This is a genomic window from Rhizobium sp. SYY.PMSO (assembly GCF_046840415.1).
In the GTDB taxonomy this organism is placed as follows: Bacteria; Pseudomonadota; Alphaproteobacteria; order Rhizobiales; family Rhizobiaceae; genus Rhizobium.
In genome coordinates this window covers 210091-267761 of sequence record NZ_CP177351.1, presented here as the reverse complement: position 1 = coordinate 267761, position 57671 = coordinate 210091, and the positions used below count along the sequence as shown (strand labels likewise).

The 57671-nt window shown below is 61.4% G+C and carries 47 protein-coding genes, 1 tRNA gene and 1 pseudogene (2 of these 49 only partly in view); 22 read left to right on the top strand and 27 right to left on the bottom strand.

The window, feature by feature from the left end:
- Together ACJJVH_RS28000 and ACJJVH_RS27995 are read left to right on the top strand one after the other, a co-directional pair.
- Window positions 1-718 carry the final stretch of an autotransporter domain-containing protein gene (locus ACJJVH_RS28000; protein WP_412066730.1) on the top strand. It extends 2984 nt beyond the left edge of the window, so only the last 718 of its 3702 coding nucleotides appear in the window; its start codon lies off the left edge, out of view; its stop codon occupies window positions 716-718.
- 236 nt (window positions 719-954) lie between these two features.
- Complete coding sequence (locus ACJJVH_RS27995) at window positions 955-1704, top strand: 2OG-Fe(II) oxygenase (protein WP_412066729.1); 750 nt, start codon at window positions 955-957, stop codon at window positions 1702-1704.
- 21 nt (window positions 1705-1725) lie between these two features.
- Here ACJJVH_RS27995 and ACJJVH_RS27990 read toward each other — a convergent pair whose 3' ends face one another.
- A complete protein-coding gene (locus ACJJVH_RS27990) occupies window positions 1726-2487 on the bottom strand; it encodes a helix-turn-helix domain-containing protein (protein WP_412066728.1) in 762 nt (253 codons plus the stop codon).
- Between the two features lie 169 nt (window positions 2488-2656).
- Here ACJJVH_RS27990 and ACJJVH_RS27985 point away from each other — a divergent pair, with 169 nt between their 5' ends.
- Both ACJJVH_RS27985 and ACJJVH_RS27980 read left to right on the top strand, forming a co-directional pair.
- The gene (locus tag ACJJVH_RS27985) at window positions 2657-4915 is read left to right on the top strand and encodes a marine proteobacterial sortase target protein (RefSeq protein WP_412066727.1); all 2259 of its coding nucleotides are present in this window, start codon (window positions 2657-2659) and stop codon (window positions 4913-4915) included.
- Window positions 4912-5532, top strand: coding sequence for a class GN sortase (locus ACJJVH_RS27980; RefSeq protein ID WP_412066726.1), 621 nt, complete (start codon window positions 4912-4914; stop codon window positions 5530-5532). The genes ACJJVH_RS27985 and ACJJVH_RS27980 overlap by 4 nt, the downstream gene beginning before the upstream one ends.
- A gap of 208 nt (window positions 5533-5740) precedes the next feature.
- Here ACJJVH_RS27980 and ACJJVH_RS27975 read toward each other — a convergent pair whose 3' ends face one another.
- Window positions 5741-6220, bottom strand: coding sequence for a hypothetical protein (locus ACJJVH_RS27975; protein WP_412066725.1), 480 nt, complete (start codon window positions 6218-6220; stop codon window positions 5741-5743).
- Between ACJJVH_RS27975 and ACJJVH_RS27970 the strand changes: the two genes are divergently transcribed.
- From ACJJVH_RS27970 to ACJJVH_RS27935, 8 genes are all read left to right on the top strand, one after another.
- Window positions 6219-6596, top strand: a complete 378-nt coding sequence (locus ACJJVH_RS27970) for a hypothetical protein (protein WP_112795123.1) — start codon at window positions 6219-6221, stop codon at window positions 6594-6596. The genes ACJJVH_RS27975 and ACJJVH_RS27970 overlap by 2 nt on opposite strands.
- 389 nt (window positions 6597-6985) lie before the next feature.
- A complete protein-coding gene (gene ctlX, locus ACJJVH_RS27965) occupies window positions 6986-7948 on the top strand; it encodes a citrulline utilization hydrolase CtlX (RefSeq protein WP_112795122.1) in 963 nt (320 codons plus the stop codon).
- 41 nt (window positions 7949-7989) lie between these two features.
- Window positions 7990-8793: a dimethylarginine dimethylaminohydrolase family protein gene (locus tag ACJJVH_RS27960; protein WP_412066724.1), complete on the top strand. Its 804-nt coding sequence runs from the start codon at window positions 7990-7992 to the stop codon at window positions 8791-8793.
- A 30-nt stretch (window positions 8794-8823) separates the two neighbouring features.
- The gene (locus ACJJVH_RS27955; RefSeq protein ID WP_112795120.1) at window positions 8824-9624 is read left to right on the top strand and encodes a transporter substrate-binding domain-containing protein; all 801 of its coding nucleotides are present in this window, start codon (window positions 8824-8826) and stop codon (window positions 9622-9624) included.
- A 195-nt stretch (window positions 9625-9819) separates the two neighbouring features.
- Window positions 9820-10533 carry an ABC transporter permease subunit gene (locus ACJJVH_RS27950; protein WP_113358556.1) on the top strand — a complete coding sequence of 238 codons (714 nt, stop codon included), beginning with the start codon at window positions 9820-9822 and terminating at the stop codon, window positions 10531-10533.
- A complete protein-coding gene (locus ACJJVH_RS27945; protein ID WP_412066723.1) occupies window positions 10533-11234 on the top strand; it encodes an ABC transporter permease in 702 nt (233 codons plus the stop codon). The genes ACJJVH_RS27950 and ACJJVH_RS27945 overlap by 1 nt, the downstream gene beginning before the upstream one ends.
- Before the next feature lie 26 nt (window positions 11235-11260).
- Window positions 11261-12025 carry an ATP-binding cassette domain-containing protein gene (locus tag ACJJVH_RS27940; RefSeq protein WP_112795117.1) on the top strand — a complete coding sequence of 255 codons (765 nt, stop codon included), beginning with the start codon at window positions 11261-11263 and terminating at the stop codon, window positions 12023-12025.
- 8 nt (window positions 12026-12033) lie between these two features.
- The gene (locus ACJJVH_RS27935; RefSeq protein ID WP_112795116.1) at window positions 12034-13185 is read left to right on the top strand and encodes a M20 aminoacylase family protein; all 1152 of its coding nucleotides are present in this window, start codon (window positions 12034-12036) and stop codon (window positions 13183-13185) included.
- Between the two features lie 207 nt (window positions 13186-13392).
- Here ACJJVH_RS27935 and ACJJVH_RS27930 read toward each other — a convergent pair whose 3' ends face one another.
- Window positions 13393-14244: a hypothetical protein gene (locus ACJJVH_RS27930; RefSeq protein ID WP_112795115.1), complete on the bottom strand. Its 852-nt coding sequence runs from the start codon at window positions 14242-14244 to the stop codon at window positions 13393-13395.
- A 560-nt stretch (window positions 14245-14804) separates the two neighbouring features.
- Here ACJJVH_RS27930 and ACJJVH_RS27925 point away from each other — a divergent pair.
- The gene (locus tag ACJJVH_RS27925; protein ID WP_412066722.1) at window positions 14805-16559 is read left to right on the top strand and encodes a methyl-accepting chemotaxis protein; all 1755 of its coding nucleotides are present in this window, start codon (window positions 14805-14807) and stop codon (window positions 16557-16559) included.
- Between the two features lie 296 nt (window positions 16560-16855).
- A complete protein-coding gene (gene selD / locus ACJJVH_RS27920; RefSeq protein WP_412066721.1) occupies window positions 16856-17905 on the top strand; it encodes a selenide, water dikinase SelD in 1050 nt (349 codons plus the stop codon).
- Window positions 17906-17970: 65 nt separating this feature from the next.
- Here selD and ACJJVH_RS27915 read toward each other — a convergent pair whose 3' ends face one another.
- The 9 genes and pseudogenes from ACJJVH_RS27915 to fdnG form a co-directional block, all read right to left on the bottom strand.
- Window positions 17971-18351 (bottom strand): hypothetical protein, encoded by a 381-nt coding sequence (locus ACJJVH_RS27915; protein ID WP_412066937.1) that lies wholly within the window; start codon window positions 18349-18351, stop codon window positions 17971-17973.
- A 20-nt stretch (window positions 18352-18371) separates the two neighbouring features.
- A tRNA-Sec gene (locus tag ACJJVH_RS27910) sits at window positions 18372-18467 on the bottom strand.
- A pseudogene (selB, locus tag ACJJVH_RS27905) lies at window positions 18429-20408 on the bottom strand (selenocysteine-specific translation elongation factor); the annotation flags it as partial. The gene ACJJVH_RS27910 and the pseudogene selB, both read right to left, overlap by 39 nt.
- A complete protein-coding gene (locus ACJJVH_RS27900; protein ID WP_112795110.1) occupies window positions 20405-21196 on the bottom strand; it encodes a tetratricopeptide repeat protein in 792 nt (263 codons plus the stop codon). The pseudogene selB and the gene ACJJVH_RS27900, both read right to left, overlap by 4 nt.
- Window positions 21183-22583, bottom strand: a complete 1401-nt coding sequence (selA, locus tag ACJJVH_RS27895; protein WP_412066720.1) for an L-seryl-tRNA(Sec) selenium transferase — start codon at window positions 22581-22583, stop codon at window positions 21183-21185. Before selA ends, ACJJVH_RS27900 begins: the two co-directional genes overlap by 14 nt.
- 4 nt (window positions 22584-22587) lie before the next feature.
- Window positions 22588-23508 (bottom strand): formate dehydrogenase accessory protein FdhE, encoded by a 921-nt coding sequence (fdhE, locus tag ACJJVH_RS27890; RefSeq protein ID WP_412066719.1) that lies wholly within the window; start codon window positions 23506-23508, stop codon window positions 22588-22590.
- A 39-nt stretch (window positions 23509-23547) separates the two neighbouring features.
- Complete coding sequence (locus ACJJVH_RS27885; protein ID WP_412066718.1) at window positions 23548-24234, bottom strand: formate dehydrogenase subunit gamma; 687 nt, start codon at window positions 24232-24234, stop codon at window positions 23548-23550.
- A complete protein-coding gene (gene fdxH / locus ACJJVH_RS27880) occupies window positions 24234-25205 on the bottom strand; it encodes a formate dehydrogenase subunit beta (RefSeq protein WP_112795107.1) in 972 nt (323 codons plus the stop codon). Before fdxH ends, ACJJVH_RS27885 begins: the two co-directional genes overlap by 1 nt.
- The gene (fdnG, locus tag ACJJVH_RS27875) at window positions 25202-28297 is read right to left on the bottom strand and encodes a formate dehydrogenase-N subunit alpha (RefSeq protein WP_412066717.1); all 3096 of its coding nucleotides are present in this window, start codon (window positions 28295-28297) and stop codon (window positions 25202-25204) included. The genes fdxH and fdnG overlap by 4 nt, the downstream gene beginning before the upstream one ends.
- Before the next feature lie 573 nt (window positions 28298-28870).
- Between fdnG and ACJJVH_RS27870 the strand changes: the two genes are divergently transcribed.
- On the top strand, window positions 28871-29494 hold the full coding sequence (locus ACJJVH_RS27870) for a hypothetical protein (protein ID WP_113358575.1): 624 nt from the start codon (window positions 28871-28873) through the stop codon (window positions 29492-29494).
- A 170-nt stretch (window positions 29495-29664) separates the two neighbouring features.
- Here ACJJVH_RS27870 and ACJJVH_RS27865 read toward each other — a convergent pair whose 3' ends face one another.
- Complete coding sequence (locus ACJJVH_RS27865) at window positions 29665-30540, bottom strand: helix-turn-helix transcriptional regulator (protein ID WP_113383373.1); 876 nt, start codon at window positions 30538-30540, stop codon at window positions 29665-29667.
- Between the two features lie 112 nt (window positions 30541-30652).
- On the opposite strand from ACJJVH_RS27865, the gene ACJJVH_RS27860 reads away from it, so the two are divergent.
- Both ACJJVH_RS27860 and ACJJVH_RS27855 read left to right on the top strand, forming a co-directional pair.
- Window positions 30653-32107 (top strand): MFS transporter, encoded by a 1455-nt coding sequence (locus tag ACJJVH_RS27860; protein ID WP_113405335.1) that lies wholly within the window; start codon window positions 30653-30655, stop codon window positions 32105-32107.
- A gap of 276 nt (window positions 32108-32383) precedes the next feature.
- Window positions 32384-34480 (top strand): carboxy terminal-processing peptidase, encoded by a 2097-nt coding sequence (locus ACJJVH_RS27855; protein ID WP_113358583.1) that lies wholly within the window; start codon window positions 32384-32386, stop codon window positions 34478-34480.
- Between the two features lie 236 nt (window positions 34481-34716).
- Here ACJJVH_RS27855 and ACJJVH_RS27850 read toward each other — a convergent pair whose 3' ends face one another.
- The 5 genes from ACJJVH_RS27850 to ACJJVH_RS27830 all read right to left on the bottom strand — a co-directional run bounded on the left by ACJJVH_RS27850 (window position 34717) and on the right by ACJJVH_RS27830 (window position 40996).
- Window positions 34717-35481, bottom strand: a complete 765-nt coding sequence (locus ACJJVH_RS27850; RefSeq protein ID WP_412066716.1) for an amino acid ABC transporter ATP-binding protein — start codon at window positions 35479-35481, stop codon at window positions 34717-34719.
- Window positions 35478-36137 carry an amino acid ABC transporter permease gene (locus tag ACJJVH_RS27845; RefSeq protein ID WP_412066715.1) on the bottom strand — a complete coding sequence of 220 codons (660 nt, stop codon included), beginning with the start codon at window positions 36135-36137 and terminating at the stop codon, window positions 35478-35480. Before ACJJVH_RS27845 ends, ACJJVH_RS27850 begins: the two co-directional genes overlap by 4 nt.
- A gap of 10 nt (window positions 36138-36147) precedes the next feature.
- Window positions 36148-36795, bottom strand: a complete 648-nt coding sequence (locus tag ACJJVH_RS27840; protein WP_112795098.1) for an amino acid ABC transporter permease — start codon at window positions 36793-36795, stop codon at window positions 36148-36150.
- Window positions 36796-36855: 60 nt separating this feature from the next.
- Window positions 36856-37644: an ABC transporter substrate-binding protein gene (locus ACJJVH_RS27835; protein ID WP_113358587.1), complete on the bottom strand. Its 789-nt coding sequence runs from the start codon at window positions 37642-37644 to the stop codon at window positions 36856-36858.
- Between the two features lie 304 nt (window positions 37645-37948).
- Complete coding sequence (locus ACJJVH_RS27830; RefSeq protein ID WP_412066714.1) at window positions 37949-40996, bottom strand: aminotransferase class III-fold pyridoxal phosphate-dependent enzyme; 3048 nt, start codon at window positions 40994-40996, stop codon at window positions 37949-37951.
- A 160-nt stretch (window positions 40997-41156) separates the two neighbouring features.
- On the opposite strand from ACJJVH_RS27830, the gene ACJJVH_RS27825 reads away from it, so the two are divergent.
- From ACJJVH_RS27825 to ACJJVH_RS27810, 4 genes are all read left to right on the top strand, one after another.
- Entirely contained in the window at window positions 41157-41597 is a 441-nt protein-coding gene (locus tag ACJJVH_RS27825) for an Lrp/AsnC family transcriptional regulator (RefSeq protein ID WP_112795095.1), read from the top strand.
- Window positions 41598-41894: 297 nt separating this feature from the next.
- Window positions 41895-42893 carry a LacI family DNA-binding transcriptional regulator gene (locus ACJJVH_RS27820; protein ID WP_112795094.1) on the top strand — a complete coding sequence of 333 codons (999 nt, stop codon included), beginning with the start codon at window positions 41895-41897 and terminating at the stop codon, window positions 42891-42893.
- On the top strand, window positions 42883-44661 hold the full coding sequence (locus tag ACJJVH_RS27815) for an adenine deaminase (protein ID WP_412066713.1): 1779 nt from the start codon (window positions 42883-42885) through the stop codon (window positions 44659-44661). Before ACJJVH_RS27820 ends, ACJJVH_RS27815 begins: the two co-directional genes overlap by 11 nt.
- A 59-nt stretch (window positions 44662-44720) precedes the next feature.
- Window positions 44721-46061, top strand: coding sequence for an NCS2 family permease (locus ACJJVH_RS27810; protein WP_412066936.1), 1341 nt, complete (start codon window positions 44721-44723; stop codon window positions 46059-46061).
- A 128-nt stretch (window positions 46062-46189) separates the two neighbouring features.
- On the opposite strand, the gene ACJJVH_RS27805 is transcribed toward ACJJVH_RS27810, so the two are convergent.
- The 3 genes from ACJJVH_RS27805 to ACJJVH_RS27795 all read right to left on the bottom strand — a co-directional run bounded on the left by ACJJVH_RS27805 (window position 46190) and on the right by ACJJVH_RS27795 (window position 50011).
- Entirely contained in the window at window positions 46190-47392 is a 1203-nt protein-coding gene (locus ACJJVH_RS27805) for an NAD-dependent formate dehydrogenase (protein WP_412066712.1), read from the bottom strand.
- A gap of 217 nt (window positions 47393-47609) precedes the next feature.
- Window positions 47610-48557 carry a LysR family transcriptional regulator gene (locus ACJJVH_RS27800; protein WP_412066711.1) on the bottom strand — a complete coding sequence of 316 codons (948 nt, stop codon included), beginning with the start codon at window positions 48555-48557 and terminating at the stop codon, window positions 47610-47612.
- A gap of 212 nt (window positions 48558-48769) precedes the next feature.
- Complete coding sequence (locus tag ACJJVH_RS27795) at window positions 48770-50011, bottom strand: DUF2325 domain-containing protein (protein ID WP_412066710.1); 1242 nt, start codon at window positions 50009-50011, stop codon at window positions 48770-48772.
- A 341-nt stretch (window positions 50012-50352) separates the two neighbouring features.
- Here ACJJVH_RS27795 and ACJJVH_RS27790 point away from each other — a divergent pair, with 341 nt between their 5' ends.
- Window positions 50353-51561 carry a DUF3422 domain-containing protein gene (locus ACJJVH_RS27790; protein WP_113405324.1) on the top strand — a complete coding sequence of 403 codons (1209 nt, stop codon included), beginning with the start codon at window positions 50353-50355 and terminating at the stop codon, window positions 51559-51561.
- Between the two features lie 266 nt (window positions 51562-51827).
- Here the strand turns inward: ACJJVH_RS27790 and ACJJVH_RS27785 are convergent, their stop codons facing one another.
- From ACJJVH_RS27785 to ACJJVH_RS27760, 6 genes are all read right to left on the bottom strand, one after another.
- On the bottom strand, window positions 51828-52817 hold the full coding sequence (locus ACJJVH_RS27785; protein ID WP_112795089.1) for an NAD-dependent epimerase/dehydratase family protein: 990 nt from the start codon (window positions 52815-52817) through the stop codon (window positions 51828-51830).
- A gap of 111 nt (window positions 52818-52928) precedes the next feature.
- On the bottom strand, window positions 52929-54140 hold the full coding sequence (locus ACJJVH_RS27780) for a glycosyltransferase family 4 protein (protein WP_113358604.1): 1212 nt from the start codon (window positions 54138-54140) through the stop codon (window positions 52929-52931).
- Window positions 54141-54530: 390 nt separating this feature from the next.
- Window positions 54531-55727, bottom strand: coding sequence for a glycoside hydrolase family 172 protein (locus ACJJVH_RS27775; RefSeq protein ID WP_412066709.1), 1197 nt, complete (start codon window positions 55725-55727; stop codon window positions 54531-54533).
- A 28-nt stretch (window positions 55728-55755) separates the two neighbouring features.
- Complete coding sequence (locus ACJJVH_RS27770) at window positions 55756-56604, bottom strand: carbohydrate ABC transporter permease (protein ID WP_112795086.1); 849 nt, start codon at window positions 56602-56604, stop codon at window positions 55756-55758.
- On the bottom strand, window positions 56594-57538 hold the full coding sequence (locus tag ACJJVH_RS27765) for a carbohydrate ABC transporter permease (RefSeq protein ID WP_113358606.1): 945 nt from the start codon (window positions 57536-57538) through the stop codon (window positions 56594-56596). Before ACJJVH_RS27765 ends, ACJJVH_RS27770 begins: the two co-directional genes overlap by 11 nt.
- A 58-nt stretch (window positions 57539-57596) precedes the next feature.
- Window positions 57597-57671 carry the end of an ABC transporter substrate-binding protein gene (locus ACJJVH_RS27760; RefSeq protein ID WP_112795084.1) on the bottom strand. 1278 nt of this gene lie beyond the right edge of the window, so 75 of the gene's 1353 nt are visible here — the last part of the coding sequence; the start codon falls outside the window, past its right edge — the gene reads right to left on this strand; the stop codon is at window positions 57597-57599.

The window sequence follows — 57671 nt, the reverse complement described above, 5'->3', positions numbered from 1 at the left end:
TACCACGCTTTACGACTCGGATTGGCGTGTCGGTGCGCTCGCCGGCTACGGCCGCAGCCGCTTCTCCCAATCCGGCGTCTCGGCCCATGCCGATACCGACAACTACAATATCGGGCTTTATGCCGGGCGAGAATGGGGACCGCTGGCGCTGCGGCTCGGAGGCACCTATAGCCTGCAATCGGTTTCCACCCTGCGCGACATCGACTTCTCCGGCTATGCGGATTCGCTGCGAGCCGATTATCATGCCTATACCGCGCAGGCGTTCGGCGAACTGGCCTACGAGATTTCCATGGGCGATACGCGCCTCGAGCCGTTTGCGAACGTGACGTTCACCGATGTTCGAACGAGCTCATTTTCAGAGCGCGGCGGTGCGGCCGCCCTGAGCGGCAGCGCCGATCAATCGGCAATTACCTTCGCCACGTTTGGCGCGCGGGCGGAGCGGGACATCGCCTTGGCGGACATGCCGGCAAAACTCTATGGCTCGCTCGGCTGGCGGCACGCATTCGGCGATCTGGATATCACCTCCCGCATGGCTTTCGCCGGCGGAGACATCTTCACCGAAAGCGGGACCGTGGTCGACCGGGACGCGCTGGTGGTCGATGCGGGCTTCGACATTGCGCTCAGCCAGCAGATTTCGCTTGCGCTGGATTATAACGGCAGCTTCGGCGCGGAGAACCGCGCACATCTCTTCCGGCTGCTGCTGCAGGCGCGTTATTGAGGCGCGGATAACGGCTATCCCGCCGTTGGCACCCCGCCGACCGCCTCATTCTCCTCACGGGCTTCGGAAACACATCCTGCATGTTCTGCAGCGTGCAAAAGCGTAAAGCGCGGACGACATCAATTCTCCCTCGCATTCCATCGGAAATCGGGTGGCTGCCGATCCGTTTCGGACGCTAGCATTCGAGGTCTCGCGGCCCCGGACGTATCGAATGCCGCTCAGACCGAGGACATGACATGCACACATCGACATCCACCATCGCTCCGATCCCCGCGGAACGTTCTGTCGCGGCGCGGGTCGACACCTATGATTGGCAGGCTCTTGCAGCAGAGCTTGACGGCTTCGGCTGCGCCATTCTCCCCAAACTTCTCGCACCGCAGGAGTGCGATGCGATCTCCGGGCTTTATCCGCAGGAACATCACTTCCGGAGCCATGTCGTCATGGCGCGTCACGGCTTCGGGAAAGGCGAATACCGCGACTTCAGCTATCCGCTGCCGGCGCTTTTGGCCGGGTTGCGCAGCACGCTTTACCCCCGTCTGGCCGGCATCGCAAACGGCTGGAACGAACGCATGGGCATCGCGCAACGCTACCCGGAGGACCACGCCTGCTTCCTGAAACAATGCCATGAGGCCGGCCAGACGCGCCCGACGCCACTGCTGCTGCAATACGTGCCGGGAGACTTCAACTGCCTGCACCAGGATCTCTACGGCGCGCTTGCCTTTCCCATCCAGGTCGCAATCCTGCTTTCCGAGCCGGGACGGGACTTTACCGGAGGCGAGTTCGTTTTGACCGAGCAGCGGCCGCGCATGCAAAGCCGTGCGGAGGTGGTGCCGCTTCGGCAGGGAGATGCCGTCGCTTTCGCCGTTCACAATCGCCCTGTGCGGGGAGCAAAGGGAAACTACCGTGTCAATCTCAGGCATGGCGTCAGCCGGGTCCGTTCCGGCATGCGCCATACGGTCGGCATCATTTTTCACGATGCCCGCTGACAGCGCACCCGCCGGCAGGTCTCAGCCGACGAAGCCGGCATAGCTCTCGCCGGTAATTCTGCGCATTATGGCGGAGTAGGCTTCGTGATTGCGGTCCCCTGCCGAGACACGCCCCAGCGACGGTTGCGCAAAAGCCGAGATCGGCAGCAGCGCCAACGGCGTCGAGACCGGCGTGAGATGCGAACCCTGACCGGCGCGCAACGTCGTCAGGAGACCGAACATCTCACCCGTTATGCTCGGCCGGGACAATATCGCCATGCGATACTGCCCGGACGAATTCGTCACGAGATAGATATGCCCCGACAGATGCGGAACGGATACCGAGCCTTGCTGTGAAAAAGACGCATCGCTGCGCTCGCGCTCCTTGAAGCTCAGGCGCGTGCTTTCTCCATCCCAGGCGATTTCCGTGCAATAGGCAAAGATCGCATCCGGATCGCCGAAGGACGGTCGAAGCGTCAGGTAGATGCCCTCGAGCCAGGACACCGAAGCGCGCGAATAGGCGCCGAGCTCTTCAGGAGCGTGGCCCGGCCTGTCGTTGATCGAAGACGATTGCGCGCCTCCCGCTTCGCGCAGAACCACGCCCATCGCCTGCTCCAGGCGGATGATGGTCGCAAGCGTGAAGGGCCGATGTCCGGAAAGAGCCTTCTCCAGCGTCGAAAGGCTGATGCGCGCGTCGTTGGCGAGACGCTGCCTGGAAATACGCCTCCGGGCGATTTCTTCGCGAACCCGCTCCGCCACGGCACTGTTCTGGTGATCGGATAGGTAGGGGTCGCCCTGGACCATTCATTCATTTCCTGATTGCGTAATTTTCTTCACAATTCCACACATGCCCGCCATCGACAAGACCGTTTACGGCAAGATGCGGACGAAACAGGGCAAAGCTTACGCTGGCGGGAAAATAGCCTTTGTTGACAATGGCTTCAGTCATTCCTCAACGAACAAGGAGCCTGTCATGTCAGCCCTGCCAAGCCTCTCGCGCCGTCAACATCGGCGAACCGTCCTCACAAGATTCGGCCTGCTATTATGGTTCAGCAATGCCATCCTGCTGCCGGTGCTTGCCGTCATCTTCGCCTTGCTGCACCCTCTGGAATCGCATGCACAGCCGGCAGCCTTCGTCACGCCGAACGAAATGGGCGCGGGCAGCCTTCTGCTGCAAACGACGCAGGACGGCAAATATATCGAGGCACCCCGGCTTGCGACCGATGTCGACATCGACGTCAACGGACCGACTGCACGGGCTGTCCTGACGCAGGCTTTCGAAAACTCGACCGACAAATGGGTCGAGGCCCTCTACGTCTTCCCTCTTCCCGAAGACAGCGCGGTCTATTCCCTGAAGATGATCGTCGGCAACCGTGTGATCGTCGCCGACATCAAGGAAAAACAGGCCGCCCGCGCCATCTACGAGAAGGCGCGCCGTGAAGGCAAGAAGGCGACCCTCGTGGAGCAGCAGCGCCCGAACGTCTTCACCAACGCGGTCGCAAATATAGGCCCGCATGAAAAGATCGTCGTGCAGATCGAGTATCAGCAAGCCGTGCGCCTGGCGGACGGCCGCTTCTCCCTGCGGGTTCCGCTGGTCGTCGCCCCGCGCTACACCCCGCAGGACACATCGCCCATTACACAGAATGCCGACCTGAAGGCCGGCTGGGGAAGCACCCGGGAAAGCGCCTCGCGCAAAGGCAGCGGCAAGCCCGTGTCCGCGCCGCTGATCGCTCCCGATAGCGACCGCACCAATCCCGTCACGCTCAAAGTCAACCTCAATGCCGGTTTCCCGGTCGACGATGTCAAAAGCCTCTATCACGCAGTCAGGATCGACAAGATAAACGACCAGGCACGCCGCATCGTTCTGGACGGCGATACGACGGCGGAGCGTGATTTCGTGCTCGAATGGAATGCGGTCGCAAGCAACGTGCCGAGCGTCGGCCTCTTCCGCGAACGCGTCGGCAAGGATGATTACGTACTCGCCTATGTAACCCCGCCGGCCGTAGCGACGCCGCAAAAGGCTGGCCGCGAAGTCGTCTTCGTCATCGACAATTCCGGCTCCATGGGCGGCACGTCGATCGAGCAGGCAAGGGCAAGCCTCGATTACGCCCTGTCCCGGCTGGAGCCGAACGACCGCTTCAACGTCATCCGCTTCGACGACACGATGACCAAGTTCTTCCCGGATTCGGTCGTGGCGACGGCTGACAACATTGCCAAGGCTCGCCGCTTCGTCACCAGCCTGGAGGCTGCCGGCGGAACCGAAATGCTGCCGCCGCTCCAGGCCGCGCTCGATGACAGCCATCAGGCCGACGGATTGCGCCAGGTCGTGTTTCTCACGGATGGCGAAGTCAACAACGAGCAGCAGCTTCTCGATGCGATCGCGGCATCGCGTGGACGCTCGCGCATCTTCATGGTCGGCATCGGCTCGGCGCCCAACACCTATCTGATGAGCCGCGCCGCCGAGCTCGGCCGCGGCAGCTTCACCCACATCGGCTCGGTCGCCGAAGTGAACGATCGCATGCACGCCCTCTTCGACAAGCTGGAGAACCCTGCCGTCACCAATGTCGCGGCGGTCTTTTCGGAAAAGAACGTCAGCCTGTCGCCGAACCTGCTGCCCGACATCTATCATGGCGAACCGCTCGTATTGGCTGCCCGAATGGGGAAGGCGGCCGGCACCCTGACGGTCAGCGGCATGGTCGGCGATCGGCCATGGACGATTTCGCTGCCGCTCGATCAGGCCAGCAATGCCAAGGGCATCTCAAAGATCTGGGCGCGCCGCCAGATCGACGATGCCGAGGTCAATCTCACCCTCGGCAAGATCACACAGACGGAAGCCGACAAGCGCATCCTTCGACTGGCGCTGGAGCATCACCTGGTCACCCGCCTGACCAGCCTTGTCGCGGTCGATACCAGGCGCCTGCGCCCGGCGAACGCGCCGCTGACCGAGGCCGACATTCCGCTGCAGCTGCCCGCCGGCTGGGACTACAACAAGCTCCTCGGCATCGGCACGGCCCGGAATGCGGAGGCTGACGCCGGACACCGCCAGGCAGCCGGCAACGCGCAAGGTGACGACGAGGCCGCCGAGCTTGAACCGATCTCCGCGGCACCTCCCGCCAGCGTTCCGCTGCCGCAAACGGCAACCCCGGCTACGCTGTTCATTCTCGAGGGATTGCTTGCCCTGCTGCTTGGCTCTTCGCTGCTGGCCTTCGTATCGAAAAGGAACAGGGCATGATCGCCGCCGTCCGGACCCAAGCCATCGGGAGCGCGCCAGCGCGCTCCCTTCTGACGCTGGCCGCCGCCATCTTGATAGCGGCCGGTCTCCTCCTTGCAGCGCAGGGCGGATGGATTTATGCCAAAGCCGCGCTGGCGCAGGTTCTGCTGGAGCGCGCCTTTGCCCGGAGCATGACGTCCGGCGTGCCGGTCAAGCCATGGAGCTGGGCCGACACCTGGCCGGTGGCGCGCATAGAGGTGCCGCGCCTTGGCGCCTCCGCGATAGCGCTGAAAGGCGCAAGCGGCCAGGCCCTCGCCTTCGGCCCCGGCCATCTCGACAATACGCCGCAGGCGGGCGAGGAAGGCACGGCGGTCTATGCCGCGCATCGCGACACGCATTTCAGTTTTCTCAAGGACATCAAGGAAAATGACCGTATCCGCATCACCCGCCGCGATGGCCGGATTTTCAGCTTCCGCGTCACCCATATGGCCGTCGCACGCTGGGACGAGGCCGAAATCGATACCAGCGCGCCCGGCGTTCATCTCGTGCTGGCGACCTGCTTTCCCTTCGACGCCGTGACGTCCGGCCCGCTTCGCTATCTGGTCTATGCCGATCTCGAAGAAGCTGCCGCACCTTGACGGTCTCAGAGAAATGGTGCGCTCGTCGCTTGCTGCCCGTGCGCGGAGCGTACGCCTTGGCCGGGTTCCACTTACCGCCAGCTCCCTGCGGCCCGAAATCAGGCCGACCTGTCGGATTCTGCCGGCACCGGAAACATGCAGGTTCCTTGTCGGCCCGTTTCATGGAACATGTACGAGGAACCGGCAGACGCGGCTGCGGCCGGAAAAATCAAAACGAGCCGTTCAGCCAAAGCATGGTCGGAGTGCCCAGTACAGCCACTACGATCGCCACAGAAACAGCCATCTTGATTGCCTTGATGCGCCGTGTCCTGGCACCGCTCCAATCGTAACTCACAATCACTAACCCTCGCAAATCATTAGAGATTCGCGAATGTAGAGGCGACTTGGCTTTCGACAAGGGACGGAAATGATTCGTCCACAGCGGATATTTTTCCGATCTTTCTCCGCAAAACACCGCCGCGTGTGGCGCCGGCACGGCATGCATCGCGCCGGAATTTCCTGCGTTCCGGGATGGCGGATTTCCGCGCGGCGATGCCGCAACGATCTCAGAAGCGACTGCGCCGATGGCCTGGGTAAATTCCCATGATAGGTTGACGGGAGGACGATGACGGGTTGTAACGCGGTCGACCGGTCCGCCGGCATTGGGTAAACATATACAGGACCGTAAGAAGATAGGAGCAGCAGCCATGGGCAAGCTTCCAGACATGACGAAGCACCGCGGATTCCCCTCTGGCATGCCGGGGACGGGCATCCAGTTCACCATCCGTCGCGCCAATCCCAAGGGTGTCACGCCGATCAAGTCTCTGCCGCGCCGCGCCCGGCCGGGATCGGCCGAACACCGGGTCGATGCGGCTTTCCTGCACGCGCTCTGGCATCACTTCGGAGCGGAACCTTTCGAGCGCGGCAATCTGGATGCCGCGCGATTGAACCTGTTCTTCGGGCGGGAGGTGATCGCCGCCGACAAGGATTTCGATCCGACCTCCTACGAGGCGATGCTGGTCATCAACGAAAAGCTGGCACGGGAAAATTTTCCCGAATCCTTCGAGGACGTGATGGAGGTCTGACGGCGGCCCGGGTGGCTGGGCCGATCGCCCTTGCCCGTGGCGCCTGAACGGATGGGCGCCTGTCTCCCGGTTTAGCGGAGCGGAGCTTCAATCTCCCCTCCTTCGGAATGGAAATGAGAGGGCACCCGAAACTTCCGGCGACTTACCATGCAACTTGCTCAAATCGATTGAGCAATCTGCTCGGTTTTCTGTAAGAATTTCTGCAGTTCTCAAATTTCATCTGACGCTATGCCTACCTACGCTGCCTCATCGAACTTCCTGAGGGAGCTGAAAACGTGGTTCAATATGCAGGCGGCAGCAATGCCGTTGAGTTGGTCCGATCCATCGGCATCGAGGCATTCCTGTCCGGCGAGACGGCAGCTGTCCGGCAACGGAGCGTCGGCTGAGCAATGAGCAAGCTTTCCGTACAGGCGCCGAAGTCCGTCGTCATGATCCGGCCGCATCACTTTACGCCGAATCCGATGACCGCGAACGACAACTCGTTCCAGTCGAACGATGAGAAGCGGGCAGCGGCGGCGATCGCCAGCACCGCCTTCGATGAGGTGACGCGCATGGCCGAGGGCCTGGCCGCCGCCGGCGTTACCGTCCACGTCTTCGAAGACAAGACGGCCGCGACACCCGACTCCGTATTTCCGAACAACTGGTTCTCGACGCATTCCGGCGGGCATGTCGCCATCTATCCGATGTATTCCGCCAGCCGCCAGTCCGAACGGCGCAGCGACGTGATCGAGATGTTGAAGACCGATTATCGCGTTCAGGACGTCATCGACTATTCGGGCCTCGAAAAGGACCACGTCTATCTCGAAGGCACCGGCGCCATGGTGCTCGATCATATCGGCCGCGTTGCCTACGCCGTCCGCTCCAACCGTACCAACGAAGTTGCGCTGGAGCGCTTCTGCACGCATTTCAACTTCGAACCGATGGTCTTCGATGCCGTCGATCGCAACGGCAAGGCGATCTACCATACGAACGTATTGATGTGCATCGGAACCGACTTTGCGCTCCTCGGGTCGCAGATGATCCCGGATGTCGCCCGCAGGCGCGAAATCATCGCACGCCTCGAAGAAACCGGACGCAAGGTGATCGATCTTTCGATCGAGCAGATCGAGAACTTCGCTGGCAATGCCATCGAGCTGGACGGCCGCGACGGCAGGCTGGTCGTGCTGTCCGCCAGGGCTCATTCCGCGCTGGATGCCCCCCAGATCGAGGCGATCGAGCAATCTGCGAAGCTGCTGCCGTTCGATGTCTCCACCATCGAACTGGCGGGCGGATCGGTTCGCTGCATGCTCGCCGGCATCCATCTGTCGCGCCGGGAACCCGCAGCCACACAATTGCTTTACGCCGCCGGTTGAGCCGGATAGAGAAGCCCGTACGAAAACAAAGGTATCTGGAAATGTCGCAAGCAAGATCAGTCTATCACTTCAATTCGGTGATCGTGCGCGAGCCTTCGCGTTCGGTCGTGAACGGCCTTCGCGCCGATGATCGGGGCAACCCGACCTACGAGGGCGTCAAGGCCGAGCATGACGCCTATATCGCCGCCATGCGCGATGCCGGCGTCGAAGTGACTGTCCTTCCGGCGCTGGAAGCCTTTCCCGACTCGATCTTCGTCGAAGATCCGGCCCTCGTCTTCACCGAAGGCGCGATCCTGCTTCGCCCGGGTGCGGCCAGCCGCGTCGGCGAGACCGTCGAGATCGCGCCGACGCTGCGCGACATGTTCGAAACCGTCCTTGACCTGCCGAACCCGGGCTTTGCCGACGGTGGCGACGTGCTGACGACGCCCAAGAGCGTCATGATCGGCCTGTCGGCGCGCACCGACAAGGTTGGAGCCGAAGCCCTTTCCGCTTGCATCGCCAAGCTCGGCCGCAAGGCCGAGATCGTCGCAACGCCCGAAGGCGTGCTGCATTTCAAGACCGATTGCTCGCTGCTCGACGACGAAAGCGTGCTTTCCACCGCCCGTCTCGCCCGTTCCGGCGTCTTCAAGGATTTCAAGCAGATCATCATTCCGGAAGGTGAAGAGCCGGCCGCCAATGCTCTGCGCGTCAACGATGTCGTCATGGTCGGCTCGGACTTCCCGCGCACGATCGAGATGCTCGACAAGCTCGGCTACAAGGTCGTGCCGATGAAAACGACCCAGATCGGAAAGATCGACGCAGGCCTGTCCTGCATGTCGCTGCGCTGGTATCGCAACGGCCGTTAAACACCCTCAAGAATAAATCGGGAGAACAGCATGCACAGCTTCAAATCGAAAATCATCGCCGGCGTCGCAATTCTATTGTCCGCCGGCCTCGCTCACGCCGAGGACACCATCCGCCTCGGCATGACGCCTGAACCCTACATGCCCTTTACCCAGGTCAATGCCGCCGGCGAGTGGGAAGGTCTGGAAGCCGATCTGTCTCGCGCGGTCTGCGCCAAGTTGCCGGTAAAGTGCGAGATCAAGCAGATGGCCTGGGACGGCCTGATCCCTTCGCTGAACGAAAAGAAGGTCGATTTCATCATCGGCGCCTTCTCGATCACCGACGACCGCCGCAAGGTGGTGGATTTCAGCACGCCCTACTACACCGAGGGGACATCCTTTGTCGGCGCCAAGTCCGACAGCACGAAGATCACCACGGTCGACGCGCCGGACGGCTCGGGCAAGATCATCGATCCGGCCGTCGTTTCGGGCAAGATCATCGGTGTCCAGACCTCCAGCGTCCAGGCCGCCTATGTCGCGAAATATCTGAAGGGCGCCGAAGCCAAGAGCTATGACACCGCCGACAATTCCGTGGCCGATCTCGTTGCCGGCCGCGTCGACTATGTGCTGATCCCGGACCTCTACATCCAGACGTTCCTGAAATCGGATGCCGGCGCCGATTACGAGGTGAAGCTGAACGTGCCGAAGAACGCCGCGCTCGGCGAAGGCGTTGCCTATGCGACCCGCAAGGGCGATGCCGACACGCTCGGCAAGATCGACAATGCCCTTGCCGAACTCAACAAGGACGGCACGACGCAGAAGCTGGTCGACAAGTGGATCTTCGGCAAGAAGTAACCGCGTGATACCGGGCGCGGCTTCGGCTGCGCCCGGGCGCCGTGGCAATATGCCTTGCCGCTCCCATCGCGACATCGCGTCTGCCCACGCATCGGGGCTTTACAGGCCCGACGGCGCCTGATCCCGCACCATCGGCAACACCAAGGGCTGTCCGGCTGATCGCCGCAAGCAAGGCCGGATCGAGCAGGTAATCGCATGGATACATATTGGCACTTGCTTGGCTGGGGGCCGGAAGGCTGGGGCGCCAATTTTGCCTGGGGTTTTCTGATGACCCTCCAGGTATCGATCGTCTCCTACATCGTGGCCGTGATCTTCGGCTTCCTGGGAGCCGCCGGCAAGCTTTCGCATCGTCGGTCGCTTCGCCTGATTGCCGGGCTCTACACGACCGTCGTCCGCTCGCTGCCGGAACTGCTGGTCATCCTGCTGCTCTATTTTTCCGTCGCCAGCGGCGCGGAGCGCTTCCTCAAATATGCCGGCCTCGTCGGCGCCAATTTCCAGTTCAGCCCCTTCTGGGCGGCGATCGTCGCGCTCGCCTTCGTCTCCGGCGCCTTCATGACCGAGGTTCTGCGCTCCGCCTATCTCGCGGTTCCCCCCGGCCAGATCGAGGCGGCCGTGTCGATCGGCATGCGCCGGCGCAAGATCCTGACGCGCGTCGTCCTTCCGCAGATGATGCGCCACGCCGTTCCCGGCATGGGCAATCTCTGGCTGTCGATCACCAAGGAAAGCGCCATCATTTCCGTGCTCGGTTCGTTCAGCGAACTGCTCTATACAGGCTACCGCGCAGCCGCCAGCACCAAGCAGTACATCCTTTTCTATGGCCTCACGGCCCTGCTCTTCCTGCTCATCACACTGGTTTCCGTCTTCATCATCAGCCGCATCGAAAAGCACTTGAACCGGGGGCATCGCTGATGGAAACGATCACCAACGTCATCTCCTTCCTGCCCGCGCTCATCAGGGCGATGCCGCTTACGCTGCTGCTGACGGTAACGGCCGGCATCTTCGGCCTCGTCATCGGCACGCTGACGGCGCTCGCCCGCCTGTCGCAGTACAAGCTGCTGGCCTGGCCGGCCTTTGCCTTCACCTTCGCCTTCCGCGGGACGCCATTGCTGGTGCAGATCTATCTGATCTACTATGGCCTCGGCCAGATCCTGCCGGGAACCTGGGTTCGCCACAGCTTCCTCTGGCCCTACCTGCGTGACGGCCTCTGGTACGCCATCGCCGCACTCAGCCTGAACCAGGCGTCCTACAACGCCGAAGTCATCCGTGGCGCGATCCAGGCGATCCCGCGAGGCCAGATCGAAGCCGCTCTTTCGGTCGGCATGCGGCCCTGGACGATCCTTCGCCGCGTCACCCTGCCGCAGGCGTTCCGCCATTGCATGCCGGTCCTGACGAGCGATCTCATCATCCTGCTGAAGACGACATCGCTCGCCTCGACGATCACCATTCTCGAAGTCATGGGGACGGCGCGGATGCTGCAACGACAATCGCTGCTGATCTTTGAACCCCTTATTGCCGCCGGCATCATTTATTTCGTCGTGGTCTTCATCCTGACCCGGGTCATGAATGTCGTCGAGTTCCGCATGACGCGCTATCGCGCCGCTCGGGCGTGAGCCTGAAAGCCTCGGGAGGAATTGAAATGGTCGAAACTGCACTTTCGGTAAATGACATCCACAAGAGTTTCGGCGGCGTTGAGGTCTTGAAGGGCATCTCCTTCGAAGCCCGCAAGGGCGACGTGATCTCGCTGATCGGCAGCAGCGGCTCGGGCAAGAGCACCCTGCTTCGTTGCATCAACTATCTCGAAACGCCGGACAAGGGCGAAATCTCGGTTGCGGGCGAAATCATCCGCACGGTCCCTTCGCGCGGCGGCAAGATGCATGCCGCGGATCCCCGGCAGCTGGAACATATCCGCACCCGGCTCGGCATGGTCTTCCAGAGCTTCAACCTGTGGTCACACCGGACGATCCTCGAAAACATCATCGAAGGACCGATCCATGTGCTTGGCACGTCGCGCAAGGACGCGATCGCCGAGGCGGAAGTCCTGATGGAAAAAGTGGGCATCACGCCGAAACGCGATCAATATCCGGCACAGCTATCCGGCGGGCAGCAGCAACGCGCGGCCATTGCCCGTGCGCTCGCCATGAAACCCGAAGTGATGCTCTTCGACGAGCCGACCTCGGCGCTCGATCCCGAGCTCGTCAACGAAGTGCTTCAGGTGATCAAGAAACTGGCCGAGGAAGGCCGTACCATGGTGATGGTCACTCACGAGATGGCGCTTGCGCGCGACATTTCGAGCGAGGTCATCTTCCTTCACAAAGGCCTGGTCGAAGAGCGTGGCGCCCCCGATACCGTCATGAAGAACCCGCAATCCGACCGGCTCCGTCAATTTCTCCGCATGGGATGAGGACTGCAATGAACGACATCGATTTCCAGGGCTTTCTCCCCGAACTCGTAGAAATCCGGCATCAGCTGCATCAGATGCCGGAAATCGGCCTTTCCGAATTCAAGACCTCGGATTTCATTGCCGGGCAGCTTGAAAAATGGGGCTTCGAGATCACCCGCGGCCTCGCCAGGACCGGCATCGTCGCGACCCTTCGTGCCGGCAACGGCAATCGCGCCATCGGCTTCCGCGCCGATTTCGATGCCCTGCCGATGCAGGAGGAAACCAATCTTCCCTATGCCAGCCGGCATCCGGGCGCCATGCATGCCTGCGGCCATGACGGCCACACCAGCATGCTCCTCGGCGCAGCCTGGGCGCTGTCGCGTGACAAGAGCTTCTCCGGCACGGTGCATTTCATCTTCCAGCCGGCCGAAGAGAATTTCGGCGGCGGCAAGCTGATGATCGAGGACGGCTTGTTCGAGCGCTTCGCCTGCGACCAGGTTTTCGCCCTGCATAACTGGCCCGGCATTCCCGCCGGCACCTTTGCAACCCGCGCCGGACCGATCGCGGCTTCGATCGACGTGGTGACAGTCACGGTCAAGGGCAAGGGCGGCCATGGCGCGCAGCCGGAATTGACCGTCGATCCGGTGGTCGTCGGCTCCAGCATCGTCATGGCGCTGCAGACGCTGGTCTCGCGAAACATTTCCCCCCACCAGCCCGCGGTCGTGACCGTGGGCGCCTTCCTGTCCGGTTCGGCCTCCAACATCATTCCCGACGCCGCCGTTCTGGAAATCAGCATGCGGGCGATGAATCCGAAGGTGCGCGAGGAAATCCGCGAGCGCGTGGAACAGATCGCGACGCTCCAGGCCAGGAGCTATGGCGCCGACATCTCATTCGACTGGCAAGTCGGTTATCCCGCGACCATCAATGACGGGCAGGCCGTCGAGGCTGCAAGATCCGTGATCGCCCAGCGCTTCGGCGAGGACGCATTGGTCGACCTCGATCTTCCCCTGATGGGAAGCGAGGATTTCTCGTTCCTGCTCGAACGGGTTCCCGGCGCCTATGTCCTGATCGGCAACGGCGACAGTGCCGGCCTGCACACCACGACCTACGACTTCAACGACGACATCCTCGAGCGCGGCGCCATGTACTTCTACCACCTGGCAAAGGAGCAGCTGGGCTGAAGAGATAGAGAGCCGTTCGGGCAAAGCATCGCTTCGCGTATGAATTTCCACCCGCGGATCACGGCCCGGAGGCTTGCCCAACAGGGGCCGGCGCGCTGAATGCTTCGGCTGGCCGCCGGAAACGGCGGCCGTTGCAGCCGCGCTTTGCGATGCCTCGTCGAAGGCCTGCTCAGTCACACCTGACATGAGCGCTGCCGGCGGCATGCCTCACGGCAGTTTGATTTCGAGCGTGATCATGTAGTTGCTGTAGTTGGGAACAGCCGGCGGATTGTTGATCGAGTAGGACGTTATACGCGGCGGCGTGGAAGGCGGCTTCACATCCGGCCGCCAGGAAGCCTTGATCGTTATTTTGTCCGTGGGACGATAGGAGAGATCGAGCTGGCGATCCCTGCTCGCTCCATTCCTGGAGCGTTTGCCCGCCAGAGACCATTTGTCCCATGATGCCTCCAGGGACTCGATCGTCTGCGTGCCTTTGCGCTCGTAACCGGCGCTCAACGACGCCTTGTCGTCCTTGGCGGCCAGCGTGTACGCCTGATCCTGAACCTTGCCGTCGAAGTCCGTCGTCACCGTGGCGCCGCCTTCCAGCGAACGCTTGCCATCCGCCAATCGTGCATGGACGTCGAAAATGATCGTCTTGTTGCCGACATAGACGCCGACATTCGGATTGAGCCCGTTCGTCTTGAAACCGATGTCGCTTTTGGCCTTGGTATCGAGCACGATGGGACGTTCGGTCGATGGAAAGTATTTTCCGAGCAGATCCTGCTGAGGCTTGGTGGGGGCGACGGGCTTGCCCACTGGATCGAACGCTCCCATGACCGTACAGCGACGGCCGCTTACCCAGCTGTTGACGGCGAAGATGAGATATCCGTCGTCCGCAATTCCGGCAATGCCCTGATGCAGACTGTTCCTGATATTGTACCGGCCACAGCACGACAGAGTATTGTCGCTCGCGGCTTCGAAGGAGCGACCCGAAAAGACCACGCCGGACGGCTGTCCCGATGCCGTATCACCACCCAGGATCGGGCAACTTGAGAGCGGGATCAGATGAAAGCGATCCAAATCCGTTCGCGATGACTGGCCGATAGGCCGTGTGAGTGGTGCTAATCCCATGTTTGATCTGCCGTTTTTTTCAGTTCGCTGACAAAATATGAAAATGGAATTCCCCGGCTGCCCTGTCGGCATGGAGCGGCGGGCAATGCGATCTATGCGTGTTCCGACACGGCAAAGTTAGGTCGACGAACTTATTTGTCCAGCAGGCATTTCTCGTTTTCCGTGCGAATACGCCGGTTTTGCCCAAGGGTGTTCCGATGCACTACGGGCATAAAGCCGCCTCCTGCCTCCGCGTTGGAAAGGGGAGCTATCCAACCCTCATGAGTATGCATTCGAACGTCATGGGGGCGCAAAGCGCCTGTATTTCCCGAAAAAATCTACATATTCAATCGTATATTCTGGGCACGGTGCGTATTTCTGTAATTTTTGGAAGTAAAGAGGAAGTAATTCCGAATGCTAAAGTTTTTGTTAATTATTATGGTTTATTAAAATTGATAATGCTAAATTTAACAATTAGTTCCCGCCTCGAATAAATCAGTAGTTGAAATTGCCGGAAGGATGTCACGACCATGTTAGGAATCCATGGTGCTGCCGGAACGATGAAAACCGGTGCGCTCGACGCCATGAGCGCCAATATCATGATCGCCGACGCCAAGCTCAATATCGTCTATATCAATCCGGCAACGCGGGAATTGCTGCAGGAGGCCGAAAGCGATCTGAAGAAAGAACTGCCGCGCTTCGACATGGCGACCCTCGTCGGCGCCAATATCGATATCTTCCATAGGAATCCGGCGCATCAGCGCGGCATGCTCGCGACCCTGAGGTCTCAACACAGGGCGACGATAGCCATCGGGCATCGCGTCTTCGATCTGATCGTGACGCCGCTCAAGCGAGGAGAGGGCATCATCGGCTTCGTCGTGGAGTGGGCCGACGCGAGGGCGAGAATCCAGAATACCGACTATCGCAACCAGCTGCTGGCAATCAATCGCGTGCAGGCGGTGATCGAGTTCACGCCGGCCGGCGAGATCGTCAGCGCCAACGATAACTTTCTTGCCGCCGTCGGCTACACCCTTGCCGAAATCAAGGGACGCAATCACCGAATGTTTCTCGAAGAGGGCGAGACGGGAGATCGCCAGTTCGAGCAACTGTGGTCCGATCTTCGCGCCAACAAGCCGCATATCGGCGACATCGTGCGTTTCGGCAAAGGCGGCAGGGCCATCTATCTGAATGCATCCTACAATCCGATCACGAACGATTCCGGGAAGGTCGTAAAGGTCGTCAAGTTTGCGACCGATGTCAGCGAGCGTGTATTCGCGGTTCGGACGGTCGGCGACGCCCTGTCGAAACTCGCGCTGGGCGACCTGAGCTTTTCCCTCGATCGGTCTTTTGCCAAGGACTTCGAAGCCTTGCGGGAGAATATGAACTCGGCCATGCAGCAGCTCGGCCAGACGCTCGCCTCCGTTTCCCGCTCGACCGGACTGATCGATGACGGCGCGCGCGAGATCAGCGACGGCGCCGGCAACCTGTCGCGGCGCACGGAGCAACAGGCTGCGGCGCTGGAGGAAACGGCCGCCGCCCTGGATGAAATCACCGCCAATGTCGGTAACGCCTCGAAGCGGGCCAACGAGGCTCGCCAGGCGGCCGAGACGGCAAATGTCAGCGCGACCCGCTCCGGCCAGATCGTTGCCGACGCCGTCGGCGCAATGGCGCGCATCGAGCAATCCTCCGACCGCATCGCCAGCATCATCGGCGTGATCGACGAGATCGCCTTTCAGACGAACCTGCTGGCGCTGAATGCCGGGGTCGAGGCTGCGCGCGCCGGCGACGCGGGCAAGGGATTTGCCGTCGTCGCCCAGGAAGTGCGCGAGCTCGCCCAGCGTTCGGCAAAGGCCGCGAAGGAAATCAAGGAGCTGATCCGAAACTCTTCGGAAGAGGTCAGACATGGCGTGAAACTGGTCCACGAGACGGGCGACGCGCTCAAGACGATCCAGGACAATATCACCTCGGTCAACGAACACATGCAGGCAATAGCGGTCTCTGCGAACGAGCAGTCGACCGGCCTGACCGAAGTCAACTCCGCCGTCAATCAGATGGATCAGGTGACGCAACAGAACGCGGCGATGGTGGAAGAAGCCACGGCATCGAGCATGACGCTCGCCCAGGAGGCCGAGAAGCTGCGGCAGATGGTGGCCCGTTTCAAGCTGCCGGCGCAGTCGAACCACATCGGCGCACTTCGATCCACGACCATGTCGGCAGGAGAGGAACCCTTCGCATCGTATGTCCAGCCTAAGAAGATCGCGCTCCGGCGCGGGTGTGCGGGGTGAATGAGAAAGCGGCTTGATCGGCATCGAGCCGGGGATCGATCTCGCCGATCTTTCTGAAAATACCGCCGCGGCATTTGATTGCCCCACAAGCAACCGGCCACCCGTTGTTGCAACCCCGATTGCCTTGCGGGCATTGGCGATTGTCGCCGGCACATTCATCACGAGGGAGGCAAAAGCCGCAGTTTCGGCCGCCGACGGTTTAGGAATAGCCATCCGGCGAGTTTTCGGGCAAAGTTCATGCTTGGCCGGAATATCGCCTTTGCCGGCGCCGGCCCGCTATCCTGATAGGAGGATCAATGGATTCCCTTGCCCCTCGACTGACGGAACTCGCGCACGGCGGCGGTTGCGGCTGCAAGCTCTCGCCGGCTGTCTTACAGCAATTGCTCTCCGCCCAACCCGCCGCGCGCCCCTTCGCACAGCTTCTCGTCGGCAACGAAATGGCCGACGATGCCGCTGTCTGGCAGATCGACGAGAACACCTGCCTGATTGCGACGACCGACTTCTTCATGCCGATGGTCGACGATCCCTTTGACTTCGGCCGCATCGCCGCAACGAATGCGATCTCCGATATCTATGCCATGGGCGGCAAGCCGATTCTGGCGCTGGCGATTCTCGGCATGCCGATCAACAGGCTCGCGCCGGAAACCATCGCCAGAGTGCTGGAAGGCGGCGCGTCGGTCTGCGCCGAAGCGGGCATCCCTGTCGCCGGCGGCCATTCCATCGATTCCGTCGAGCCTATCTACGGTCTCGCGGTCATCGGCCTTAGCAGGCCGGATCGGATCCGGCGCAATGACGGCGCCAAGCCCGGCGACGCGCTGATCCTGACGAAAGGTCTTGGTGTCGGCATCTATTCGGCCGCCATCAAGAAGGGCGCGCTGCCTGCCGACTGCTACGAGGAAATGATCGGCTCCATGACGCTGCTCAACCGCATCGGTTCCGAGCTTGGAGCAGACCCGGACATTCATGCGCTGACCGACGTGACCGGCTTCGGCATTCTCGGCCATGGGCTCGAAATGGCCAGAGCCTCCGGCGTCTCGCTGACGCTGGAGCTGTCGCGCATGCCATTTCTGTCGAAGGCCGAAGCACTTGCCGGGCAAGGCTTCGTTACCGGCGCATCCGGCCGCAACTGGGCAAGCTATGGACAGGATGTCGCCGTGCCGGAGGGGCTGCCGGAGTGGAAGCGCCAGCTTCTTGCCGACCCGCAGACATCCGGCGGGCTGCTGATCGCGTGCGCACCGGACAAGGCGCAGGACATCGTGGAACGGATACGCGGCGCCGGCTATCCCTTGGCCGGGATGATCGGGCACGCAAAGGCGGGGGCGCCAAGCATAGAGGTCCTCGCCTGATCCGGGTACTGCTCAAGGAGCCACCGGGAAAGGGATTTCAAAATCGCATCCTTCGCATCGTCCGATCAGTGCGGCTTGATTTCCTCGACCGCCAGCCTCAAGCCAGCGGAATTGAAGAATTCGCCATCCCGGATCAGCAATCGATCTTCGTGAAGCTTGCGGACCAGGGCGGAAAGCCTGGCCTTGGCCTGCGGATCGTCCACCAGTCCCTCGCGGCCGGCGCGAAAGAAAACCACGCCCGACCAGTCGACGCCGGCCCCACCGAAAAGATGCACCATGTCAGGCCAGCGCAATTCATCGCCGACGACGTGAAGATAGGCCGAGCGAAGAAGATCGATGCGAATACACTCGACGCGCAACAGTACGAAAAGCATCGTAAACGGCCCGGTTTCGGCAAAAGCCGAGAGAATCCAGTCGTCGAAATCGGTCTCGTTTGCCGACGCGATCACGGATCACCTCCGGATGGTGGCGGAAGAGAATGGGAGTCGAACCCACCCAAGACAGCCTCGCTGCCCCACCCGGATTTGAAGTCCGGACGCCCCACCGGGGACGACTCTCTTCCATCATTTTCCCCGGCGGCAGGCTCTCCGAACAGGTCGAGCCTGTGCGGATTGACGCGACGAACATCGCCCCGCCGGATCGTCACGCCATGCCGATCGAAAAACTCCAGGATTTCGATCGCAACTTTTCTACCGTTGTTGACACGATCGCGAAAGAGACCGGCCGCGAATTCCCCATCTGCCGCGTGTGCCGAAATATCCTTGATGATGTCCATCATCTCGGCCGTCGTCCGGCGCGTGAAGAAATGATCGTGCCGGATCTGGTCGACACGGCCCAGTCGCGCGCAGAGCTTCAGCACGCGCCGGATTTCGCCCTCCGGAAATCCCAGCATCTCCGCGAAATCGCGCACCCGCGGCGGCCGGAACCGCTCTTCTCCTTCAAGATGCGGCAGCAGCCGCGCAAAAAGCGCCTCTTCGCTCTCGCTGAGGCGGACCTCATGCCCCGGCAGGCGGACGAACGAACCTTCAAGGACCAGCCGGCCGGCGGCCTGTTCGGCCTTCAGCGCCACAAGGAAGGCAGCGGGCGACAGCCTTGGAACGAGCTGCAGCCGCAAGCGCTCGCGGCCAATCCCCTGCAAATCGGGGTTTTCCGCATGGAAAGCGGCAAGAACATGCTGCGCATCCGCGCAAAACTCGGACCATCGCTTGTCGGAAAGTGCATGACGGGCCGTTGGCGTGACGATAATTTTGGCGGCCGCAAGCCCGACGGCCACCTGCAGGAGAGACTCGGACAGGGCTTTGTCGCGGGCGAAGGCGTCGAGATCGACCACAAAGGGAAAAACCTCAAGCATGGCCGACAGGGCATCCGCAGGGTCCGCGAGAGCCGCGGCGCCAAGATATTGCAAGCGTTCGGCCGACCGCCGCTTGCGTGCCGGCGCGCGCAAATCAAGGAGCTGGCCGCCGCCGATCGTACGGCGGGCCGAGACATCGCGCAGGATGAAGCGATCGCCGACCGCCGCTGCGATCGGCCGGTCCAGTACAAGCTGCACCAAGCCTGTTTCACCGGGCGCGACAGGCCCCTGAAGGGGAACGATACGCACGCCTGTTTCAGCACTGCCATGGTGGAAACGCGCCGGGAACCAATCGCCGATCGGTTTCGGTTCGCTTGCCAATATTTGGAGCCTGGCGTCGATGCGCTCGGTCGGCGCGTCGAGAAGCGGATCGACCGCCATATCGCCGCGTGCGATCGCTTCCTTCGATATGCTCTCGCCCGCCAGGTTCAGCGCGCAGCGCTGTCCGGCAAAGCCGATTTCGGCCTGCTGGTTCTGCACATGGATGGTACGCACCCGCGCGGACAGGCCGGGCGGCGATATGGCGACGTGATCGCCTATCGCGACCGCCCCGGAAAGTATGGTGCCGGTTACAACCGTGCCCGCGCCGGAAAGCGTGAAACAGCGATCGATGGCAAGCCGGAACCGCCCTTGCGCCGAGGTGGCGGCCGTCTCGCGCTCAGCCTCGGCCAGCCGCTGCTTCAATGCAGGAATTCCCTCCCCCGTGATCGCGGAAACGGGAAGAATCTCGCTGCCTGCCAGCGCGGTTGAGGCCAACAGCTCGGCGATGTCAGCAATGAGGCTTGCAAGCCGCGCCGGCTCGACAAGATCGATCTTGGTGATCGCCACCAGGCCGCGGCCGATGCCGAGCAGATCGAGAATGGCCAGATGCTCAAGCGTTTGCGGCTTGATTCCGTCGTCCGCGGCAACGACCAGCAAGGCGTAGTCGATGCCGCCGGCACCGGCGAGCATGGTATGGATGAAGCGCTCGTGGCCGGGAACGTCGATGAAGCCGGTGACGGCTTCCGGCGTGAAGCGGCAATAGGCAAAGCCGAGGTCGATGGTAATGCCCCGCGCCTTTTCCTCCTTCAATCGGTCCGTATCGACACCGGTCAATGCCTTGACGAGCGTCGTCTTGCCGTGATCGATATGTCCCGCCGTCCCGACGATCATGGCGTCTCCTCCGGCAGGGGCTTGCCGGCGCGGCGCTCCGCCTCCTCGATCTCGGCCGGCGACAGGCTGTCGCGCACCTGCCCTATAAAGGATGCGGCCAGCGCGCTGCCGCCATTTGCCGCGCGGATCAGCCAGGCCAGTGCCGCCACGCCGTCGCGCGCCGTACCGGCTCCCATATGGGACGCCGCGCCGAGCATCGCCTGCGCGTCGGCATCGCCGCGTTCCGCGCCCTTGCGCCACCAGCAGGCCGCCTTTTCCGCGTTGCGCTCGACGCCGAGCGCATTGTGGTAGAGCATGCCGAGACGCGTCATGGACGATGCGATGCCGGCCGCCGCGGCCCTTTCAGCCCAGCGCCGTGCCTCCTCCGGATTAGGCGGGATGACCTCGCCTTCGAGCAGCAGCCAGCTCAGCATATCCTGGGCCGGCGCGTCGCCCTGCAGCGCGGCACGCCGGTAATATTCGGCAGCGGTGCCGTAATCGGCATCGGCGCCTGTCAGCCCCTGCAGGTGGAATGCGGCATAGTTTCGCTCGCCGACGGGATCGCCTGCCTCGGCGGCCAACCGCAGCCACCGAAGCGCGAGCTGGCGATCGATCGGCACGCCGAGACCTTCGGCAAAACAGGCCCCGATATTGTTCTGGGCTCGTGCCACGCCGTTTCGTGCCAGCGGTTCCCATATCGACAGCGCGGTTTCATAGTCGCCGGCATTGGCGGCTGCCAACGCCACGGCCATCGGATCGGCCGGCGACGGTTCCCGCTTGCGTGCGGCGATACGCTCAAGCCAACGCATTGCCGAATCCTTCCGACAGGCTCCTCATGAACTGGGCCTCGTCCTGAAGACAGCGTAGATCGAGAACGAGCGCGCCGTCCTGAAGCCGCCCGAGGATCGGCCGCGAAAGCGATCGGAAACAGGCGGCAAGCCTTTCGAGCGCACTGCCGCTCGATGCGGTGATCCTCAGCCCGGCGCTCGCGATCGTATCGACAGGAAGCGCGCCGGAGCCAATCTGGCTGGAGCAGCGGCACGGCTCGACCGCGTATCCTTTCGGTGCGAGAAGCTTGGCGATCTGCGGCGCAAGCCGCTCCGCCTGCATGCGTATGTCCGGCTCGGGACGCGAGAGCATGCGAAGCGTCGGCAGTCGAGAGGCCAGCCGGTCCGGATCGCGGTAGAGCTTCAACGTGGCGACCATTGCCGCGATACGGATTTTGTCGATACGAAGCGCCCGCTTCAACGGATTGCGATTGATCTCGGCAATCAGCTCCTTGCGGCCGACGATGAAGCCGGCCTGCGGGCCGCCCAGCAGCTTATCGCCGGAAAAGGTAACGAGATCGGCCCCCTCGGCAACCGCCTCGCGCACGGTCGGCTCCCTGGCGAGGCCGTAGCGCGACAGGTCGACCAGCGTCCCCGAACCCAGGTCGTTGAGCAGTGCTATACCCGCCTGGCGCGCGATCGCTGCAAGCTTCGCGCCCGATACCTCCGCCGTAAAGCCTTCGATCCGGTAATTCGACGTGTGCACCTTCAGAATGAGCGCCGTTTCGGGACGAACTGCCTTGATATAGTCCTGGGCGTGAGTGCGGTTGGTCGTGCCCACTTCGACGAGTTCGACCCCGGCCTTTTCCATGATGTCCGGCATCCGGAAGGCGCCGCCGATTTCGATCAGCTCGCCGCGCGAGACGATCGCCTGACGTCCGCCGCCGACGGTGCTGAGCGCGATCAGCACGGCGGCAGCATTGTTGTTGACGATGGTGGCATCTTCCGCGCCGGTCAGCTCGCGCAACAGTTCGCGCAGGTGGCTATCGCGCTCGCCGCGCTTGCCGGTGTCCAGGTCGAACTCCAGCGCCGCCGCCTCCCGCATGGCGTCGATTGCCGCTGAGACCGCTTCTTCCGCGAGCAGCGCCCGTCCGAGATTGGTATGAAGCACCGTACCGGTGAGATTGAAAAGCGGCCGGAGGTTGGAGCGATCCCGATATTCGAGCCGGCTCGTCAGCGAGGCGAATACGGCGTCCTCCCCCGGCACTGTCCCCTGTTCGCGCGCCGACTGCCGGATCTCGTCGAGGGTCTTGCGCAATTCATCTGTAACGACCGACCGGCCGTAGCGCGCAAGCAGCGGCGAAATCGCCGCCGATTTCAATACTCGGTCGACCGACGGCAAGGCACTGAGATCGACGGTTTCCGACATCGGATCAATAACCTGCCAGGAACGGATTGAAGCCCGCTCGTTTGTATTCTGTCTCCTTCATCAACAGGTCGAGCCCGAGGCTGGCGACATCGTCCGCCGCAACCACGATCGAGGGATTCCTGTTTTGATAGAGGATCTTGACCCAGCCGGTGCAGGCATCGCAGATCTCGGCCTTGATCGTTGCCTCCTCCCCGCCTGTCTCTACCGCCCGGTAGCCGATGCCCTTGGTGGAGCCGCAGGCAAGGCATTTGACGCGAACCTCGTTCCACATCGTCGCACAGGTGGAACAGCAGGCATACCGGGCGCCTTCCGCCCCCTGAAAACCGACGACGACGGATGCGACCGGCCGGTCGCCGCAGGCGGGACACACGCCGGTCCCTATCGGTACGAGCCGGCCGCCGTCGAGGCTGGCGGCCAATCGGGCCGCATGAACCTGCACGGCGGCGGCGACGTAGAGATGATGGGCGAGGCTTTCGAGCGGGAGCGTGTCGGCGGCGATATTGCCGATCATCCAGGCAAGCGTCTCGTCATCCGCCGCGACGACTTGTGCAAGCGCTTCGGCCGCCACGGCCGGCTTTTCCAAGCTCTCCGCGCGGGCAAGAAGCGCTCGAAGCGTCGCAAGACAATCGCCGGACGAGGCCAATGCGGAGCGATCGATCGGTGGCATCGCATTGGCGCGCGACCGTTCGGCATGGTCGGCTGCGATCGGTTCCACAGGCGGCAAGGCACTCGCCAGCTCGTTCTGTATCCGAGCCAGTCCGGACAGGAAGCTGAGATAGGGACCGAGATGACTGCCTTCCGCCAGCGCCTCGAAACGTGCTGCACGCTCGCCGAAAAGGCGCTGCGGATTCGGCATCAAGGCAAATGGCGCTTTGCTGATACCACCGACCGCTGAAGGATCGGGCTGGATCGAAGATATCGACATTTCACCTCGCTGGGCCGACCGGCCACAGGTCATTTTAGACTATTCTGCAGGATCAATTCTTCCGCGTCCAGCCAATTCCCGGAGCCACTTGCGATGGTGACGCCAGGCCCAGCCGCCCGTCACCGTGCCCTTCGTCATGGCGCGGAGAGTCCCGCGAGTCCAGATCGCGGCATAGACGTGCAGAATGAAGAGCAGGATGATCAGGACCGCCGAGATCGAATGGATGAGAATGGCGATGCGCCGCAGTTCGATCGGGGACGATTCTCCGAAATACTGGTCCCATATGACGATCCCGGTCGCAATCAGCACGACGATGAAGAATGCCATGCCCCAGAAAATGAACTTCTGCCCGGCATTGTACTTGCCTATTTCAGGCAGCTTTTCCTCGTGGCCGGCGACCACCTCGTTGATCCGGGCGACCCATTGCACATCGACGCGATTGGGCAGGTTGGCACGCCAGATCTGCGCGAAAAAGATGAAGAAGCTTACAAAGAGCACCACGCCGATCCAGGGATGCAGCATCCTTGTATTCTGGCCGCCGCCGAAGAGGCCGGTCAGAAAGAAGAGCGACGGATGGAACATGGCGAGGCCCGACAGCAGGAGCAGGATCAGGCACCCCGCCGTAATCCAGTGGTTGACCCTCTTGAGCGGGCTGTAACGAACCACCGTCACCGGCGGGCCGCGGCGGATCGCATCTCCGGACTGGACGTCGCTCGACTTCGGCATCAAGTGTCCTCCCTGCTGCTTTGCGCACTCTCAACGAACTTCTCGGCGTTTTCCTCGTCCTCCGGATGAACGCGGCTGGGCTTGCCGAAGATGCCGTGCAGGATGACTCCGGCGGCGGCAAGACCCATAGCGGCAAGGCCCGCATATTTCGTCACGCCCTTCCATGCCTGCACGATGCCGGAGATCTTCGGATCGTCGGGCAATCCGGCATAGATATGCGGCTTGTCGTTGTGATGCAGCACATACATGACATGTGTGCCGCCGACGCCCGGAGGATCGTAGAGCCCGGCATTGGCATAACCGCGCGACTTCAGGTCGGCGATCCGCTCGTCCGCATGCTTTTTCATGTCGTCCTTGGTGCCGAAGACGATGGCCTGTGTCGGGCAGGCCTTGGCGCAGGCGGGTCCCTGCCCCACGGCGACACGGTCGGAACAGAGCGTGCATTTGTAGGCGCGATGATCCGCCTTCGAAATCCGCGGGATGTTGAACGGGCAACCCTTCACGCAATAGCCGCAGCCAATGCAGTTCTCGTGGATGAAATCGACGATGCCGTTGGAATACTGCACGATCGCTCCGGGCGACGGACAGGCTTTCAGGCAGCCCGGATCGGCGCAATGCATGCAGCCGTCCTTGCGGATCAGCCATTCGAGATTGTCCGTCTCCGGGTTGACCCATTCCGTGAACCGCATCAGCGTGAACATGTTCTCGGTGAGATCGTGGGGGTTCGTATAGACCCCGACATTCTCCTCGATATCGGGATGCGTGTCGTTCCACTCGATGCAGGCGGACTGACACGCCTTGCAGCCGATGCATTTCGAGACGTCGATGAGCTTTGCGACCTGCGTGAGCTGCCGCTCCGGCGGCGGCAGTTCGCTGCTGGCCGAGCGGCGAATGAGGTCCCGCTCGGTCAGGTTGCTTTCCATAGGCTGGACCGGAGGATTGCTGACGGCTGTACGCGGACTGTCCATCATGCCAGACCTTCCTTGTCTTTAGGTGCCGTGGTCGGCTCGATATTGCAAAGGAATGCCTTGGATTCCGGCGTCTCGATATTGGCATCGCCGACGAAAACCGCGAGCGAATTGGGACCGAACCCCTTCCTTGCCGACCCTGTGAAGCCCCAGTGCAACGGAACACCGACGACATGCACGGGCTTGCCGTCGCAGATGAGCGGCCTGATGCGCTTCGTCACCAGCGCCTTCGCCTTGACCGAGCCGCGCTTCGACCACACCCGGACCCAGCTGCCGTTGGCGATATTCTTTTCCCTGGCGAGCTCCTCCGATATCTCGACGAAGAATTCCGGCTGCAGGGCGGAATTCACCCGGTTGTGCTTCGTCCAGAAATGGAAGTGCTCCGTCAGACGGTAGGACGTGCCGGCATAGGGGAACTCCTCCGATGTCCCGAGCTGCGCTATATCAGTCTCGAAGATGCGGGCGACCGGATTGCCGCGCATCTTCGGATTGAAGACATTGGGCACTGGCGATTCGAACGGCTCCATATGGGCCGGGAACGGCCCGTCGCGCATCATCGCGCGCGCGAAGAGACGTGCGGTTCCTTCCTGGTTCATGATGAAGGGTCCGACATCGCCGGGCTTTGCCGTCGGGGCGATGTCCGGCACGTCATAGCCCGCCCACTTCGCACCATCCCATTCGATGATCTTGCGCGTCGGATCCCAGGCCTTGCCTTCAAGATCCGCAGAGGCCCGATTGTAAAGCGTGCGGCGATTGATCGGCCAGGCGAACGTCCAGCCCAGATAGGCACCCGTTTCGTCGGGATCGTGGTTGTCGCGCCGGGCCATGTTGTTGCCCTGCTCGTTGAAGTTGCCGGAGTAGATCCAGCAGCCGCACATCGTCGAGCCGTCGTCCTGAAGCTGCGAGAAATTCAATACCTGCTTGCCCGCCGGGACCAGAACCTTCGACGGGTCCGTGGGGTCCTTGATATCGGTCAGAGCGCGGCCGTTGATTTCCTTCGCCAGTTCCTCCGGCGTCGGCTCGTTCGGGTCCGCATAATCCCAGGACAGATTGACGATCGGATCGGGGAAGGGACCGCCCTCCTTCCGATAGAGTTCCCTGATGCGCAGGAATATCTGCGCGATGATGTAGGTATCGTGCTGCGCCTCGCCGGGCGGCGTTCCGCCGGCCCAGTGCCATTGCAGCCAGCGGCCGGAATTGGTGAGCGAACCCTCCTCTTCGGCAAAGCACGTCGTCGGAAGCTGGATCACTTCCGTCTGGATTGATGCCGTGTCGACCGGGTTGAAATCGCCGTGATTTTCCCAGAAGCGCGCCGTTTCAGTCTCCAGCGGGTCCATGGTGACCAGCCATTTGAGCTTTGCCAGCGCCTTGGTATTCTTCTCACGGTTGGGGAAGGCAAGGATCGGATTGAAGCCCTGGCAGATATAGCCGTTGACCTTGCCGTCATACATCAGCTCGAACATGCGCAGCACGTCGTAGGACGGCACGTCGAGCTTGGAGATGTAATTGAAGGCCCAGTCGTTGTCGGCGCGCGCATTGTCGCCCCACATGGCCTTCTGGAAGGAGACCATGAATTTCCTGTAGTTCTGCCAGTAGCTCGTCTGCCCCGGCCGCAACGGCTTGAACTGCCGGGTCGACATATAGGTCGTGAAGTCCACATCCTTTTCGGTCGGCATGGTGAGATAACCGGTCAAAAGATGCGACATCAGGCCGAGATCCGTCAGGCCCTGAATGTTGGAATGGCCACGAAGCGCATTCATGCCGCCGCCGCGCACGCCGATATTGCCGAGGATCAGCTGCAGCATGGCCATGGCTCGGATATTCTGCGAGCCGCTGGAATGTTGCGTCCAGCCGAGCGCATACATCGAGGTCATCGTCTTGGTCGGCGACGAGCATTCCGCGATCATCTCGCAGACCTTCAGGAACTTGTCCTTCGGCGTGCCGCAGATGCGCTCCACCATTTCGGGCGTATAGGGCGCCAAATGATCCTTCAGCAGGTTCCACACGCATCGGGGATGCGCAAGCGTCGGATCGGCAGTGACGAAGCCGTCTTCTCCGAGAACATATTCCCAGCTGGACTTGTCATAGTCCCTCTTCTCGGGATCGTAGCCGGTAAACAGGCCGTCCTGATAACCGAAGCCGTCCTTGACGATGTAGGAGGCGTTGGTGAACGCCTTCATGTATTCCCACTGCACCTTGCCGTTGTCGATGCAGTATTTCATCACGCCGTTCAGGAAGGCGATATCCGTGCCCTGGCGAATGGGGGCATAGTAATCCGACACCGATGCCGTGCGGGTATAGCGCGGATCGACGACGATCAGCTTGGCGCCGCGATGCGCCTTCGCCTCCGTCACCCATTTGAAGCCGCAGGGATGCGCTTCCGCCGCATTGCCGCCCATGACGACGACGAGGTCGGTATTCTTGATGTCGGTCCAGGCGTTCGTCATCGCGCCACGGCCAAATGTTGGGCCCAAACTGGACACCGTGGGGCCGTGTCAGACGCGTGCCTGATTATCGAAACCGACTATTCCCAATCCCTTGGCGAATTTGAAGGTCGCCCAGGCCGTCTCGTTGGTGGTGGCCGACGCGGCAAGCATTCCGACCGTCGTCCAGCGGTTGACCGGAATGCCGCTCTGATTGTGGGTGATCAGGTTGGCGTCGCGGTCATCCTTCATCAGCCGCGCGATGCGGTCAAACGCATCGTTCCACGAAATCCGCTCGAACTTGTCCGAACCGGGCTTGCGCTGCATCGGATATTTGAGACGCGAGGGCGACTTTACGAAATCCTTCAGAGCCGCGCCCTTGGGACAGAGAGTACCGCGATTGGTCGGATGATCGACGTCACCCTCGATATGGATGATGTCGGCCGCCTCACCCTTGCGGATGTCACCCTTGGAATAGATGATGATGCCGCAGGCGACAGAACAGTAGGGACAGGTGTTGCGCGTCTCGGTGGTCGTCGTCAGCTTGAAGGGCCGCACATGCGCGGCCTCTGCCGCTTCAGCCTCGCCAAAACCCATCGCACCGAGCGATGTAGCCGCAATCCCTGCTCCGGTCAGCTTCAGAAAGCTGCGCCGAGAGAGATCCACATTCATAGATTGGCCTCCTTGTCTCGACTGCTTGTTTCCCGATACTATTGTTCGGGGAACTCAAGTCAAGTTTACCTTTGCTGCGGTCGATGCCGACCCGCACGCGTTTACAAGGGCACCGCCGCCGTCAACCCGGACGGTGAGGAGCAGATGCCGTCAGGGAACCATCGCTTCGGATGATTTCAGGCAGGCATGTCTTCGGCAATTCGGAAGCGACCGGCGTAACAGGAGCGGAAAACTCCATCTCGCAACTCGATCCCGCTTGCGGCCGGCTGTGCCCTCCACGAGGGCGTCATGTCCGCCGGCGTTGCCGGAAGGATATGCATCGACGGAGGAATGACCGACGGCGGCATCGTGCGGCTTGGAAGGCGATCCAAACCGCGCGCGGCGCCGTCTGCACGGCTCAATTTGAATGGAACCTTGGCATTGCTCGACCGCGCCGTTTCGTGTAGGCGTTGCCCTGTATTGACCGGAAGCAATCAGTCTATCGCGATCTCGGGCGTCAACATCACCCGGGCATCCCCAAGTTGAGCATCCGCAAGCCCCGCAGCCCCATCGTCGACATCACGTCCGGAAGCCATGCCCAAGCAGCCTAAGCCCTTCATCGTCGAATTCAAATCCTCCCGCCGGAAGAGAACCAAACCGCTCGAACAGCCGAAATCGATCTGGGGCAACCTCGCCATCGAACTGCAGCAGAATTTGGCGGAGGAGCAGGAGACGTCGATCGGTTCGCCAGCATCGCAGCAGGATGCGACGGCACCGGACTTGCCGGCAGCAACCGTAGCCGTTTGCGACGAAGACGCCGCCGCCGCGCCATCCACCTCCCGGTTTATCCGGAAATGGTCGGAGAAAATGGCCGAAAGGCCGAGCGCCAAGGGCACCGATGCCGTTGCGGCCTTCCTTGTCCGGATCGAGCGGCAAAAGGCGCTGCTCGTCGAATTCCACGCGGACCCTGCGGGATTCGACAGCTGGCGGTCGGCATGGTTCCGCAAGGTGGCGGGAGGGTTCGGCGTCAATATCGGCCATGATTCCGTCGATGCCGGAGCCGGTCTGCGATACGTGGTCGTCGAAAGCATTCAGGATGTCACCGAATTTCTCGACGATCTCGCGCATCACGCGCAGACAGATACGAACTTTCAACGCGCGCTGGAAGAAACGCGTCGGCGCCGCGCCGCCCGCCGGGTTCGCACCAGGCAGAGGTGAGCCGCTCACCTACACCACACAAGCCGATGCCGCCGGTTGCGACATGCCGCATCCGATCTCCAGCCGCCTTCAGCGCTTCATCGAGCGAAGAGGCCGGCACGGCAACGGGTTAGCGGAGACCGGCAATTCTTTGGGACATTGATCGCCCATAAAGCCCGGCGCCCCGTCTTTCAACAGTTGCGCTTGCGCTTCATCATGGTCTTCAGTCTTTCGGCACCCGCTTCGTCGATCGGCGTGTAGACGATCATCCGGTCGTCATTGCTCGGGCTTGCCCACCAATTGTTGGATTGCAGCGCGAGGATCGTGCCGTCAGCCAGACGAAACCGCTTTACGGCATTTTCGATGCCTTTGAGCTGGTAGCGGTCCCATACGATGCGGAATTGATCCGAAGCGCTCATATAGCGCTCCAACTGCCGCTCCCAGGCCGGATCGTCGAGATGCTCCGCCATGGAGGCGCGAAACAAAGCGGCCATATTGGCCAGCATTTCGTCGGGGTCGGCCTGGCTCGCGCGCCAGGCGGGATTGACGAGGGACAGGTAGATGCAGTTCCGATCCTCGAGCGGAACTGCATGGAGATCGACGCCGACGAGGCGGCGATAGGATTCGTTGAAGCCGCGTATGTTGTAGCGCTTCGTCTGGATAAGGGCGGGATAAGGACAGAGCTGGTCGAGAATGTGCTGGCTTGCCGTGGTGAGCGGCTCGCAGACCCGCGGACTTTCGAGCCGCGGCGGGGCCGGCAGGCCGGCCAGCTTGAACAGGTGCTCCGTCTCCACCTCGTTGAATTCGAGAGCTTGCGCGACCGAGAGAAGCACACGCGGCGAGACGCGGATGGACCGGCCCTGTTCGAGCTTCGTGTACCAGGTGATGCCGATATCGGCGCGCGCCGCCACTTCTTCCCGACGCAATCCCGGTGTACGAACGCGACCGGCGCGGCCAAGGCCGAGCCGCGCGGGATCGAGCGCTTCCCGCCGCCGGCGCAGCATCTCACCGAGCTCCTGCGCCCGCGACAGCAGGTGGTTGGTGACGATATCGAGCGTGCCGTGCATGTCCCTTCTCCAGCCTATCACTTTTTATACCAGTCTAAACAGGTATCTTGTACCAGTCTATCATAGGTGTAGAAGGGCATGAAACCTGTTTCGGAAATGCTCTGAGGTCCTTATGTCCCCCGCACCAATCCGGCTTGGCCAAGCCGGCCTGATGATCCTGCTTGCCGGGCAATTGCTGCTGCAGCTCGATTTTTCCATCATCAATGTCGGCCTTGCCGCCATCTCTGTTTCGCTGCACGCCGGCGAGACCGAGCTCGAACTTTTCGTCGCCGCCTATGGTGTCGCCTTTGCCGTCTGCCTGGCGATGGGCGCGCGTCTCGGAGACAATTTCGGCCGCCGGCGCATGTTTGGCCTGGCCGTCCTGATGTTCTGCCTTGCCTCGCTGCTTTGCGGCGTGGCGACATCCGTGGCCTTCCTCATCGTCGCCCGCGCGTTGCAGGGAATTGCGGCCGCGCTGATGGTGCCGCAGGTGCTGGCGACGATCCACGTCAGCCTGACGGGGCGCGACCATGCCCGTGCCGTAGCGCTTTACGGCGCGATCGGCGGCATTGCCTTCATTGTCGGCCAGGTGCTTGGCGGCTTCCTGATCTCGGCCGATATCGCCGGCTCCGGCTGGCGCAGCATCTTCCTCATCAATCTGCCGATCTGCATGCTGATCCTTGTGAGCATGTGGCGCTACGTTCCGGAAACGCGCGGCCATCGCAAAGTCCCGGTGGACTGGACCGGCATGGTGACGCTGGCGCTGCTGACGCTCTCCGTGCTGCTGCCGACGGCGCTCGGTCCATCCCTGCATTGGAACTGGCTATGCCTTCTCGGCTTCGTGCCGATCCTGCCGCTGATGGCGCTCCTTTGGCGCATCGAGCGGATAAAGGAGATGCGCGGCGCCTTCCCGATCCTGCCGCCGTCCCTGACCCGAATTTCGAGCATGCGTTTCGGCGGACTGATCGCGATCCTGTTTTTCACCTGCTGGAGCGGCTTCATGTTCATCCTGGCCCTGACGCTGCAGGCGGGCGCCGGGCTGACACCGCTGCAATCGGGCAATGCCCTGATCGCGCTCGGCGGCTCCTATTTCATCTCCGCCGTCTTCGTCACCCGCCGGCTTGCCGGCATTCGCCGCGAGGCCATGCTGGCGACGGGTTGCCTGATCCAGATGACAGGACTCGTGCTGCTCATCGTGACGCTGGAGATGGTCTGGCCGCAGCCGGGCGTCATCAACCTCATTCCCTCAACCATCCTGATCGGCTTCGGCCAGGCGCTGATCGTCAATTGCTTTTACCGTCTCGGGCTTGCCGACGTCCCGCATGAACATGCCGGCGCCGGCAGCGCCATGCTGGCGACCATGCAGCAGGTTTCGCTTGGCCTCGGGCCGGCGATTCTGGGCGCCGTGTTCGCGCAGGTCCTGCAATATTCGGAATTCTACCTCGCGGCCGGGGTTACGGCCATCGCCGTCGAACTCGGGCTGATGGCGATCCTTCTGACGGCCACGCTCCTGCGACTGGCCCGCCAGCGCGCCCTTCCGGAAGACAGCGTCGAAATCGACGAGACGCTGATCGTCGCCCCCGATTGACCGATGCGCCAGGTGCCCCTCATCATCCGGCAGGATCAGGATTTGCCGGGCGGCAAAATCGCCCGGCAGCGCTGCCTGAAGTCGCCGTATCGGGGCAATTTTCAGCTGCGATTTCCGGTCCCGGCGCATCGACGACGCCGCTTTACAGCGGGCCGACCCTTCCCTTCCCGGAAATCTTTCCTCAAGGAATGCATCTGTCTGGTTGCCAAAAAACCATAATTGTTCCACCTAGATTATAGATTGAACAGTCAACATTGAGAATCGGGTCAGAGCTTGATGCGTATGAAATATGGTTTCCTCTGGATATTCCTGGCAATTGCTCCATCGGCATATGCTCTGGAATCCGGTTCACCACCTGTTTTGACACCGCTGCCGCAACAGGCGCAAGCCGCTCATTTGACATCGCAATTCCTTGAGCGCTTTCACTACAAGCCCGTTCCCCTGGACGACGCCTTGTCGGTGAAGATCATGAACCGGTTCATCAAATCGCTGGATCCGGACCGCGTCATCTTCCTGCAGTCCGATATCGACAAGTTCATGGCCAGCAGCACCAAGATCGACGACGCCATCGATCAGGAAGACCTGAATATCCCGTTTTCCATTTTCAACCTTTATGAACAGCGCGTCGTCGACCGCATGAGCTACGCGCGCAGCCTGCTCAAGCAGAAATTCGATTTCAGCGTGCAGGAAGACTATACCCTGTCGCGCGACAAGGAGCCCTGGCCCCGCTCGGAGGCCGAAAGCAACGACCTGTGGCGCAAGCGCGTCAAGAGCGACTGGCTGCGCCTGAAGCTGGCGGGCAAGGATGACGCCTCCATTCGCGACACGCTCGACAAACGCTACGAGAACTCGCTCGAACGCGCCTACAAGTACAAGAACGACGATGTGTTCCAGACGTTCATGGACGCCTATACGACGTCGGTCGATCCACATTCCGATTATTTCGGCGCGACCGCCTCGGCTGAATTCGATATTTCGATGAAGCTTTCGCTGGTCGGCATCGGCGCGGTCCTGCAGGAAAGGGACGACTACACGACCATTCGCGAGCTCGTGGCCGGCGGCCCGGCGCAATTGTCCGGCAAACTGGCCGTCGGCGACCGCATCATCGGCGTCGGTCAGGGCGAGAACGGCCCGGTCAAGGAAGTCGTGGGCACGCGCCTCGATGAAATCGTGCAGATGATCCGCGGGGCGAAAGGCTCCGTCGTGCGCCTAGACATCCTGCCGGCTGACGCGGGGCCGGACGGCAAGCATCGCCTCATCAGCCTGGTGCGCGACAAGATCAGCCTCGACAAGCAGGCCGCCAGGAAGACGGTGCTTTCGGTGAAGGATGGGGATGCCACCCGCAAGATCGGAGTGATCACCCTTCCGGCATTTTATGAAGACTTCGAAGCCCGCCGCAAGGGCGACAAGGATTACCGCAGCGCCAGCCGCGACGTCGCCAAGCTTCTCGGCGAACTGAAGCAGGACAAGGTCGATGGGGTGCTGATCGACCTGCGCAACAACGGCGGCGGCTCGCTGTCCGAAGCGATCGACTTGACGGGCCTGTTCGTCGGCAAGGGCCCGGTGGTGCAGCAGCGCGATGCAGGCGGCGCCGTGGAGGTGGAGAGCGACGATCTTCCCACGCCGGCCTGGACCGGCCCCGTCGGCGTGCTGATCAATCGCGGCTCGGCGTCGGCTTCCGAGATTTTCGCAGCGGCGATACAGGATTACGGCCGGGGCGTGATCATCGGCGAACCCAGCTTCGGCAAGGGCACGGTGCAGACCGTCGTCAACCTTGACCAGGTCGCCCACAATCTCAAGCCGAAATTCGGCGAGCTGAAGTTGACGGTCGCCCAGTTTTTCCGGATCGACGGCGGTACGACGCAGTTGCGCGGCGTGACGCCCGACATCAGCCTGCCGGGTCTTTCGGATCTGACGACCTTCGGTGAATCGAGTTACGACAACGCCTTGCCGTGGACGCAGGTGAAGCCCGCCAAATATCAGCCCGAGGGAGATATAAAGGCGCTTCTGCCGCAGCTGCAGAGCCGTCACGATGCCCGGGTGAAGAAGGATCCGGATTTCCAGCGCTTTGTCGACGACGTTGCCGTCTTGAAAGCGCAGCGCGAGAAAAAGGTCATTTCGCTCAACGAAGCCGAACGCCGCAAGGAACTGGCTGCCCAGGCAGATCGGCTGAAGTCCAGCGGCCAGATCAATGACGGCGTCGACACCGGCGAAGACGACGGCCTCCAGGCCAACGAGCGTAGCCTGAGTGCCGATATCGCCATCGAGAAAGCCCGCAAGAACGCGAAGGACGTGCTGCTGAACGAGGCTGCGGCCATTCTGGCCGATGAAGCGGACCTGCAGGCAGGCGCGCCCAAGACCGTAGCGCAGTAACCCTCAAGGGCTTCGCCCGCCGTGCCGGCAATATCGAGGGCGCCGCCATCAACAGCGGCACGCTCGCCTTCATCGGGATGGAGATGAAGGCATCCGGTCATCCCGGCGCATCAGCGCCGGGTGTGGCTACGAGACGGTCGGGCTCACAACGGTCAATCCGCGGCATTGACGTCTCCGCCAAGCGTGCGGTGCGGCCCTTTCGCTCCCCGCGATGCGGGTCACGCCCGACCGGGCGGTCAGCTATGAAGATACTTCTTCAGAAAGGAACGCGTTCTATCCTGAGACGGATTTTGCAGGACCTGTTGCGGCGTGCCTTCCTCCACGACCACTCCTTTGTCCATGAAGACGATGCGGTCCGCGACTTCGCTTGCAAAGCGCATTTCATGGGTGACGATCAGCATCGTCATATGCTCGGCGGCAAGCTGCTTCATGACCGCATTGACCTCATCGACCAATTCGGGATCGAGTGCCGATGTCGCCTCGTCGAAAAGCATCACCTTCGGCTGCATGGCCAATGCCCGCGCTATGGCGACGCGCTGCTTCTGGCCGCCGGAGAGCCTGGACGGATAGTCATCGATCTTGTTGGCAAGCCCGACTTTGGACAAGAACCCCATTGCCAGTTCGCGGGCTGCCGGCTTGCTGAGGCCCTTGAGCTTGATAGGGCCGAGCGTGATATTCTCGAGGACGGTGAGGTGCGGAAACAGATTGAAATGCTGAAAGACCATGCCCATCTGCTGGCGCACGGCGTTGATATGCCTTTCGAAAGCATTTCCTTTCAGCGCGCGGTTGACCTGCTCGCCTTCGAGCCAGACTTCGCCGCCATTCAACACTTCGAGATGGTTGATCGATCGCAGAAGCGTGCTCTTGCCCGACCCGCTCGGGCCAATGATCGCGATGATCTGTCCACGGGAAACGGACAGGTCGATCCCCTTGAGGACTTCGAGCGCCCCGTAGGCCTTGCGGGCGCCCTTGACTTCAACCATAGGCGTTGCAGCGCTCATCGCGACATCTCCACTTTGTTTTCAAGAAATTGCAGGCCGGCTTCGAGAACGAGGTTGGCCGCGTAGTAAATGCCTGCCACGGTCAGATAGAATTCGAAAGGGGTATAGGTCTCGCTGATGGCAAGCTGCGCACTGTAAACGAGCTCTGCTATCCCAATAATCGAAACGAGCGAGGTGTCCTTGAGAAGAACGATCAGATTGTTGCCGACCGGCGCGATCGTCTTGCGGAGCGCCTGCGGCACGACAACATAACGCTGGGCCTGGCCGCGGCTGAGGCCGATAGACCGCGCGCCTTCGATCTGACCGGGGTCGACCGAAAGGATTCCGGCGCGGAAGACATCGGCATTGTAGACGGCAAAGTGCAGGCTCAGGCCGATGATGCCGGCACCAAGAGCAGGGATGTCGATCCCGATCTGCACGAGGCCGTAATAGATCAGATACAATTGCAGAAGGAGTGGCGTTCCCATGAGCAGCCAAGTGAGAAACCGCACGGGAAGGGCAAGCGCTGCCGGCGCATGAAGAACGACAAGCGCGAAGACTATGCCGAACGCGAGGCTCAGGATGCTTGAACTGACGAACATGACAATCGTCCACCAGAGACCGGTCATGAGAAGGCCGGTGTAGGGCATGACGACGCTGAAATCGAGATTTTGCATGGAGGCATCCTCACCTTGGCGCGAAATGGCGATCAAGACGATCGACGATGAATCGAACCGCGTAGACCATCACGATATAGAGCACGGCGGAGACGGCGAAGATTTCGAACGGCCGGTAAGTCGAGCTGATAAACCGTTGAGCTGTGTAGGTGAGCTCCACGACGGATATCGTCGACACCAGAGCCGACCCTTTGATCAGCGCGACCGCATTCACCCCAAGCGGCCGTATCATCAGGCGCGCGGCCTGCGGCAAGACCACCAGCCAGAGGGTCCGACCGCGGCCGAAGCCGATGGAGCGCGCGGCTTCGGCCTGGCCTCGGTCCACATTTGCGATGGCGCCGCGAATGGATTCGGCCATGTAGGCGCCGATGTTGAGCGCAAGACCGATTACCCCAGCCGAATACGGCTCGAGCTCAAGCCCGATTTGCGGGCCACCGAAGTAAAGGACAAACAACTGAACGAGACAGGGCGTACCCCGGAATACGCTGACATAGGCCCGGGAAAGACATCGGGCGACAATGAAGTCCGACAGCCGGCCAGCCACCAGCACCGCCGCAATGACGAACCCGAGCAAAATCGCGAGGACGGAAATACTCAATGTCACCCACGCGGCCTCCAGGAAAAACGGGAGGACGCGCTGCATTAGCGCCAAATCCATAGAAACGCTCCGAAAAGTCATGGTGAATGGGCCGGAAAATCCGGCCCATAGGGAGCCGGGTCAGCGAATGTCGCGACCGATCCATTTCATCGAGATCTTTTCGTACGAGCCGTCGGCGAACATGTCTTCGAGGATCTTCTGCATCTTTGCCTTGAGCTCCGGGTTATTTTTCCGGATCGCAATACCAAGCGCGACGCGCCCGCCCTCGATGTTCGGAGTGTCGAGAATGCGGACCTTTTGTCCGGTCTCCTTGACCGCCACCATGACCGGAATGCTGTCCATCACAAGAGCGTCGATACGGCCGGCATCGAGATCGACGAGCATTTCGGGCAGACCCTTATAGGACCGTACGGTCAGATTCCCCTGTGCTCTTGCCCATTTCTCATGGGCATCTCCGAGAGTGACGCCCACGGTCTTGCCATTGAGGTCTTCGAGCTTCTGGATAGGAGAATCCCCTTTCACCACGATGGCTCTGCCGGCATGGTAATAAGGGCCGACGAAATCGACCGCCTTCTCCCGCTCCGGCGTGATCGTCATCGAGGCGACGACAGCATCGTATTTCTTCGCCAGCAGGCCGGCGATGATTCCGTCAAAGGGCGTCGTCACGATCTTGGCTTTCAGACCCATGCGCTCGGCGATGGCCTCACCGATCGAGGCATCGAATCCGACGACTTCATTCTGCTCATTCGCAAAGCTGAAGGGCGGATACTGCCCGCTCATGGCCACGCGCAGCTCGCCGGATTCTTGCAATGCCTTCAGTTCATCGGCATGCGCATGCGAAAGGGAAAATGTCGCCGTAATAGCCATCGCTGCTGCGGCTATCAGGTTGGTAAGCTTATGATTCAACACGTCCGGTTTCCTCTGTTGGCATTTTGTTTCGTTTTGTCGGTTTGCCAGCAACCTTCACCGCCGGAGTTTTGCATAGCCGTTTTGTCCAAGCACCAAGCAAGGTGTCAGCGCGCCTGACACATTGCCGGAATCGACCGGCATTATGTCGCCGACGCATCCCCGATCCCGGCAAGCAAGGCAAGGCGTGCCGGGACAACGGTCGCAACGGCGGCCGATCAGATCCCATAAAGCAGAAGGCCACATTCCCGACCGTTTCCGGAACGGGAATGTGGCCTTCAAAGGCGGCATGCCAGTGCTTTGCGAACTACCTCAGGGTAGCCTCGAAGCTCGCGCTCAGGACATCGAGCAGATGGTCCGCGTTTGCCCGGCTGAAGATCATGGGCGGCCGCATTTTCAGGACATTGTCGTGCGGCCCCTCCGTCCCCATCAGGACGCCGCGCGTCCGGGCGCCATCGCTGATTTTCCGCGCCAGATCCGTCGCCGGCGCCTTCGTCTTGCGGTCCGTGACAAGCTCGATTCCCAAAAACAGGCCAAGACCGCGAACGTCGCCGATCATATCGAACCGTTCCTGCATCTTTCTAAAGCCGTTCAGGAGATAATTGCCGACGTCCAGGGCATTGTCCCGCAGCTTGTCGCGCTCGATCGCATTGAGGACTGCCAGCCCTACGGCGCAGGAAACCGGATTGCCGGCAAAGGTGTTGAAATACTCCATGCCGTTGTTGAAGCTCTCCGCCACCTCGCGCGTCGCGACCACCGCCGACATGGGATGACCGTTGCCGATGGGCTTGCCCATGGAAACGATGTCCGGAACCACGCCCTGGGTTTCGAAGGCCCACCAATGGCTTCCCACGCGACCGAATCCAACCTGCACCTCGTCGGCAAGGCACAGGCCGCCTTCGGCGCGCACCATGGCGTAGACATCCTTCAGATATCCCTCCGGAAGGAAGACCTGCCCGGCAACGCTGGGGATCGATTCCGCCAGAAAGAACGCGGGGGCACGCCCCTTGCTGCGCATGGCGGCAATCTGTTCGGCGACGCTTTCGGCAAAGCGCCTGCCGTGCTCCTCCGCGGGCCAGTCTTCAGGGGCATGGTATCCGTCCGGGATAACGGCCTCATAGACATGATCGGGACGTCCTTTGCCGCCCTTGCGCTTGTATTTGTAGGGGCTGAGATCGATCAGTTCCTGCGTCGTACCGTGATAGGCCCAGTCAAGGACGATCGCTTCGTCGCGTCCGGTATGGTTGCGTGCCATCCGGAGCATCAGGCTGTTCGCCTCGCTTCCAGAACATGCAAAGGAAGCCACCGCCAGGCCTTCCGGCAAGGTTGCCGTCAGACGCTCGGCATACTCCACGATGGCGTCATGCAGGTAGCGCGTATTGGTATTGAGTAGCCCCGCCTGTCGCGAAAGGGCCTCGACGACGTCGGGATGCACATGCCCGAGATGGCAAACATTGTTGAAGCAATCCAGATAGGCTCTGCCATGATTGTCGATCAGCCACACGCCGTCGCCGCGGACGAACTTGATCGGCTCAGAATAGGAGATCGAAAGGTTGGGCAGCAGCAGCTCCCTGCGTTTGGCCACCAGCTCCTCTCTCGTACGGCCATGCTGCGCAAAGGTCTCCGGCGGAAGACCGGCGAGCACCGACGCATCCGGGAAAATCTCCGCCCACACGTCGAGATAGGCGGATTCGCCGACGCCGATGATTTCAGTCGCCGTCAGATGAACGTCGGTCGAAATCTGGAAGTGCAAATGCGGTGTCCAGCCGCCGTTTTCGTGGATATCGCCCATATGGCCGACGAGCGCACCGGCTTCCAGGCGATCGCCGGGCTTCAGCCGGGCAAGCGCCTCATGCGCCATGTGACCCCAAAGAGTGACGAAGGGCGGGCAGCCCTCGGGAGCATGCTCAAGCGCGATGAGCCCACCATAGCCGAGCGGCTCGTGTTCGATCTCGACGCTTTTGACGGTCGCGGCCACAGGCGCGTAAAGCGGCGTTCCAGCCGGCATGAAGAGATCGACGCCGAGATGGTGAATGCGCCGCTGGCCTTCGATGAAGCGCGATTCGAAGGCTTTGTCCGTATAAACCGTCCTTTTCTCCCCCCACGGTCCAACGCCGAGTTCGACTTTGTGTTGATCGGAAAAATCCGTCCACCATCTGGTCGCCTCCTGGGGCCGCTGATCGGCGGAAGCAACGGTCATGACATGCGACGCGTCGCCGTAAGGAACGATCGCCTTGCTCATCGTGGCGGGCGCCGGACGCACGATAGCGGCAAACGTCTTGCTGCTGTCGGCAATCCAGCGGCGCACCGCGCCTGCTCCATCGACCGCATCGAGGCCGCAAGCCTTCCGCAGAATGGCGGTCGCGAGCCGGGGATTCATCGCATCCATCTTTTCGAGCAGGCGCCATGCCGGCGCCTCGCTGATCGCAAGATAGGGATTGTCCCCGGTCTGGTCGTGGCGGGAGGCGGAGAAGGTGACGCTGGTTACGAGGCGCATGGCGATGAGATCGAAAAGAACGTCGAGCTCCTCGGCCTGCAGCGGATATTTTTCATGGAAGCCGGAAGCGAGCGCCGCCGCTGCGCCGATCGGGTCGTCCATGTCCAGGATGGAATAGGCGCAGGCGATGGCGACCTCCGCGATCAGGACGGTGTGGACGGCATCGCCGAAATCGATGAGGCCCGAAATTCTTTGATTATCCTGATCATCGACAAGGACATTCCAGTCGTTGGCGTCGTTATGGATGACCTGGGCGCGGAGCTGCGGAAGCTTAGGCTCGACAAGGGTTTCGAAGCGCTCAAGGAACCGCTCGAGGATGGCTCGCTTCTCCGGGTCGCGTACGAAGTGCAGGCGCGAACGCGCGCGTGCGGCGTGACGGAGATCCCAGTCGAGATCACGCAAGGCGCCGGGATGAATGAAACCCTGCAATGCGCGGTCGAGTTCGCCAAGGGAACGGCCAAGGCCGCGCATCAGCTCGCATGTCCTGCCGACCTGGGCAAGGGGCGTACCCTTCAGCCAGCCGACCAGGCGCAAGGCATGCGTCTCTCCGTTCGAACCGGTCACAGACGCCAGGAAGTCGCCCGCCAGACTGGATTTCAGATGCGGGACCGCCAGCTTGGCGTTGGCGTTCGCGAGGTGATGAAGCAGGGCGGTTTGAAACTCGCTTTCGATCCTCGGCTCGCTGGAATTGACAATCTTCAGGATCCAATCGGCGTCGCCCCCTGTCTTCAGCCGATAGTTGCGATCCCGTTCGCTGTCGAGCGGCGAGGCTTTGCCCGTGACACCAAATATGTCGCGGGCGAGCGTCTCGGCATCGCCTGCCGAAAACTGGGGAGCTGGGTGGGAGAGGTCGGTCATAGGTATTGTTTTTCCAAGCTATTTTTCTCCCGGACAGCTTGGCACGCAATCCGTTTTCAGGCATCAAGTATCCTGCCGGATCCCGCCAGTATCCTGTCGGAGCGAACCGTCAGTTTGTCGGAACGGACCGTCAAACCGTCGGCCATAAAGTGAGAAGATGATGCGTGACCTTGACGTCAAAGATCGCGAGATACTCGAAATCCTGTCGAAAGAGGCACGCATCGCGGTAAAGGCTCTGGCCGGCAGGATCGGATTATCGAGAAGCGCGACGAGCGAGCGTGTCACCAACCTCGAGCGCAGCGGCGTGATCCGGGGCTATCGTGCCGACATCGGCGAAATCGATGCCAACGTTATTCGTGCTATCCTCCTCGTCAGCCTCAAGCGCACACCGGCGCTGGGCCTGCTTGATCTCCTTGCGCGCCATACCGAGGTACGCCGCGTTTCGTCCGTGAGTGGCCAGCTCGACCTCGTCATCGAACTGGAAGCCGCATCCATCAACGACCTCAATCAGGTCCGCGACATGATCGCCAGCCACGAGACGGTGGAAGATATCACGACGGCGGTGGTGCTGCGACGAGATATCGACCGCGAATCGAGATAATCGAAAAGCCCGAATTCATCTTCCGGCATATCGCGCCATTCATGCCGCCCCTGGAGACGGCGCGGCCAGCGCGTAGTCCCGTTTCATGGCTAAACGCCTGCGGAAAATGTATTTTCCTCTTCCCGCCAAGCTTCCGAGAAGCTGACGGGACGACGGCTTCCATTTCATCACAGCATCGCAGGACCGTATGTATCCCTCCGAGGAATTCGGCGGGCTGAACGGAGCCGCAAAGATTCGCTTGCAAAATCGCGCCATATTGATTAATCGATTAATCAATATAGTTCGAGCGCCCGTCAAATGAACCAGGCACGCCCCTCCTCCATTCGCGAAATTGCAAACCGGCTGGGTGTCTCCACGGCAACCGTGTCCAATGCGCTGCGGGGCAAGGGGCGCGTTTCGCCCGCCCTTGCCAGCCAAATTCGCGTCGAGGCGGATTTGCTGGGCTATGTGCCGGATCACGCCGCGCGCGCTCTGCGCACCGGCAAGAGCAATACGGTCGGCCTGCTGGTCCCGAACATCGGACAGCCTTTGTTTCCCGCTTTTGCCCAGGCCATCGAGCGGGCTGCCAAGCAACGGGGCCTTGCCGTCCTGATCGGCGACAGTCAAGGCGACCCCGGGCAGCAGGATTTCGAAATCAGAAACATGATCGCCCGCGGCGTCGATGCTTTGATCGTCATACCGACGCGCGGCACGACCGTTGCGCCGGAGAACGTTTCCGTCCCGATAGCCGTCATCGACAGCGCTGCCACCGCCGGCAACATTGCGGCCAGCGATCACCGCGAGGGCGGGCGCATGATCGCGCGCCACCTGATCGAGCTCGGTCATGACAAGCTTCTCGTGCTCGCCGGCCCGGAGAATTCGCTGGTGGCGCACGAACGCGTCGGAGGGATGTGCGAAATCTTCCGCTCTGCCGGGATTGAACCGGCATTGAAATATAGCGATGCAAGTTTCGAAGCAGGATGCACCCTCGGCCGCGAACTCGACCTGCATCGCTTTACGGCTTGCGCGGCCGCCTATGACGCCCTCGCCATAGGCTTTGCCATTGCCGCGCGAGACAGGGGATGCAGCATTCCGGACGATCTGTCGCTCACCGGCTTCGACGATCTGATGTGGGCTCAAATCGTCTCTCCTCCTCTCACCACTGTCCGACAGGATCTCGAAGCGGTGGCCAACCACGCGCTCTCCTTCGTTGTCGGCGAATCCGATGCCAGCAGAATTTTCCCGACCGACCTTGTTGTGAGACGATCCACAGCGCGCCCGTCGGCTTTAGCCAAGGGAGGCAAAAATGCCGAATGAACCCCATGACCTCAATTCCTCCGAACTGCGCGATCGTGCCGTGCGGGCCGCGCGCGGGCTGGAGCCGTTCGATGTCCTCATCGTCGGCGGAACGCTTGTCGACGTGGCGACCTCCGAGATGAGGCCGGCCGATATCGGTCTTGTCGGCCCGTTGATAGCGAGCGTGCATGCCGCCGCGACCAGGACGGACGCCGGGCAGACCATCGATGCCTCGGGACGCTGCATCGCTCCCGGATTTATCGACACGCATATGCATGTCGAAAGCTCGATGGTGACGCCGAGGCGGTATGCGGAAACCGTCGTTCCCCAGGGAACGACCACGGTCTGCTGGGATCCGCATGAAATCGGCAACGTCGCCGGCCTGGGCGGCATTCGCTGGGCACTCGAGGAAACGCGGCAGCTGCCGCTGCGCTTCCTGACTTTGGCGCCGTCCTGCGTGCCTTCGGCACCAGAGCTTGAGCTCGCCGGCGCGGAATTCAGGGCCGGTGAAATGACGACCATGCTGAGCTGGCCGGAGATTACCGGCGTTGCCGAAGTGATGAATATGCGCGGTGTCCTCGAGCGAAGCGAGCCGATGCGCGGTATCGTCGAGGCCGGACTTGCCAGCGGCAAGCGTGTCTGCGGCCACGCGCGCGGCCTTGAAGGCGCGGAATTGCAGGCTTTTGCCTCCGCCGGCATCCAATCGGATCACGAGATCACCTCGGGCGAAGACCTGCTGGCGAAATTGCGGGCCGGCCTTACCATAGAGCTTCGCGGTTCCCATGACTATGTCCTGCCCGGCGTGATCGAGGCTTTGAAGAAACTGCCGCATCTGCCGCAAACGCTGACGGTCTGCACCGACGACGTCTTCCCCGACGACCTCGTGCGCGACGGGGCGATGTCCTCCGTTCTCAGGCGTCTAATCGGCTATGGAATGAACCCGATCGATGCCATCCGGGCCGCCACGCTCAACGCCGCCATGTGGCTGAATCGCTACGATCTGGGGCTGATCGCGCCCGGCCGCCGCGCCGATATCGTCATCCTGTCCGATCTGGAAAAGATCGTGGTCGACCGTGTCTATGCCTCGGGAGCCGAGGTTGCCAGAGACGGCAGGCTCATCGCAGGCGCCGATCGCCCGTCCACGGACGCTTATCGCGACACCGTGAAACTTGAAAAACTTTCCGCCGCCGACTTTGCCATCGCGCTGCCGGGCATGACCGAGGCGCGCGTCAATACCGTCGTCAGCCCCCGTTTCACCAAATGGGGGGAGGCCGTCGTCGGTACGGATGCGGGCAAGCTCGTTCTGCCCGACAACATGCTCTTGATGGCGGTCATCCACCGCCACGGAAGAAAAGACCCCTCGCCCGTCATCGGCATTCTGGAAGATTGGGGCCATTGGCGTGGCGCCCTGGCGACGACCATATCGCATGACAGCCATAACCTGACCGTCTTCGGTCGCGATCCGGAAGACATGGCCGCTGCCGCCAATGCGGTCATCGACGCGGGCGGCGGCATGGCGACCGCGGCCGCCGGCAAGGTTACGGCGGTGCTGCCGCTGCCCGTCTGCGGATTGCTGTCGGACGCCCCCGCGCAGGAGGTCGCCGACGATTTTGCCAGGCTCCGTGCGGCAGCCGATTCGATCGCCGACTGGATGCCGCCAATCCGTACCTTCAAGGCAGTCGTCGGAGCCAGCCTCGCATGCAACCCCGGCCCGCACGTCACCGACCTTGGGCTGACGGATGGGACGACCCGGGAAATCAGACCGCTTCTGGCTGCAAGCCAAAACTGATGTCACTCGCCGCGCGGCAGCGTTTGCCGATTTAGGAGATACGTGCAATGGCCACAAATATGAATGTCGGGCAGCCGGACGGCGCATCCGAAGCGCGGTGGAAGAGCTATTTTCGCATGCGCGAGCGCAACACCAATACGAAGACGGAGATCATTGCCGGCATCACGTCCTTCCTGGCTTCGGCATACCTACTCGTCGTGATCCCATCCCTGCTTTCGGCTGGAGGCATCGACCGCGCCGCCGCGACGACTGCGACCATTCTGGTCATCATCGGTGCGACGCTCTTCATGGCGCTCTATGCCAATATGCCCTTCGTGGTCGGCCCCGGCATCGGCGGATCGGTTCTGGTAGGGCCGACGATGGCCGCCGTGGAGCACATTCCCTGGCAGACCGGCCTTGCCATTTCGTTCTGGTCGAGCGTCGTCTTCGTTCTGCTGACCGTGCTGGGCGTGCGGCAGGTCATCGCGCGCATGGTTCCAGCCCAGATCAAGCTTGGTCTGGGCGCGGCCATCGGATTGTTCATAGCGCTGCTTGGCTTCAAGAATGCGGGCCTGGTCGACGTCAATGCCCGCAGCCACGCGCTCATGCTCGGCTCGCTCAACTCGTCGCAGGCAATCGTTGCCATTTTCGGCATCTTCCTGGCGGTGTTCCTGCGCGGCCGCAAAGTGCCCGGACCGATCTTGTGGGCCATTCTCGGCAGCACGCTGCTCGGCATTCCGCTTGGAATCACGAAAGTACCGGATACGCTTTTCGGAGTACCGCACGGCATTGCGGAAACCGGGCTTCAGCTCGATTTCCTCGGTGCCCTGAAGATACAGTATTTCCCCTATCTTTTTGCCTTCTTCGCTTCGGAATTCTTCTCGACGCTCGGCACGACGCTTGCCGTCGGCGCGAAGGCCGGCCTGGTCGATGAAGAGGGCAACATGAAGGATCTGGGAAAGCCGTTCCTCGTCGACTCGATCGCGGCCACGATCAGCCCTCTGCTCGGCATTCCGTCCGCAACGGCCCTTGTCGAGTCCGCCACCGGCGCCGAAGCCGGAGGCCGCACCGGTTTCGCCTCGCTTGCGACCGCGGCCCTGTTTGCCCTCACGCTGCTCTTCACGCCGATCGCGCTGATGATCCCGGCCGCAGCGACCGCACCGGCCCTGATCCTCGTCGGCATGTCGATGTTCAGCGCTTTGAAACGGGTCGATCTGGAGAATTTCTCCGACGGTCTTTCCGCCTTGATGATGGTCCTGCTGACATTGGTCTCGAACAGCTTCGGCACCGGCATCGCCGGAGGACTGCTGTTCTACGTCATCGTCAAGGTGTTGTCGGGAGAAGCAAAGCAGGTGTCCATCGGCATGTACCTTCTTGCCATTCCGCTCGCCTACTATTTCTGGACAGTGGCCACTCATTGAGTGGCCACGAAATCCATTCGCTCTCGCTCAGGAATGGGACGCGCACGGATCGCGGGCAGCGTCCGTTCCCATCCTTTTGTCTTCAGGCAATTCCGGGAAAACCGCGTCGCACTTTTCGCGGAATTGCTTCAGCTACGCTTGAATTTCTCGGCCTCTTCAGACCCGCCGGTCGCATTTCCCTTTGAGTAGGAGTGAGCGCCGACGCCGGCGAGATTGCCGCCCTGAACGATGAGATATTCATCGCGAATGGGACGGTTCTCGAAGAAGCATTCGAGGATTTCACGCGTGCCGGCCGCGTAGCGCGTCTGCGCCGACAGCGACGTGCCCGAAATGTGCGGCGTCATGGCGTTATGCGGCATCTTCCGCCACGGGTGATCTTTCGGTGCAGGCTGCGGGAACCAGACATCGCCGCCATAGCCGGCCAATTGCCCGCTCTCCAGCGCCCGGGCGACGGCATCGCGGTCACACAGTTTGCCGCGTGCGGTGTTGACCAGATAGGCGCCGCGCTTGAAGAGCTTCAGCGTCTGGTCATTGATCATATGCTCCGTCTCCGGATGGAGCGGCACGTTCAGCGTCACCACATCGCAAGCGGGATACATGTCCTCACGCGTCTCATGCCACGTCAGGTCCAGCTCCGTCTCCACCTCTTTCGGCAGGCGGTGACGGTCGGTATAGTGCAGATGCATGCCGAAAGGCTTGAGACGGCGCAGCACCGCGACGCCGATGCGCCCGGCGGCCACCGTGCCGACATGCATTCCTTCGACATCGTAGGAACGTTCGACGCAATCGGCGATGTTCCATCCGCCGTCGACGGCCCATTGATGCGACGGGGTGTAGTTGCGTACCAGATTGAGGATCGTCATGACCACATGTTCTGCGACACTGATCGAGTTGCAGTAGGTGACTTCCGCCACGGTGACGCCGCGTTCCATGGCGGCCTGAAGATCCACATGGTCCGAGCCGATACCCGCCGTCAGCGCCAGCTTCAGCTTCTTCGCCTTGGCGATGCGTTCGGCCGTGAGGTAGGCGGGCCAGAACGGCTGGGAGATGACGACATCGGCATCGACCAGTTCCCGTTCGAACGCCGAATCCGGCCCATCCTTGTCCGAGGTGACAACGAAACTGTGACCGTTCGATTCCAGATAGTTACGCAGTCCGAGCTCGCCGGACACGCTGCCCAGCAAGCTGCCGGGAACGAAGTCGATCGCCTTCGGCGTCGGCAGCGTCTGCCCATCGGGATAGCGCTCGACAACCGGCAGGGAATCCCGGGCATAGGATGCCGGATAGCCGTTGATCGGATCGTCATAAAGAACGCAAACTACCTTAGCCATGTTCATCTCCTTGGATTTGGGCAACAGGAGACACCGCCGGCAGCGTGAAGTTATCCGCCGTTCGCAGAAATCGTTTCTGGAGGAGTTGGCCGGCACCCGGTTGCCCGAGGCAGGTCAGTCGCCGGTGTTTCCCGAAGCCGCGTTCCGTTTCCACGGAACATCGTTTCAACGAGGTGAATGCTCTCACGGCATCCGAAAGCAGGCAAATGAAAGCTTTCTACCGCGCGATAGACAACGTCGATTGCACCGAGCCTGCCGGCATCCGGTCCTGGAACTCGCGGTCGAAATCAGCTCCGTGCAGGCAGCGGATCAATGCCTTCGTCATCGGCGATTGCGGCATCCGATCGGAAATGACCAGACCGACGGCGTGCGTTTGATGCGGATCCGTCAAGTCGATGGCGACCAAGTCGGACCTGTCTCCGAAGACGTAGAAAAAGGTATGGGGCACGATGCTGCACCACAGGCCGTTGCGGATATGGGCGCAGACGGCGAGAAAGGAGTTGCTTACCACCGGCGGCTTCATCGTAAGGCCGGCCGATGCGGCGATGTCATTGAGGATGCGCCTGTTCTGCATGTCCTCGCTCAGGAGGCAGAGCGTTTCCGACACGGCCTGCGCCCAGGTGATGGAGCGGCGGTCCGCGAAGGGATGATCGGAGCGGCAGATGAAGACATAGCGCTCATGATAAAGCGGGATGCGCCTGACATTTTCCAGCGGCTCGTTGTCGAGATAGGTCAGGCCGCCGTCTATCTCGAAAGTGTCGAGCCCATGCTGGATGGCACGCGAGGTCATGGACCTGATCTCGATCGTCGCGTCGGGATGATCCTCGCTGAAGCGCTCCGACAGAAACGACACCGCGGGCATGGCGGCGGGAACGACGCCAAGGCGCAAAGTACCGGCCAGTCCCTTCTGCGATCCGCTGAGATCCTTCTGCAGGCTGTCGTAATCGAACAGGATCTGACGCCCCCATTCGAGGACGCGCTCGCCATCCGGCGTCAGGCCCATGTAACGGTTCCCCCGCACGATCAGCGTCGTCTTCAGGTCGTCCTCAAGCTTGCGGATGGCGGCCGATAGCGTCGGCTGGGTAACATTGCAGAGATCCGCTGCCCTCGCGAAATGCTTCTCTTCCGCAAGAGTGACGAAAAAGGAAAGATGTCTGATCAGCATAAGCAATCCTCGTCGGGTTAGCGTTATATTTCATGGAATATAGCGATGACCCGATCAAGCTCTTTCGTTGGCGGCTGGTCTTGCCCGCTCCCAAGGATGATCCAGGCGCGCGGCCAGCCGATTGAGGCAATGGCGAAATCACCGCCAAACGACCGGCACAGGAAAGCCGGCCGGCGCGCGAACCGGCGAAAATACCAGGACATACAGCGCTACTATCCGGCGGCCGCAATCTCTGCGACGACGGCCATGAAGCTTGCGAGGCTGGCTGACCGCAATGGCAGATAGCGTTTGCCACTCTCGCGGCACAGGCGCTTGACGATGCCAGCGGCCGAATGGCTGATGCAATCGACCGGAAAGACGATGGACGCCGCCTGGCCGACCAGAGCCGGCAGAAGGGACAGATTGTCCTCCATCCCGCCATCATGGAACAGCACGTCAAAGCCGCGGCTCCGTCCGATCGCGCGGATGCGCTCCGACAGATTGCGCCGCCCACCCACATAAAGAATGGAACCACCCGCCGCCGTCATCGTGTCGGCGGCAGCCGGCCCATCCTCCGGCTCGAGCAGATTTGCCACGACATCGAGCTCGCGCTTCAGCGCCTGATTTTCCTCCGCGAACTGCGAGGACCGTCTTTCGGCCTCAAAAAGCTTCGCCTCCATCGCAGCCAGGCGGATACCAAGCTCCTCCGCCCGCTGCTGGGCACTGTCCAGCCTTCCAAGCAGACCCATATCCTTTCCCGCATCGCCGGAAGCCGGTCGTGACTCGACCGCAAGCGCCCGCGCACGGGCCAGGCTCGCCTCCAATTGCTCGACGCGCTGTAGCAGCCCGTTTCGCTCCTCCGACACGTTACGAATGCGATCTTCCTGCTTCGCGAGCTTTTCGTCCTTCGCCTCCAGGTCGATCTGAAGCTTGCGCAACCGGGCAAGATCGAGCCGGCTCGAACTGCCGACGATATGCGAAAGCATATGCACCTCGCCGAATATGGCCTGGACGAGGGTACGATCGCTCATGGGATGGCTCATCGCCGCCCAATAGGCGCCTGAAATATCCCCCTCGTCGACCGCCGCATTCCAGTGCTGCCTTATCTCCTCGGCGGTTCCAAGCGCGGCGAAACGCTTAACGATCCGTTCGTGGCGCTTGTCGAGAGCCTTGTTCAGCAGTTTTCCGGCGATGTCGCGCTGACCTGCCGCCCTGACGCCCCGGCTGTGCAGCGCGTGATCCGAAGCCGTCTTCACGTCGATGTCGCCAACCTTGGCCAGCACCTGCCGCAGCTCGCCCGTCGTCAGGCACGTCCCGACGATCGAACAATGAAACATCGGCGAGAGATCCCAGGTCTTCAACCGCTGCTGCTTGGCCCCCGAATCCAAATTCAGGGCCTTTTCCAACCTTTGCGGCGGATTGAGATCGGGGATCGTCAACCCGGGGGCGCGCTTGTAATTCAGAAGAAGAGACATGGTCGACAGCAGCGTTATATTCGAATGAATATTACGGTACTGTTTGTCCGGCGATCGCGCAAGTCATACGGCGACAGCCGGAGACCCTTGTGCGCGCGGCCGGGGCAGTCTTCGGCCCCGTCGAAACCGATGCGGCCCCTCCCTTGCCCTGTCGGAACCCCGCATTGCGCGGTTATTACCAGACGAAGCGGCCGTCGCTGCCATCGCTCGACTGGAAGACGCCCTATGCGTCATTTCTGCGTCCACGGGCGACATCGGGTCGCAGCGCGCGAAATTCTTGGCAAACCGATCGTGCGGTTGGTAAAGCAAGCTGATGCTGAAAATCGTGGGGGGCGAGGCAGGTGTCTACGGATTTCAATGCAGAACTACATGCCCGGCCGTCAATCTATTTCAACGGTCCCGCATTCGTCGAGCACGTCGCTCTTCTTCCGAAGGAGTTCGTGGGGCTGCACAAAACCCAGGCCGTGGTCGCCGCAGCCGAAGGGCAAGGCGAGAAGATCCGCAGCCAGGTCGAATATCACACCGAGTTCGTCACCATCACCACTGTCCGGGAACTCGACGAAGACGTCACCGACTGGCCCGACGGCGGGCTGTCGCTTTCGGAAGCACAGGAACTGGCCGGGGCGCCGGGCGCCAGCCTTGTCTGCAGGACGTCCATTCTGATAGCGGGCGCTGCTCCTTCCGATCTCGGCCCGGCGCTGAGCGCTTTTGGCTTTGGCGACACCGCTGCATCTTCGATCGGCGGCGGAGCGGCCCAGATCTGCTCCGATTTCCGCGTGCGCCCCGACGAGACGAGCCGCATCGTCCTGTTCAACAAGGAGCTGAATGCATATCGACTGGGAAGAATGGTGCGGCGGATCTACGAAATCGAGACCTACCGGTCCATGGCGCTCCTGGGACTACCCGAAGCGCGCCGGCTCGCACCCCGGCTCGATGCCTTCGATTCAAAGCTCGTCGAACTGACGGATCGAAACCTGGCCACATCGTCGTCCGAGCACAAGGCGCTGCTCGACGAGATCACGGGGCTGTCGTCTCAAATCATTTCGGCGGCGGCGGCAACTCGAAATCGCTTTGGCGCAACAGCCGCCTATGCGCAGATTGTCGAAGAACGCATCGCCGAATTGCGCGAGGCACATGTCGACGGTTTCCAGCGCTTCGGAGTATTTGTCGCGCGGAGATTCAAGCCCGCAATACGCACATGCGCCGCGACAGCCGTGCGGTTGGATCGCTTATCCCATGCGACGATGCATCTGATTGATCTTCTTCAAACCCGCATTCAGGTCGAAATCGAATATCAGAATCTGGTTCAGATCCAGGCCATGGCCGATCGCGCAGCGACGCAGGTGAAGATACAAAGGGCAGTGGAGGGGTTTTCGATCATCGCGATCAGCTATTACCTGCTCAGCCTGTTGAAGACAGGGTTTGAAGCGTTGGATCACGCCGGCTATCACCTCAGTCCTGTGATCATGCTGGTGTCGATCCCGATCGTCATCTGCGCCGTCATCATCGCCGTGTGGCGCGTGAAGCATGCTCTCGAATCGGAATCGTAAAGCGGGCGCGGTGATTAAAAAGAAAAAAGGGCCAGCGGAAAACCGCGGCCCATAAGGTGTGAAGGTCAAAAACCTCCAGAGGGGAACAGCTGCTGCGGCGGAACTGGGAGGAAAGCCGCCATGTGCATCAGCTGTGTGCTTTATGCCGCTTTTTTCGCCGCATTGCACCTAAATTTTGTGCAATGCAGCTATGCAGCCACTGCTACGCTCGCCTGCAAAGGCGCGCTTGTTTCGCCGCAAGCTGCGGGAGTGTCGATCGCTCATGTTCAGATCGCCAGGGCATAGGCCGCAGGCAGGCCCCGCAGATGCTCCAGCGTTCGCGCGATCCCCGCCTCCAGGCTGACCTGCGGCGTCAGCCCGTAGGAACGTTGCATGGCCGTATCGCCGCAGCGGTAGAAAACACCTTCCGGATGGCTCGACCGGCCGACGACGGCCGGCTGCCAACCGATCTGCCGGCTGATGGTCTCCGCCAGTTCGATGAAAGAGGTGGCCGTGCCGGTCGAAAGATTGAGGCTGGCGCCGTCCGGAAGCAATTCCTTGGTCCGCCAGATGAACTCGATGCAATCGGAAATGTGGATGAAATCACGGCGCTGACGGCCCGACCCCCAAACGAAGACCTCCGCCGCGCCCTTTTCCGCAAGCAGGCGGCGACAGATCGCCGGAAAGGGATAGGCGGCATCCTGATCCTCGCCGTAGCCGCTGAATGGCCGGTAGGCGATTGCCCTTCGGCCATAACGTTCGACATAGAGCTTCATCAGATATTCGCCGGTCAGCTTCGCCCAGCCATAGCTGAGATCAGGCACGCCGACGGCGGCATCGAAGTTGATCATCTCCTCCGACAGCAGCCGATGATTTTCAAGGGTTTGCAGCGATACGGGATAGGCCGCGCTGGAACTGAAGAAGATCACCGCGCCCGGCCTTGCGCGTGTCGCCCACTGCCATAGCGCCGCATCGACCGCAAGGTCCTCGGCGACATCGAGCGATTGCGTCTCCAGCGTCACGCGGCCGCCGACCAGTGCTGCCAGATGAAAGACATAGTCGAATTGCTCCGGCGGACGCGCAAAAAAGGCGCGGCAATCCTCCTGAAGGAAGGCGAAACGGGAACGCGGCAGACGCTGCCACAGATCGGGGTGAAGCGCGCCCGTTCCGGCCACAAGCGCATCGACGCAAACGACATCGAGCCCTTCGGCCAGAAGTCGCCGGACAAGATGTCGGCCGACGAAACCACAGCCGCCCGTCACCAAAGCACGTCCCATGGTCCACCCTCCCCCGCCAGAGCGGTTCCGCGTTTCGCGGACCCGCTCTATTTTCTCTGTTTGCACGCGATGCCCGACGGAAAGCTGCTGCGCACAGTTCCTGGAGTTGCTCTAATGCGCGAAAAAGCCGCTCCGCCCCATATAGATATCCACCATGCGGCGCTCCCATTCCGCTCTGCTCGGCGCGATGCGTTTGCCGAGGGCAAATGCGCCTACGCTCAGCCTTCGCATCAGATGGTCGTCATCGGTCTCGGCCAGTCTCCCCGCCAGCGAATCCGCATCGCCGCTCTCGAAAACCAGGCCGGCGCCGCTCCTCTCGACTTCCTTTGCGATCAGTGCGTTGCTGCTGACGATGACCGGAATTCCGGACATCAGCGCTTCGGCCGCAACCAGCCCGTAAGGCTCCGGCATGCGGGACGGCATGACGAAAACGCGCGCTTCGCCGGCAAGCCTTGCGACCTCCTCATCGCTCAGCCAGCCGGGCACGAAACAATGCGGCAGCGCGCGCTGCATCTCCGCAAGCAATGGGCCGCGTCCGATGAGCGTGGCCGCCCTGCCCGTCTTGTTGAGTGCGTCCGCCAGCGTGCGCACGCCCTTCTCCCAGCACATGCGTCCGAGAAAAACCGTGCGGCGGTTGCGCCATGCCGCCACCGGTCCTCGCGTCAACGGTTCGGTCGGCGTGCGCAGCGTCGTGAAGTTTCGCAGGGGACCGGCGCGGAGATGCGCTTCCATGTTTTCATGCGCCAGCACGATGCCGACGCGGCTCCAGAACTCCTCGCCGACACCCCGCTGCGTCAGGGCACGGCGGAAACGCCAGAGCTTGTGAAAATAATTGCGCTTGTCGCAATTGGTCGCCAGGCATGCGGCGGACAGCGGCTTGATATGACAGATATCGCCGCTGTGGAAATTGATGAGCCCGCCGTTCGGGCAGTTCAGAAAGAAATCATGCGCCGTGACGATGACCTTGGCCTCATGCTTGGCAAGCGCGTAGAAGATCGACGGCGACAGGATCTGCGACCAGCCGTGGACATGCACGACGGTTTCCTCCTGCGACTCGCGAAGCAATCCCTCCATGGCCTCGTAAGCGCGCCTGTTGTAGTTTTTCGCAAAGACGTCGGTGACGGTCGGACCTTCCCGAAGAGGCCGCTCGCCGAGCGCGACAGTCCGGATGCCGGCAAACCGCGGCTTCAGGCCCTCGCCATCATCGCCGACCAGTATGGCGCATGTCAGGCCCGCATCCCTGCTGGCGTCGAGACATTGCAACGCCACCTTGGTTGCACCACCGCGAACGGTCGAGACATCATTGACAAGGATGAGACGCATGAGACCGACAACTCGCCCGCTTGTGTTACCCGGGCCGAACGAAAGAAACCACTCTCCTGCGTCTCGCGCCCAATATATAAAGCGCCCTATTCCGGTGGCTTTTCAATTCATCCATTCGCACGAGGGTATCCCGCTTTCAGATTGAATCCACAGGATCTCATCCATGCGGAGGATAGAAACGCCGCCAGACCGCAGGGGCTATTCCACTCGCCCCGATCGGGCGGATCGCGCGCAATCACGCAGAGACGGCCCCGCGCTGCAAGCGATGGCCTGTCTCTCGCACACGTCCCGGCGCCGCAACGCCATGAGGGGACGGCGCTTTGGCATCGTTCAAACCGACTTATGTCGGGACGAGCTTTCCGAATAGGTCAATGTGACCTCGCCTGCCGCTCATCCCCTCGCCTTCTTGACGGCGATCTCCATTTCCTTGAACGGACGCCGAAAGGTCGGCACGCGCTCGGCAACTTCGGGAAATGCGCCGAACGGCTTGTGCGGCTCGGCCTGATACCAGAAGGCCACCGAGGAAATATCGTCCGACCGGCGGTTGGCATGGCCGTGCTCGATCGTGACGCGGATATGCTTCTGGAAAATGGCCGGGTCCTCGATATGCCAGCGGTAGAGCGTCACCGGCTCGGTCCAGTTCGGTCCGCCGCCGGCAATGATGCCGTGATAGGGAGCGCTATATTCCTGAGTCGGGCACCATGCCGTGTTGAAATAATCCTCCGTGCCGGTGCCATGCAGCGTCGGCGGCCAGGCATCGTTGGCGCCCGGCGCGGATTCGGGGCGTGGCTCGATCAGCGCCGCCTTCGGTCCGATGCGCGGATCGGGCTTGCGCACCGTATCGGGCACCGAAAGCCCCGGCTCGCCATCGATGAAGATCATGTCGTCGCCCTCGCCGTACCAGTCCCACACATCGGAGCGGCGCCGGGAATAGACGCTATAGAGCACGCCGACATAATGACCCCGGCCCTCGGCTTCCAGAATCGTATAGTTCTCCCCGCCGTCGACATTCTCGCCGCCGAAAAGATATTCCTCGTTGGTGAGGCCCGCATCGCTCAGCCCTTGCGGCCGCGACTGGCGGTACTGCGCATGGAAGCGCCCCATGCCCTCTTCGAGCTTTTCGTGCAGTTCGAGATCGACATAATAATAGAACAGGAGATCCTGTTCGGCCTCGTTGGTGATCGTCAGCTTCATATGCGAGCCGAAGGGCATCGGAAAATAGCAGTTGAATGCCTTGCCGTCCTCCGGGCTTGCCTGCATGGGCAGGCTGGCGTAGTTCGCCGTGCGGCCATGGCCCATGCCGAAGAAATCGCCGATCGGCGCCTCTATGCTCGGCTCGGTCTCGCCATCCCAATAGCCGCGAAGCACGATCTTGCGCAGGAAATTCTCGCTCTCGCAGGCAAGCGTCGCCCAGATATGGGTGACGATGCCGGCGCCCGAATGTTCGGCGATGATCTCGGTCTTGCCCGGCTCGATATGGAAGCGGTCGTCATTGCCGCCGGTGCGGTCGTAGCTCGAAAAGCGGTGCGTTTTTGCCTCGCGCAGTTTTGCCAGCCCACGCAGGGGGGAAAGGCCGAGATTGCTCATGAAGGTCTCCTGTCTTGAATGAAGACGGCTATTTCAGGCCGCTGGTCTTCAGCGAATCCATGATCTGCCGTTGGAAAATCACGAAGAGGATCAGCGTGGGAATGGCGACGATGGTCGAGGCCGCCATCATGTAGTTCCAGGACGCCGAATATTGGCTTTTAAAGTTGGCGATGCCGACCTGCACCATCCAGAGGTTGGGATTGGACGTAATGGTCAAGGGCCAGAGGAAGGAATTCCAGTTGGCCAGGAAAAACAGGATGGCAAGCGCCGATATGATCGGCCGGCTCAAGGGCAGAATGATGCTCCAGTAGATGCGCCAATAGCCGGCACCGTCGATCACCGCCGCTTCCTCGATCTCGCGCGGCAGCGAGAGGTAATATTGCCGCAGCAGGAAGATACCGAAGGCATTGAAGATCGCCGGCACGATCAGGCCCGCATAGGAATTGATCATGCCCATTGCTTTGACGATGATGAAGAGCGGGACGATCACAACGGGTAGCGATACGAGAAATGTGGAAAAGATGGCAAGAAAGATGATCTCGCGGCCCGGAAACCGTAGCCGCGCAAGCGCATAACCGGCCATGGTATGGAAGAAGAGAGCCACGATCGTCACGGTCGCCGAGACGAAGAAGCTGTTGAGCATGTATCGGACGAAAGGAACGCCGGTCAGCACATAGATGAAATTATCAAAGGTCGGCGATTGCGGTATGAGCGTCGATGAAAACGACTCTGCGGCCGGCTTGAATGCGATGGACACCATCCAGAGCAGGGGAAAGAGCGTCATCAAGGCCAGTATGGCGGCGATCAGCATCCACAGGCAGCGCACCAGTGTTATCTGTGATCGGCCAAGATAGGCGTGTGAATGATCATTCCGCATGATCGAACCGCCCTCCGCGCGTCACACCAAAGAATATCGCGGTGACGACCATGAGCGCGACGACGAGGACCGACGACATCGCAGCCGCATAGCCGAAGGCTCCGAACGAGAAAGCCTGCTGGTAGATGTAGACGATGAGCACGGCCGTCGAATTGGCCGGGCCGCCCTTGGTCATGACATAGATGATGTCGAAAGCCTGTGCACCGGCGACGGCGGCAACCATCGATACCATGAACACGAAAAAGCTGGTCGGCTTCAGAAGCGGCAGCGTGATGTATCGAAAGCGTTCGACCGGCCCCGCACCATCGATCATCGCGGCCTCGTAATACTCCTTGGGAATGTCCTGCAGGCCGCCCAGAAAGATCAGCATGTAGAAGCCCATCAGGAACCACACGCTGACGAGGACGACGGTGATCAAGGCAAAGTTCGGGTCGCCGAGGAACGAAATTGCAGGAAGGCCGAAGCTGGACATGGTCTGGCCGACGACGCCGATCTTGTCGATGACCATGAATTGCCAGACAAGCGCGACGACGACGAGACTGACCATGTTCGGCGCAAAAAACATCGAGCGCATGACCGCATTGAAGCGGTTGGTCTGCTGGACGAGAAGCGCAAGCCCCAGGCCCGTTACATAAAGCGACGGCACGAGCATGAGGGCATAAAGCGCAGTCACTCTCGCCCCCTTCCAGAACAGGGGATCGTGCCACATGCGAATATAGTTCTTGGCGCCGACGAAATTGTAACCGCCGAAGCCATTGACCTCGTATACGCTCAGAACCAGCGACAGAAGCATCGGCACGCCGAGAAAGAGGAAGAGGCCGAGCGCATCGGGCAACACGAAGAGATAGCCGGCAATCCATTCGCCATGCCGGGCGGATAGGCCTTTGCGTCTACCATTTGCATGGCGTGTCGTCGCATCTGCAATTGTCGTCATGATTTCGCCCCGAAAAGAGAGACGGCCGCTAGGCTGGATGCGCAGCGGCCGGCATTTCCTAGAGGATCGGCGCACCGCTATAAGAGCCGAGGAACGAGTCGAGCTGTTGCGAAGCCGAGGTCGCCGTTGCCTG

Coding starts and splice junctions, on each gene's coding strand:
- ACJJVH_RS27995 (WP_412066729.1), top strand. CDS start 955: ATGCACACATCGACATCCACCATCGCTCCGATCCCCGCGGAACGTTCT.
- ACJJVH_RS27990 (WP_412066728.1), bottom strand. CDS start 2,487: ATGGTCCAGGGCGACCCCTACCTATCCGATCACCAGAACAGTGCCGTG.
- ACJJVH_RS27985 (WP_412066727.1), top strand. CDS start 2,657: ATGTCAGCCCTGCCAAGCCTCTCGCGCCGTCAACATCGGCGAACCGTC.
- ACJJVH_RS27980 (WP_412066726.1), top strand. CDS start 4,912: ATGATCGCCGCCGTCCGGACCCAAGCCATCGGGAGCGCGCCAGCGCGC.
- ACJJVH_RS27970 (WP_112795123.1), top strand. CDS start 6,219: ATGGGCAAGCTTCCAGACATGACGAAGCACCGCGGATTCCCCTCTGGC.
- ACJJVH_RS27975 (WP_412066725.1), bottom strand. CDS start 6,220: ATGGCTGCTGCTCCTATCTTCTTACGGTCCTGTATATGTTTACCCAAT.
- ctlX (WP_112795122.1), top strand. CDS start 6,986: ATGAGCAAGCTTTCCGTACAGGCGCCGAAGTCCGTCGTCATGATCCGG.
- ACJJVH_RS27960 (WP_412066724.1), top strand. CDS start 7,990: ATGTCGCAAGCAAGATCAGTCTATCACTTCAATTCGGTGATCGTGCGC.
- ACJJVH_RS27955 (WP_112795120.1), top strand. CDS start 8,824: ATGCACAGCTTCAAATCGAAAATCATCGCCGGCGTCGCAATTCTATTG.
- ACJJVH_RS27950 (WP_113358556.1), top strand. CDS start 9,820: ATGGATACATATTGGCACTTGCTTGGCTGGGGGCCGGAAGGCTGGGGC.
- ACJJVH_RS27945 (WP_412066723.1), top strand. CDS start 10,533: ATGGAAACGATCACCAACGTCATCTCCTTCCTGCCCGCGCTCATCAGG.
- ACJJVH_RS27940 (WP_112795117.1), top strand. CDS start 11,261: ATGGTCGAAACTGCACTTTCGGTAAATGACATCCACAAGAGTTTCGGC.
- ACJJVH_RS27935 (WP_112795116.1), top strand. CDS start 12,034: ATGAACGACATCGATTTCCAGGGCTTTCTCCCCGAACTCGTAGAAATC.
- ACJJVH_RS27925 (WP_412066722.1), top strand. CDS start 14,805: ATGTTAGGAATCCATGGTGCTGCCGGAACGATGAAAACCGGTGCGCTC.
- selD (WP_412066721.1), top strand. CDS start 16,856: ATGGATTCCCTTGCCCCTCGACTGACGGAACTCGCGCACGGCGGCGGT.
- ACJJVH_RS27900 (WP_112795110.1), bottom strand. CDS start 21,196: ATGCGTTGGCTTGAGCGTATCGCCGCACGCAAGCGGGAACCGTCGCCG.
- selA (WP_412066720.1), bottom strand. CDS start 22,583: ATGTCGGAAACCGTCGATCTCAGTGCCTTGCCGTCGGTCGACCGAGTA.
- fdhE (WP_412066719.1), bottom strand. CDS start 23,508: ATGTCGATATCTTCGATCCAGCCCGATCCTTCAGCGGTCGGTGGTATC.
- ACJJVH_RS27885 (WP_412066718.1), bottom strand. CDS start 24,234: ATGCCGAAGTCGAGCGACGTCCAGTCCGGAGATGCGATCCGCCGCGGC.
- fdxH (WP_112795107.1), bottom strand. CDS start 25,205: ATGATGGACAGTCCGCGTACAGCCGTCAGCAATCCTCCGGTCCAGCCT.
- ACJJVH_RS27870 (WP_113358575.1), top strand. CDS start 28,871: ATGCCCAAGCAGCCTAAGCCCTTCATCGTCGAATTCAAATCCTCCCGC.
- ACJJVH_RS27865 (WP_113383373.1), bottom strand. CDS start 30,540: ATGCACGGCACGCTCGATATCGTCACCAACCACCTGCTGTCGCGGGCG.
- ACJJVH_RS27860 (WP_113405335.1), top strand. CDS start 30,653: ATGTCCCCCGCACCAATCCGGCTTGGCCAAGCCGGCCTGATGATCCTG.
- ACJJVH_RS27855 (WP_113358583.1), top strand. CDS start 32,384: ATGCGTATGAAATATGGTTTCCTCTGGATATTCCTGGCAATTGCTCCA.
- ACJJVH_RS27850 (WP_412066716.1), bottom strand. CDS start 35,481: ATGAGCGCTGCAACGCCTATGGTTGAAGTCAAGGGCGCCCGCAAGGCC.
- ACJJVH_RS27845 (WP_412066715.1), bottom strand. CDS start 36,137: ATGCAAAATCTCGATTTCAGCGTCGTCATGCCCTACACCGGCCTTCTC.
- ACJJVH_RS27840 (WP_112795098.1), bottom strand. CDS start 36,795: ATGGATTTGGCGCTAATGCAGCGCGTCCTCCCGTTTTTCCTGGAGGCC.
- ACJJVH_RS27830 (WP_412066714.1), bottom strand. CDS start 40,996: ATGACCGACCTCTCCCACCCAGCTCCCCAGTTTTCGGCAGGCGATGCC.
- ACJJVH_RS27825 (WP_112795095.1), top strand. CDS start 41,157: ATGCGTGACCTTGACGTCAAAGATCGCGAGATACTCGAAATCCTGTCG.
- ACJJVH_RS27820 (WP_112795094.1), top strand. CDS start 41,895: ATGAACCAGGCACGCCCCTCCTCCATTCGCGAAATTGCAAACCGGCTG.
- ACJJVH_RS27815 (WP_412066713.1), top strand. CDS start 42,883: ATGCCGAATGAACCCCATGACCTCAATTCCTCCGAACTGCGCGATCGT.
- ACJJVH_RS27810 (WP_412066936.1), top strand. CDS start 44,721: ATGAATGTCGGGCAGCCGGACGGCGCATCCGAAGCGCGGTGGAAGAGC.
- ACJJVH_RS27805 (WP_412066712.1), bottom strand. CDS start 47,392: ATGGCTAAGGTAGTTTGCGTTCTTTATGACGATCCGATCAACGGCTAT.
- ACJJVH_RS27800 (WP_412066711.1), bottom strand. CDS start 48,557: ATGCTGATCAGACATCTTTCCTTTTTCGTCACTCTTGCGGAAGAGAAG.
- ACJJVH_RS27795 (WP_412066710.1), bottom strand. CDS start 50,011: ATGTCTCTTCTTCTGAATTACAAGCGCGCCCCCGGGTTGACGATCCCC.
- ACJJVH_RS27785 (WP_112795089.1), bottom strand. CDS start 52,817: ATGGGACGTGCTTTGGTGACGGGCGGCTGTGGTTTCGTCGGCCGACAT.
- ACJJVH_RS27780 (WP_113358604.1), bottom strand. CDS start 54,140: ATGCGTCTCATCCTTGTCAATGATGTCTCGACCGTTCGCGGTGGTGCA.
- ACJJVH_RS27775 (WP_412066709.1), bottom strand. CDS start 55,727: ATGAGCAATCTCGGCCTTTCCCCCCTGCGTGGGCTGGCAAAACTGCGC.
- ACJJVH_RS27770 (WP_112795086.1), bottom strand. CDS start 56,604: ATGCGGAATGATCATTCACACGCCTATCTTGGCCGATCACAGATAACA.
- ACJJVH_RS27765 (WP_113358606.1), bottom strand. CDS start 57,538: ATGACGACAATTGCAGATGCGACGACACGCCATGCAAATGGTAGACGC.